This window comes from Streptomyces sp. NPDC044033 (genome assembly GCF_056434425.1).
Genome location: NZ_JBWKFF010000026.1, coordinates 1 through 57671 on the forward strand (window position 1 = coordinate 1; position 57671 = coordinate 57671).

Below are 57671 nucleotides of genomic sequence, written 5' to 3' on the forward strand. Positions count from 1 at the left end.
CGAGACGACACTCGGGCCCTCGGCCTGCACAGCCTCATCCACGGCACGAAAACGGTCCACCGACTCCGTCCGCAGACCGTCATGAAACTTCGAGGTTAGCCCAGCAGGACGCGCCTGGTAGCGCTCATGCACGCGTGTCGTCGACGGCGGAGCCGATAATCGCGCTCAGGGCCCGCAAGGCGTCATCGTATTGGTGACAGTCGAACTGGAACGGACCGAATACCACATAGTCGCGGGTCTCGCGATGCGGTTGCTCAAAGGCGTCCCAGGTCACGAGGTCGGTTGTCGCGGTGATGCGGGCCATGAGAGGCCAACATCCCCACTCGCCGCATTCACAACCGAGAACAGGTGTCTTCGGCCCCATCCGTCGAGCGCTTGTATTCGACGATGACCGGCGAGCCGTTCTCGTCCAGCCCGAGCGAGTCGATCCGGTCCCCGTGCACCGGCCCGGTGCCGTACTCGCTCGCCAGGAAACGGACCCCCAGCAGCGTCTCCATGTGGGCCTCGACGAGATGCTGCACATCCGCCTCGGCCTCAGCACGATACGGCGCGACCTCGGTCACGCCGCTATTCGTCGTGTTCGTGCAAAACAGCTTCAGGCCCGACACCTTCCCTCCCTGACTCAAAGGGCCAGAACATCCGGGAGCGGCTGGATTGTTTCCACGCGAAGTCTCGATGCTGTGAAGATGGCATGCACAGGCACGCTTCGACGCTGCCGACGGGTGTGGATTCCCACAGGGCATCACGCCGCAGGGTGGGGCTCTTGCTCCGCCAGTTGAGGGCCGGCAGCCGGTCGCCACGCTCGCCCTTCTCGCCATGCGGCGCCCTTCACCCCCGCCCCGGGGACCGGCATGAGCACCGGCCTGAAAGGCCGTGAATTGATGGCCACTCACCTTCACCGCACACCGCAGTATTTCTTCCGCATGGTGCTGACGAGCGATCAGCTAGCGGTATCAAAAGGCCGCTCCCTCCACGCGGGGCTTACTGGCTCACCGGCGGCCCTTTTCTTCCTCGAAAGCCACGGTACTGTCGGGGCCGAGTGCAGTGCGGAATTGCGGGCGGGCACCCTACAGAGCCCCACTGACAGCAGGTCAGAAATGATCTTGGAGGGGCTTTGCGTCGCATAATTGCCCTGCTTCCATGAACGGCATCTCACGGCCTCTGGGGGTGCCTTGAAGCCGCCGGGCTGCACTATTCAAGCATTGGATCGGGAGAGGTCATGTCACGCAGGTATTCCGTGGCCGAAGAAGGGTGGATTCCCGTCCGGGTGCGGTCCCCTTTGACCGCGGACGAAGCGGCTGAACTTGCGCGCTTCTTGCCCGGCCACGGCCCCGGGGACCGGGTGGTGACGGGATTCCGGGGGCTGCTGGTCGCCTCGCATCTGCTCGCCGATCTCGATGTGCCGTGCCCACCGGTCGAGTCGGCGCTGCGCCGGGTACTGGCCGCGCTCACGGCACGCGTGACCGGGCTGGACGCCGACGACGGCGACGCGTGGTCAGAGGCCCGCGAAGACGTCCTGGCCGCCGGGGGCCTCGACGAGCAGCAGGTCCACGACTATCTGAGCCGCCACGCGGGCCGGCTGGACCTCTACGATCCGGTGCGACCGTTCTTGCAGGATCCGCGGCTCGCCCAGGAGTGCAAGGAGAACGCGCCTGCCGGGCGGCTGGCCCTGGACCGTCCCTCCGGTGACAACGCGGTGTGGACCACCCACACCCCGCAGGACGCGCCGGTGGCCGACGCGGAGGCGGTCGGCTGGCTCCTGGCCTGGCGCGGATTCGGTTTCGCCGGTACGGGAGCGGTGCGCACCCACGAGGGGGTCAGTACCAAGTCGTGCAGGGCCAGCCCCTACCGCTCGCTTAGCTCGTACTTCCCGCACACGCCGGGGAGTCTGTTCACCTCGCTGGTGGTCTCCGTCCCCGGCCCCGCCGCCTGGCCCGTCAATCCGGGTGAGGACCTGGCCCCGCGGGAGTGCGACACGCTGCCGGACCCGCGGGCCCCCGCCCCGCCGTGCGGTCCGGTGTCGCTGCTGACCGCCCGCACCGCCCACAACGTGCTGCTGGTGCACGACGATGCCGGCCTCGCCCGCGGCTGCCGTATCGCCTGGGGCTCTTCCGCCGATCTGCCGGCGGCGGTCGATCCGTACGTCATCGAGCGCACGGCGGGCGGGCCGCTGTGCGCCGCGCGGGACCGGGCGGCGTGGCGGGACCTGAACGCCCTACTGCTCACGCCCCGCCCCGGCTCCAAGGTCACCACCCGGCGGCCGACCGTCTTCGACACCATCGCCGACCTCCCTCCGGCCTTTCGCCGCAGCCTGGGGGTGCGGGCCCTGAGCTGAGACCAGCACCGCCAGGCGCAGGACAACCAGTGGTACGGGGCCACCACTCCCCCCGTCCTCGCCCACATCGAAGAGAGCGACCCCGACGGCAGGGCCGCCATCGCCGCCGGCTACACGCAGGCCCAGGCCGCCGCCGCCAAGCTCCGCAGCGCCCCCGGCTCCGCTTGGCGCGCCGTCTACCCGCGCCGTAAGCCCGAGGACCGCGCCGGGTTCCTCGACGCCGCCTTGACCGGGTTCTGGGAGCGGGCCGAAGCCGAGTTCTGGGCCAGCGTCACCGACACCGCCCGGCGGCCGGCCTTCCGGGCCCTCGCCCTCGACTGCTTCGACACGGCAACGCGCCCCCTGGCCGGGACCGTGCGCGGCATGAACGCGGTGGCCAAGGCCCGTTCCTCCCTCACCCGCGCGCCCGGCGGGGCGCCGTCCCGCCGGACAGCCGCGTAACCCGCAGGCCCTGCCGCCCAGGAAGGACACATGACCACTCCCTCGCCCCCCACCGCGTCCCCCCGTGAGGAGCCGGACGCTCCGCCGAAGTGGCTGCTCCACCCGATCCGCTACATGGAGCGCGTCGCCGCCGTCTGCGACACCTCCGGGGGCCGCGCGAACCTGCGCACCGGGGAGAGCGCCCGCGGCGTCGCCGAGCCGTGGCGGATGCTTCCGCACCTGATCGACCGGATACCCGAGCACGGTGCCGACAGCGACCTCGCCCACCTGACGGTGGCGGCCCTGTACGCGGCGCAGGCTCCCAACCCCGCTCTCGGCCACGAGCCTCCGGGCGTCTACGACGCCGCCCATGGCAACTTCGGCTGGTCGCTCGCGCTCGCCGTGGAGCACGGTGTGCTGCGCGACGAATCCGCCACCGCGCGGCTGCAGTTGTGCGCCCGCCAGCGCACGGTGACCGCCCTGCTGCGGTACCTGACGCCGCCCCTCGGCCACCTCGGCAACCAGGACGTCCCCCTGTCGTGGATGGGCTGGTGCGGCGAGCACGGGTACGACGACCCGAAGGCACCGGCGTGGGCGAAGCGGATGACCCGCCGGACTCCGAGACTCCGGCCCGCTCGAAGATGGCCATCGACCGGCTGATCGCCCGCCGCGACATCCACCTCCGGGAGAAGACGTTCTACCGGATGCTCTACGAGACGGTGGCGCGGGCGGAGGAAATCCTCGGCGTCGACATCGAGGAGCTGGACCTCGCCGGCCGCCGGGCCCCGGTGAAGGCCAAGGGCGCCCGGCCGCGGACCCGTCGCCGCGGCGCGCCGCGCGAGAACTTCGCGCTGGAGCTCGCCACTCCGCACGGCGGCGCAGACCAGACTGGTCGCATACCGCACATGGCCCAGGCGCAGGGCCTGGGTGCTGAGCGCGCGCAGCGTGGTGGCGTGGGCGGAGCGCGGTCCCCTGCCCGCTGCGCCAGCGCCGGGGCGACGCGGTAGTACGCCTGCGCCAGACCGTGGCGGCCCGCGTCGCCCGCCATGTTCGCCAGCAGGTGCGTCAACCGCGCGCAGCCCAGGAAGTGCTGCTCATGCCACCGTCCACCGGACGGAGTCAGCAGGATCGGGGCCGCGTGGTCGGCGAGTTAGGCGGCCAGGGCCGTGCGGGCGTGTCCGCCGCCGTTGGCGTCCGTCAGCGAAGCGAAGACACGGCCCATGATCTGCAGGGTCGACGCCTCGGCCGCCGAGGATCCGCCGCCGTCGAGGGGGCGGCGTGGACGGACGGTCGCCCCGCCAGGACGGCAGCTTCACGGGGTGCGCTCCGTAGGCGGTGCGCCACAGGACGACGCGCCGAGTGGGGTCAAATTCCGCGCGGCACAGCGGTGCCGGCCGGTTCCTGGGGTCCAAGTCCGGCCTCCAGACCATGTCCTGTGTGTGAGCAAGGAGGCGGTTGGTCCGGTGCGAGTCCGGTCTCCTCCACCGTGACCGGACGGCCGATGCGCTCGCTCAGCGCCTGCGCGACGAGGTCGGGCACGGTCTTCCCGGGGCGTGAACCGACGAGCCAGTGCGCCACCGACGTACGGTCGTAGCGCAAGGCCACTCCCTGGCGGCCGCCCAGGGCATTGACGGCTCTCGCCAATTCGCCGGCACTCCACTCGGCTTCTTCGAGCATTGCGGACAGGGCATGGTTGCGGAATTTTCGTGACCCTCAGAGGCATCCGTTTCACAGGACGTACAGAAACGCGAGTGTCGCGCAGATCGCCGCACACCAACCGGCGAAGGCCGCCAGCAGGGTGCGCGCCGCCCAACGGAGTTCCATGAAGACGCAACCGACGATCAGGACTTTGCCGAGGGCGAGGACGAGCAGGACGATAGCGCTCGCTTCGGTGCCCAAGCCCGCGTGGCCTTCACCGGCCAGTTTCCAGGACAGCGTGGTGAGCGCCATCAGAATGGCCCAAGCCGCGACGGCCGTCCAGTGGTGCCTTGTGCGTGCGGTCGTATTCATCTCTCACCGAACCAGGTAGAAGAGGGTGAACAGGACTATCCAAAGGGCGTCGGTCAGATGCCAGAACGTGGCACCGTTTTCGAAGAAGCGAAGCTGCCGTGCACCCGGTGTGCCGCGCATGCGTCCGGCCCGGTGCCACAGGAGGACGATCACGACCATCGCGATGACCACGTGGAGAAGATGGATGCCTGTCAGCATGTAGTACAACTGGAAGAAGATGTTTGTCTGCGGGGTGTGGCCACCGGAGACTTCGCCGCTCCACTCGATTCCCTTGTTCACTATGAAGAGCGCCCCGCACGTTCCCGCACCGAGCAGCAGTCCGCGTGCCCTCCTTCCCGCCGACTCCCGCACGGCCGGGATCGCCAAGGCGATGAACAGGGACGCCGTGAGCAGGAGGAAGGTGTTGACGAGGCCGAGCCCCGTGTACATCTCCGCACGGCCGGTCGAGAATGCCTCCCGGTGGTTCGCGCGTTCGTGCATGAAGATTCCGAAGTAGACGCTGAACATCATGAGGTCCGTGAGGACGAAGACCCAGATGCCCAACTCTCCAGGTATCCACCGGAGCCGACGGTCAGCGTCCGACTGCCGACGCGTGATGCGGAATTCCTCGGTGTCCTCCGCGGTGGTCAGTTGGCCTTTCTCTGCGTAGCGCATGGTTCCTTGCCCTTCTCGATCGCGGATCGGGCGGTTCGGTCCCGACGCTGTTTCCGGTGTGGGTCTGGGCCGCTCTCAGGGGACCGTGACCCGTGGGGGGTGGTGCACGCTTTCAGCGTCTTCCCGACGGCATATCTGCTCCTGGCGGGCGACGGCCTTGAACCCGAGGTACGTCATCACGTGCACCCAAATGGCAAAGGATCCGAAGATGAGCCACATTCCGGTGAATCCGGCGTACGTCCACTGGCCGGCCTTGAAACATAGGACGACCACGTCCGTGATCCAGTTCAGGCACAGCGCGAGCGTCATATAGGCGGCCCAGCGCGGAAAGAGCTGATGCTCCGGAGGGTTCCAGAGAATCCCGAGAGCCAGCGAGACGAACCAGGCGATGAACGGCGGGACGGAGAAAGTGAAAAGAAGCCACCCGACGTCCCACAGCGCCTGAGTGACCTGGGGCGAGGTCTGCCCGGCGCGGAAAGCGGCGGCCGCCCAGAAGATATTGACGAGCACGACGATGCACACGGCACAGCCGAGCGAGACCAGCTGAGTGGCGTAGAGCACGGGGAAGCGGCTCTCGGTCTTCCGGGTCCACACCGCCAGCGCCGCTCCCCATGGAGCGGTGAGCGTGGCACCCAGCACCAGGAGGACGCAGGCGAGTTGGACTCCGACCCGGTGCTCGACGAGCCACGCGCTCAGCCGCGCCGACGTCCAACTGGGGCTGGGCGGCGGCAGGAACTGCGCCAGCGGGAAGAAGCCGATGAAATAGACGAGGCACAGCACAATGCCCATGCAGAGATAGAGCCGATGCGCCTTGGGAGAAAAACGCTGCTCCATGTGGATGTCTCCTTCGCTTTTCGGAATGCGGCAGATGCCGCGGCGGGCCGGTTTCACGCCGGATCAGCGGTGCACGGCAGGTGCGTGAGAGCCCGGAGGAGGGGGCCGACGCGCCAGGTCAGGGCGTCGGGGGCGGTGGCCAGTGCCAGGTCCGGGAAGTGCTCCAGGAGGGCGGGCAGGGCGATGGCCGCTTCCAGATGTGCCATGGACCGTCCGGGGCAGCCGTGGATGCCGTGCCCGAACGCCAGGAGATAGTTGGGGGGACGCTTGATGTCGAAGGTGTGCGGGTCGGGGAATTGGCGCGGGTCGCGGTGAGCGCTGGAAATCATGATCTTCACCTGACTGCCGTCGCCCGGTATGGCCGTGGAGCCGAGGGTCAGGTCTTCACTGGCGAACCGGGGGAAGGGGCTGGGCGCCGGCGGTGCGAAGCGCAGGGTTTCGTTGGCGGCCTGCTCGACGAGGTCCGGATTCTCCCGGAGGAGGGCGAGTTGGTCGGGATGGGTGAGGAGGCAGAGGACGGCGTTGGAGAGGAGGCTGATGGTGGTCTCGTGTCCGGCGAGGAGTAACAGGAATGCCGTGGCGCGGAGTTCGTCGTGGGACAGCAGCTCGGCCTCGGTGGTGCGCAGGAGCGCGTCGAAGAGTCCGGAGCCGTGGCGTTCGCGCTTCTCACTGATCAGCTCGTCGAAGTACGGGACCAAATCCTTCCGGGCGTCGATGGCGTCCTGAGGGACGGTGGGGAAGCTGACGCGGTCGGCCCATTCGCGGATGCGTCCGTGGTCGAGCTCCGGGACGCCGAGGACATCGCAGATCATGGCGAGGGTGAGGGGCGCCGCGAACTCGTCGATCAGATCGAACGGGGCCCGCGGGGGCAGCGCACGGAGCAGGCGGGCGGTGTGTTCCTCGATCGTCGGGCGCAGGGCCTCGATGCGGCGTGGTGTGAATGCTTGAGTGGTGGGTTTGCGGAGCCGGCTCTGCTCGGGCGGGTCGGAGTTGAGCATGTTCCGGCCGTGGGGGAATTCCGTGGTGTCGGGGTCTCCGAGGTATCGGGCCCGCCATTGCCGGGTGGCGTGGACGGGGTTGCTGGACAGCGCGGGGTGGGCCAGCGCCGCCTTGGCCTCGGGGTAGCCGAGGACGAGCCAGGTCCCGGTGCCGTCGGGCTGGATGGCCCAGTGCACGGGCCCTTGCTCCAGGAGCCGGGCGTAGACGAGGTGGGGGTCGCGGACGAGAGCGTCCGTGTGAGGGCGAAGGTCCACGGGCGCGGGCTTGTCGGCGCCGAGTGTGCAGAAGTCATCCATCAGACGGTCTCCATCAGGCAGTTCGTACTGGGGGCAGGGTCTGTGTCGAGCCGTTGTCCGCGGCTCGGTGACGGCCGCCCGCGGCGGGGGGCGTGGCCCTCCGCCGCGGGGGGGGCCGTCACCGTGCTCAGTCATTTTTCGGAGCCGGCGTCGTCGGGTTGTGGCCCGCTGAGCAGGTCGATGATTCCTCCGTTGTGCAGGGGGGAGGACCATTTGCGCGCGGTGCGCAGGAGTTCGGCCGCTTGCGCGGTGACAGGCAGGGGGCAGTCGGCGCTCCGTGCCAGGTGCAGGGCGGCGTCCAGGTCCTTGAGCAGGTAGTCGCGTGAGCCGAAGGAGGTGGTGTCGCCCGGGGTCATGAGGGGCTGGAGGACGTGGAGGAGGGGGGAGTCGGCGAAGCCGCCTTCGAGGTACTCGGGGAGGCGGGTGGCGTCGATTCCCGCGGTGGTGGCCAGGAGTGTGGCCTCGGCCAGCGCCCAGCAGGTGGCCGCTACGATGACTTGGTTGCACAGTTTCGTCGCCTGTCCGGACCCGGTGGGGCCGGTCAGGGTGTATCGGCCCGCGTACGCACCGAGGATGGGCGCCACGCGTAGGAAGTCCTCCTGGCTGCCGCCGGCGAGGACGGTGAGGGCGCCGGCGGTGGCCCCTTGGGGGCCACCGGAGACCGGCGCGTCGAGCCAGTGCGTGCCGGCCCTGTCGGCCAGGCGCGCGGCGATGTTCCGGGTCTCGTGCGGGGAGATGCTGGAGTGATCGACAACGATCTTGCCGGGCCCGGCCTCTTCCACGAGTCCGGCAGGACCGAAGGTGACTTCTTCCACCGCGTTCGCGTCACTCACGCAGAGGACGACCACGGTCGTATCGCGTATGAGGGCCGCGGGGCTGCCCGCTCGGTGAACTCCCCTTTCAGCCAGGCGAACTGCCCGTCCGGGCGTCCTGTTCCAGACCTCGTGCAGTTGGCCGGAGTCGGCCAGCCGGTACGCGATCGCGCTGCCCAGAGAGCCGAGGCCGATGAAGCCGACGGATTCTGTGGAACGGGAGTCGGGTGCCTTACTGGTCATTCGGGGCCTCGATCTGGCGGAGCACACTCGCCCTGTCCCAGTGGGACCTCTCCCAGAGGAACTGGGCATCGTCGTTGAAGCGGAAGGCGCTCATGCCTCGCTTGGTGAACCGGCTGCCCGGCTGTACGTTCGCGCTGAGCTCGGCGAAGACGCCATTGACCACCGCGGACAGTTCCCACATGACGGCGGAGTGCCCATCGCCTTCCAAGTGAGCGAGGAGGGTAAGTTTCTGGTCGCCTATGGCCTGGAACCAACGGGTGACGGCCTTACGGATGTCAGTCACTCCGCGGGTCTCCATGCCCATGGCGACGTCTTCCACCACCGCGTCCGGGTCGAAGCAGGAGACGTATGCCTCCACGTCGCCGTTGGCGATCGAGTCGGCCCACTTACGGTAGGTGGCGGCGTGCTGGTCATGGATCTGCTGTTGCGACATGACGGTCCTCTCAACTGGTTGTGGTGGGGCTGATGGCGGCGAGAAGCCGCTCGACGCGGGGGAAGCCCTTGGACCTGCCCCGTGCCGCGACGTAGCCGTCGGGGCGGATCAGGAGGAACTCCGGGCGGCGCCGGGGTACGTGCTGGTGACTCACGAGCACGTCGTGGCACCGGGCCAGGGCCTCGGCGGCTCGGGGAAGGCGGCCGTCGGGGGGGCCGGAGGTGATCAGGAGCAGTCGGTCGGGCACACGGTCCGCCCGCGCCACGGCCCATTCGGGGGCCGGCAGCCCCGTACCGCGTGATCCTGCCGGGCAGCCGAGCGGCGTCGTGGGGTAGCGGATGCGCTGTCCCGCCACCCTGGCGGCGTACCAGTCGGGGGCCAGGCGGGTCCGCTCGGCGATCCTCAGCACGGCGTTGCGCAGGCCGCTCCAGGGCGGCTGGGCCAGGGCGACGCGGGTGATGACACCGGTGGTCTTGATGATCTGCCGGGCCGCGGCGAGGCGCTCGGGCCCGTAGGTGTCCAGGATCGCGTCGTCAAGCCTGCCGGTGATGACGCCGGCCAGCTTCCAGGCCAGGTTCCGGGCATCCTGCAGCCCCAGGTTCAGTCCCTGCCCGCCGACCGCCGAGTGGGTGTGGGCGGCGTCCCCCACCAGGAGGACGCGCCCGGCCCGCATACGTTCGACGACGCGCTCAGCGGAACTGAACGTGGTGAGTGCCTGGAAGCCTTCCATCCGCAGGCCGCCCGGGCCGCGGGTGTCCAGCATCTCCTGGACGAGCTGTTCGGTGACTTCCCGGCCGTCGTGGATGCTGCCCGAGACCCTGACGCAGCCGTCCGGCAGCGGCGCGATGACCATGCCCCCGCGCACGGTGAGGTAGTAGGACGGCACGGTGGGCGTCCGCGCGCCGGTGAGTTTCCCTTCGGCCAGCGCGAACCGGGTGGGCAGGACGTTACCGGCGAACTCGATGCCGAGCAGTTCCCGTACCGTGCTGTGCACCCCGTCGGCGCCGATGAGCCACCGCGTCCGCAGGTGCTCATGCTGACCCGCCTCGTCGCGTACGACGGCTTCGACCGCGTCGTCCGTCTGCGCCAGGGCGACCAGCCGCCGCCCCCGCTCCACCGTGCCCCCGGCCTTGTACACGGCCTCTTCGAGGAGGGCGTCGGTACGGGGTTGCGGCAGTACGAGCGGGGCCTGCGCGGTGGTCAACCGGATGCGCGCGAGGCGCCCGCGGTCGCCGACGTAGTCGAAACGGTCGGGCCGGCTGGCGAGGGCGCGCGCCGAGTCCAGCACCCCCAGGTCGTTCAGGACCGCTTGGGCCGGGGGCCAGAGCATGATGGCCCTGGTGCTCTGCGCGGGCTCCGAGGACGACTCGAAGATCCTCACGCGGATGCCGCGGTGGAGGAGTTCTGCCGCCGTGGCCAGTCCGCAGGGGCCGGCGCCGACGATCACGACATGGGCGGTGTCCATCGGTCAGTTCTCCTCTGTGATCGGCGGCAGACGGTCGGTCAGAAGCTCCGCGAGGTCGGCAGGCGTGGGATGCGTCCACAGGACCGTGGTGGGCAGCTCGACGCGCATCTCATGGGTGAGGTGGTTACGGAGCTGGATCGCCAGGAGCGAGTCCAGCCCCAGGGCCACGAACGGGGTCCCGGCGTCGACCGTCTCCTCGGAGCAGCGCAGTACCTCGGCGGTGTGCGCTCCGATCCGCTCACGGAGCATCCGGGCACGGTCGGCGGGATCGCCGCAGGCGTTCCAGTCTGTGAGGAACGTGCCGACTTCTTCGTCGTCCTCGTGGGTGGCGGGCATCGCCGAGTAGTAGGCGAGCCGGGCCGCGTCCGGGTGCAGGCTCAGTCGCAGTTCGAGGTCGGCGGGCGAGTAGACGGTACGGGCACGGGAGGAGCGGGTGAGGATCTTCCCCATCGCGTCCATGCCCTCGGACGGGGTGATCAGGGTGTAGCCGAGGGCTTCGAGGTGCACAGCGCGTCCGTGTTCGCCCCAGGGGCCCCACACGATGCTCGTAGCGGGAAGCTTCTGGGCGCGCCGCCATGAAGTGAACTCGTCCAGCCAGGAGTTCGCCGCGGCGTAGCAGGTCTGTCCGGGCTGGCCGATGACGGCGGCGACCGAGGTGAAGGAGACCCACCAGTCCAGGGGCGCGGTCTTCGTCGCTTCGTGGAGGTGCCACGCGCCCAGGGCCTTGGAGTTCCACACCCGTTCGAGCTGGGGAGCGTCGACGTTGTCGAGGATGGCGTCCTCGACGACGGCGGCGCCGTGGACGATGCCGCGCAGCGGGTAGCCGGTGGACTCGGCGGCGGCGGCGAAACGAGCGGCGGTTCGCTGGTCGGCGATGTCGCCGCGGACGACGATGACGCGGACGCCGCGGGCGTTGAGTTCCTCGATGACCTGTGTGGCGCGCTCGTTCGGTTCGGATCGGCCGCCCAGAATGATGGCTTGGGCTCCGCGGTCCGCCAGCCAGGTCGCCACGTCCAGGCCGAGGCCCCCCAGCCCGCCGGTGATCAGGTAGCAGCTGTGGGCCTTGACGAGCCGTACGTCCTTCGGGGCGACGGGCAGGACAGCGCTTCCCTCGCTGGGCCAGGTGATCCCGAGGTTGCCGATGTGCCCGGCGGAGGCCATGGTCCGGAAGACCTCGGACGCTTCGGATACCGGTTCAAGGGCCATGGGCAGGGGCGGGAGTTGCCCGGTGGCGTATTCGTGGGCGATCTCCTGGGTGAGGGAGCCGATGAGGGCCGGGTCCTTCTGCATGAGCAACGCGATGTCGACGCTGCTGAAGCTGATGTTGCGTCGGAACGGCAGCAGCCCGAGACGGGTGTTCTCGTAGATGTCGCGCTTGCCGATCTCGATGAACCGTCCCTGGCGGGCGAGGAGCCCGAGGCCGGCGGCCTGCGCGGGCCCGGTGAGGGAGTTGAGGACGACGTCCAGGCCGCGTCCGGCGGTGATCTGGCGGACCTGCTCGGCGAAGTCGAGACTGCGGGAATCCATCACATGCCGGATGCCGAGATCACGCAGATACTGGCGTTTGGTTTCCGTGCCGGCGGTGGCCAGGATCTCTGCCCCGAGGTGGCGAGCAATATTGATCGCGGCGAGTCCGACACCGCCGGTCGCGGAGTGGATCAGCACCCGGTCGCCTTTGCCGAGCCGGCCGAGGTGACGCAGGCCGTACCAGGAGGTGAGGTAGGCGATCGGGAGGCCGGCTGCTCGGCCGAGGTCCTCCTCCTCTGTGAGGGGGATCGCCCAGTCGGCGCGGACGGTGACCTGCGAGCACATCAGGGCGTCGTCGTCATCCGCCCAGCACGCCGGCACGGCCACCGGGTCCCCGACGGCGGGGCGCCGCACGCCGCGGCCGACGGCGGTGACGGTGCCGGCCCCGTCGAAGACCGCCGGCTGGGCGATGTCGGTCTCGGCGTGCAGCTGGTCGAAGGTACCGACGGCCTTGAGGACGTTGACGAAGTTCAGGCTCGTGGCGTGCAGTTGGACCTGGATCTTCCCGGGGCCGGGCGGCTGGGAGGTGAGCGCTGTCAGGTCCAGGTCGTCGAGGGTCTTGGACGGTCCGCGAAGCAACATCGCGCCTTCGGAGCGCCAGTCGACGCTGCGCTGGATCCGGTCCTCAGCGCCGAGCGGGTGGTGCTTCAGGCGTGCGAGATAACGGGCACCGTCGCGGTAGGCGATGTCGTCGTCGGTCTCGGGGCAGGTAAGGAGTTCCAGCGCCAGTTCCTGCGGGGTGGTGCCGTGGTCGACGTCGAGGTGGGTGGGGCGCAGTGCGGAATGTTCCAGGGCCATGACGCGCAGCGCACCGCGCAGCCCGGATCCGGCCGGGTCGGGGATGTCGTCGGGCAGGACCTGCTGGGCGCCGTGGGTGACGGCCCACAGGCGCGGCATCGGCTGATCGCCGCCACCACCGCTGTCGTTGTCGCCGATGATGGCCTGGGCCAAGCGGATCAGATGCAGCAGATTGCCGCGAGCGCAGACCGCGGCGCCGGGGGCGTCGTCGAGGGAGGGCAGGTAGACCACGGCTCGTGAGGGTTCGTGCAGGCTGCCGACGGTGTCGGTGGTGATGGAGTGAAGGACCGTTTCGGCTCCATGCGCTTCGAGGGCGGCCTTCACTTCCCGCGCCTCGGCCGCGCGGTCGGCCTCGTAGCACAGATTCCAGCACCCTGTGGCGGTCGCTTCGCTCGGCGTGGGGGTTTCTTCCCAGGCCACGCCGAGGGTGCGGTGGTCGAAGAGGTCCTCAGCCGCCTGGAGGGGCACGTTGGCGCATTCGATGGAGTCGGCCTCGGCGAGGACGGTTCCGGCGGCGTCGGTCAGGAGGCAACGGGCAGTGCAGGAGCGGCCGCTGGTGTCGGAGAGCTCCACGTAGCAGTGGGCCGCCGTGGCGGTGTCGGCCAGAACCCTGACCTTCCCGAGGCGGCGCGGGACCAGTCCGCCGGGCGGCACGGCATGGGAGGCCAGCCAGGTGCTTCCCACGGCCTGGAGGCAGATGTCGAGGAGGATCGGGTGGAAGTTGAGGGTGCGAGTGCCGGCGTGGCCGGTCGAGGGCAGCTCGACCTCCGCCAGGGAGGTGGGGGTGGGCTGATCGTGAAGCAGGTGCAGATGCTTGATGCCGGAGAAGGCCGGGCCGTGGGTGACGCCGCGATCTTCCCTCATACGTCGGTACAGCTCGGTCGGTTCGATGTCCGTGGCGGGGGTGGCGAGCAGCGCGGCGATGTCCACCGGGGAGGGCTGGTCGGAGGTGGTGTGATGCAGTTCCGCGTTCGCGTACGGCTTCGGGGTGCCGTCGGGGTCCAGCGCGGTCAGCTCCCAGGTGGCGATCGCGGGACCGAGGGTGGTCGCGACCGCGGTCACCTCACGTTCTTCGCCCAGCGGCAGCAGGCGGTTGAGCTCCAGGTCGCGGACCTCGACGTGGTAGGGATCGGCGTTGAACACGTCGGTGGCGCAGGCGAGGGCCATTTCGGCGTAGGCGGCGCCGGGCAGCACGGGGACGTCGTTGACACGGTGCTCGTTCAGCCACGGCAGGGTGGTGCCGCTGAGAGGCTTCTGCCAGAGGTGACGGCTGCTGCTGTCCGGGTCGCTCAGGTGGGCGCCGGTCAGCGGGTGGTCACCGGCGGCGGCGAGGGGCGCCGCCTCACGCAGCGGCGAGGGGTTGATGGCGTGCCGGGTGCGTTCCCAGCTCATCCCCGGTACGTCGGCCAGTTCCCCCGTCCCGTACCGGGCGTGCCAGTCGACCGGGTGGCCGGTGCAGTGGAGGGACGCCACCTGGGTGAGGAAGCCGATGGGCTGCTCGGCGTCGTGGTGGAGCGACCCGAGCACGTCGGCGGGGCCCGCGCCGAGCTGGTCGACGGTGGCGTGCACCGCGTGACTGAGCGTCGGGTGCGGGCTGATCTCCAGGAAGCGCCGGTGGCCGTCCTCGACGGCGGCCTGTACCGCGGAGGCGAGAAGAACGGGGTGGCGCTGGTTGGCGGTCCAGTAGTCCGCGTCGAGCGGTACGTTGCGGCGGGCATCGTCGAAGACGGTGGTGTAGAAACGGGCGGTCGGCAACTGGGGGTTCAGCGCGGAAAGGCCGGCACGCAGCTCGTCCAGGATGGGGTCCATGTGAGCGGTGTGCGCGGCGATGTCGACGTTGATGAACGTCGCTGCGATGTCTTCCTTTTCCCAAGATTGGACCAGTAGTTCGACGGCGGCTGCGTCTCCGCCGATCACGGTTGTCTGCGGGGAGGCGACGACAGCGACGCTCACACCCTCGGTGCCGCATTGAGCGATCTTCGCTTCGACGTCGGCGCGGGGCAGCCCGATGGAGGCCATGCGGCCGATGCCGGCGGCGCGCAGGTTCAGCCGGGATCGGCGGCAGATGACGCGGGTTCCCTCTTCCAACGAGAGGGCTCCGGAGACCACTGCCGCGGCTACCTCCCCCATGGAATGCCCGATCACCGCAGCCGGCCGTACGCCGTAGTCCGCCCACATGGCGCACAGCGCGACCTGGATGGCGAAGAGGGTGGGCTGCACCCTGTCCATGCCCTGGACGAGTTCGGCGCCGGCCAGGATCTGGCGAAGGGAAAAGGCGGATTCGGCGGCGATGAGCGGTTCGAGCCGGTCAATGACACGGGTGAACGTCTCGTCGCGGTCCAGCAGGTCCCGGCACATCCCGGCCCACTGGGAGCCGTGCCCGGAAAACAGGAACACGGTATCGGTGTCGGGCTTGGCGGTACCCGTCGCTGTTCCGGTGCCTGCGGCTCCATCGGCGACCGCGGTGAGCCGGTCGATGAGCTCCTTCCGGGTGGAGGCGACGACGGCCAGCCGCTCACGCAAGTGGGAGCGCCGCAGTGCGAGCGTATGAGCGACATCCATCAAAGGGACGTCGGCACCGTCGCCGGTGAGCCAGCGCGCGAGGCGGCCGGTCGCGATGGTGACCGCTGGGCGGGTGGCTGCCGAGAGCAGGAACACCATCGGTTCGGTGTCAGCGGTCTTCCGCTGTGCCGGGATGAAATCGAAGGTGTCGCGGCGGTGGCGGCCCGTGCCGGACGGGGGCTGCTCGACGATCACATGGACGTTGGCACCGGTGACGCTCAGGGAGGAGACGGCGGCAAGGCGGGACTTCTGCGCCTGGGGCCAGGGAGTGACCTCGGTGGGAACGAAGAACCGGGTGCCCTCGGGGGCGATCTCAGGATTCCACTGACGGAAGTGCGGGTTCGGCGGGATCTGCCCCCGGTCGACGGCGAGCAGCGCCTTGAGGAGCCCGGCGAGGCCGGCTACCGGTTCGGTGTGCCCGATGTTCGTCTTGACCGATCCCAGGGCGCAGGTGACGTCACCGGCGCCATAGGCTTCGGCGAGGGCACGGAACTCCAGCGGGTCGCCGACTTCCGTCCCGGTGCCATGGGCCTCCACCAGGCTGATATCGGCGGGGCTGACGTCGGCGGCGCCCAGGGCTTGGCGGCACACGTCAATCTGTGCGTCGGTGGAGGGGGCCGTCAGGCGGGTGGAACGGCGGCCGTTCTGATTGACCGCGGAACTGCGGATCACCCCGAGGACGCGGTCGTTGTCGCGAACGGCGTCAGGAAGACGCTTGAGCACGAGGACGACACAGCCTTCGCCGCGTACGTAGCCGTCGGCGGCGGCGTCGAAGGTACTGCAGCGTCCGGTGGGTGAGAAGAACGACCAGCGAGCAGGGGGCACAGACTCCTCGGGCCCGAGGATGAGAACGCAGGCACCGGCGAACGCGATATCGGCCTCTCCGTTTTTGAGCCCCTGGCAAGCGGAATGCACGGCCGCGAGCCCGGAGGAGCAGCCGGCTTCCAGTGTCATCTGAGGGCCTTGCAGGTTGAGAAGGAATGCGATGCGGCCGGCGGCCATGGAATGGATACTGGCGTTCATCGCATAGGCGTCGATCTCCTCAAGCGGGCGCTGGGCGCGCAGGAGGTATTCCTTGTTGTAGACGCCGAAATACGTTCCCACCGGCTTTCCCGACAAGGACTGGGGCGGGATACCCGCGTGCTCGGCCGCCTCCCACAACGTCTCGGCGAGAAGCCGATGGTGGGGGTCGACCCAGTCGGCTTCGTGAGCGTTGATGCCAAAGAACGCCGGATCATAAGCGTACACATCCTCATCCAGGAACGCCCCCCACTTCAGCCGGGCGGCAACCTCGGGAGGAAGCCCGGATATCTCCTCCTGCGTCCACCGGTCCTCGGGAACCTCGCGGACTGTGTCGCGCTTGTCGGCCAGAAGCCGCCAGAAAGAGGCCGGGGAATCGACACCCCCGGGCAGCCGACAGCCGGCTCCGACCACCGCCAGGTGCTGTTCACTGGGTCGCTTCACCTTGTGCTCCTTAAAGAGTGGCTACTCGGCGATGGCCGTGCTGTAGGACCATGTGTAGATCGGTACCGACTCGCCATCGACGGCTTCGGTATTCCCCGTGTGGGTGAAGTGCTCGTTGTTTCCGCCGTGGGCGACGATGACCCGTTCAGAGTCGGCAGTGACGCAGGCAGCGGTCTTGTGAATCCCTTCCAGGGTTTCAGGGCCGTCGCGCAGTACAACAAACCTCGGAATGCTACTCATTGCACCTCCATAGGCAGCGTGCTACTGATGCAGGGCACATGGATGGGTGGCGAACGCGCTCATGTCCAAATGGGCTCTACAGGACGAGTCCGGAGCCGCACGTGGCACGCACGATTTTCATCTGTGATCTCTTTGGTTGTCAGTGAGGCAGCCGTGGTCCTGCCGGTGAAGATGGAGGCCCCCGCGCCGACGCACCTTCATCAATTGAACGTCCCCGCTTGGGCAAGGAGTCCACCGGCAGGCAGGGCCCGCACCGTTCCCAGGTCGGCCAGTTCGGCGGGACCAGAGCAGCTGCTCACGCGAGCGCTCCTTGGTCGCTGCCCGATCACCGAGGGCAGGGCCGGTGTGCCCGGAACGGGTCCGGCTCCCCGCATGTTTGTTGGAGGCCGCGCGGTGCCGGGTACAACCAGTACACAACTCTCACCCCCGGCCTCATAGGGGGCCGAGGCGGTGGATGCGCTGCAACCGCTGCAACATTGCGCGGTTGTGAAATGCGGTGGGGGGGCGATTCGACTACGAGCGCCAGCGAGGAATGACGTGCCCAAAACGCCCAACACCCGTCTGCAAGCACTGCTTGCGGAGGCAGACTGGAGCGGCGCCCAGTGCGCTGCAGCCCTGCGGCACATAGCCGCTGAACACGGCCAGCAGGTGGCCTGCGACCGCTCCATGGTCTCGCGCTGGCTATCCGGCACCACGCCCCGGCCGCCCGTCCCGGCACTGCTGCTGCAGGTACTGTCCCGGCGGCTACAACGGCCCGTTAATGCCGTGGAGGCCGGCCTGAGCCGCGTCCCGCCAGAGGCGCTCTACGCGCCCCCAGAGGCAGATCCTCTGCACAGGCTGTCCGCCCTCACGAGTGCCGAGCTCGACCCCTGCCGCCGTCACCTGCTGGACGCCGGGGTGTACAGCCTGGCGGCACTGGCTCTGCCCGAAGCACGGTGGCCGCACGGGAAATCAGACCCCGGGCCGCCCCCGGACTCAACCTGTAAGGCGGGCCAGGCGGGGTCAGCAGGAGTCGAGCAGATGCAAACCATGGCTCGCCTTCTCGCCGAGGCCGCCCGGACCCACGGTTCCGGCCACGTGCGCGCCGCTCTGGCCGCCTACCTCAACAAGGAGGTGGCGGCCCACCTCCAAACCTCCACCAGCAACAGCTCGCATCGCCGCCTGCTGACTGGCGCCGCTCAACTGACCATACTGCTCGGTGCCGGGTGCGCCGACAGCGGGGCGGACGCACTCGCCCAGCATTATCATCACACCGCCGCCCAGATGGCAGTCGAGGCCGATGACGCGGCCAGCTTCGCCATCGCCCTGCGCACCATGTCTGCTCATGCTCACGACCTGGGCCACCACACCCCAGCCGTCGTCAATCTGGCCGAACGCGCCGTGGACGCCGCCCGCCACACCGCGCCGATCGTCGCCGCCTACACACAGGCCCACTTCGCCGTCATGCAGGCCCACCACGACAAGCACACAGCCTTGACCGCGCTGGCGACCTCCGAACGCCTCCACGAGCAGGCCCCCACTGAACCGGGACCCTTCACTCACTATCCTGCCGGGGCCCTGCATTACCAACGCGCTCAGACCTTGGCCACCCTCGGTGACCTGGTCGGCGCCACCGAGGCGTTGACCGTCTCCCTGCGCCTACGGGCCCCCACCGAACGCCTGGCCTCCGCCCTCACCCACGCCCGCCTCGCCGAAAGCCATCTCGTCCAAGGGCACCTTGAGGCAGCCCTCCCCCATTGGCAGACCTTCCTCGACGAATACCCCACCCTGCATTCCACCCGAGCCACCCGCCGTCTGAAGACCATGCGCCACCTCCTGCACCCCCACCGGCGCCACCGCGACGCCGCCCAACTCCTGCTCCACCCCGCCGCCCTCCACTGAGATTTCAGCCTCGGTCGGAACGCTGCCCTCCAAACTCTTTCGCGAACTCCATGTGGTTCTCCCAGCAGTTGCAGCGAGCGGCAGAGCATCGAAGGAAAGGCACATGGCCGAATGGATCTCGCATGGGCACAAAGTCGGGCGATCGCGGACCACATGCACACCGACCTCGTCACCGACGCCCTGGCTGCCGCCGAACGCACCCGCGACAGCCTCGCCGGGGCGGTGAGGCTTCCTCTTGGTCGTGGACACCTGGAGGCTGGGACCTGAGGTTCCAGGTGTCCACGACCAAGAGGAAGGCTCAGAAGGGACCTTGGCCCATCGGATCGTGCCGCAGCTGCGAGACTGTTCAATGGCTGCCGACCCGTCCGAGACCGGGGATTATGGTGCAGCCCCGATGGGGCCGTGACGGGCCTTGTGGTGCTTCTTGCTGATTTATTGCTTATTGCCTCTCTGTTCTTCACAAGGGCGCAAGCGTTCAACGCGTTCACGCGTTCCCTATAGCGGATCACGTTCGTTGCCGGGCTTCCGGGGTACACGCAAATTCAACCCCGTTCGGTGATGTCTCCTCCAGTGGAGAGGGACGGCCGACGGCTCACACCACGTCCTGAGTTCTGGAGTTCCGCGAGGGGCGCGCCCCGGGCAGTACGCGCCCCCTCCTATTCCGAGCCGGGCGTTCCCGGCTCGGTCGGGCGACAGCGCGTGCCCCCGGAGGGCGAAGCCCCGGGTGGATGTTCGTCAGCTTTGGACGTGGGCCGCTCGAATGGAGGGAATTACGATGCAAGAAATAGACGGCACAAAAGATCAGAGTGAACCTGCGGCTTTGTGGCTGCTTCACCGCTTGGCCCAGTACGGTGTCAGCCACTTCTTCGGAGTACCAGGCGGTCCCTTGCTCCCTCTCTATGAGGCACTGGGGAAAACCCCAGAGATCATGTCGGTGCTTGCGAAGCACGAAGAGGGCGCGGGCTTCATGGCGGAAGGTTTCGCCCAGGTCGCCGGGAAGCCGGCGGTGGCGAGCGGGACAACAGGCCCCGGCACCACGAATGCCTTGACGGCGGTGGCCAGCGCGACGAGCGATTATGTCCCGATGCTCTTCCTCAGCGGCCATGTGGCGACCGACACTGTGGGCAAGGGTGCCCTCCAGGACAGCACAGGCGGTAACTGGGGGGTGGTGGACACGGTGGCGGCCTTCGTATCCGCGACGAAACTCTCCGCTGCCGTGACGAGTATCGCGCAGTTACCAGGACTGGTGGACCATGCGATCAGGACTGCCACAAACCTGCCGGCTGGCGTCGCACATCTCAGCATCCCCTCGGATGTACTTTCCGGCTCCATCGACCCGAACTCCACCGGGCCCGTCACACGGGCTCCTGTGCCTCCCACTCTTAGCCCCGAGTCAGTTCAACATCTCGCTACCGCCCTCGACACCGCTTGCTCTCCCCTGATCCTGGCCGGGCAGGGAGCCAAGATCTCCGGTGCCGAATCGGAACTGGCCCATTTGGCCGAGGCGTTGGGAGCTCCGGTGGCCACCACCCTCAAGGGGAAAGGAGTGTTCGACGAGGTGCACCCGCTTTCTTTGGGAGTCTACGGATTGGGGAGCAATGAAGCGGTGCGGGATCGTGTCTGCTCCGATGAGGTAGACCTCATTCTGATCTTGGGCAGCGGCCTGGGCGAGTTGGCCACCTTCGGATGGGACCAGCGGCTGGTCGCCAACCGCACGGTCTGCCAGGTGGACGTGGACCCGACCGTGATCGGTCGCAGTTTCGCTGCGGACCACGCGGTGCAAGGCGATATACGGACAACCCTGGCGGGAGTTCTCGAAGCGCTCTCGGGCATACGGCCAAGGCCGTATCCCCCGGTCCCCTCCCGTCAGCCCGGTCGGCAGAAACGTCCCACCGCACGCGAGATCCAAGGCGCCCGGACAACGCTGCGCCCCTCTGCGGTCGTGGCACGCATGAGCGAAATGCTGCCCCGGGAAACTGTTCTGTTCGTCGACAACGGAAACTGCATGAGCTGGGTAGGGCAACACTACACAGCCTGTCCGCCCCGGCAGATCCATTTCTCTCTGAATGTCGGCTCAATGGGTTATGCCGCCGCCGCGGTCATCGGGGGCAAACTGGCAGCGCCCGATATGCCTGTTGCCGCAGTGGTAGGCGATGCGGCCTTCGCCATGCACGGAATGGAAGTGCACACTGCCGTTGAACTCCGGCTGCCGGCGGTATGGGTGGTGTTGAACAATGGCGGGCACGCGATGGTCGGGAATTTGCAGCGGATGATGTACGGACGCACTGAGTCCGCCCAGTATCAGCAGCCGATGGACATCGCCGCTATCGCTGCCGCACTCGGTGCGGAGGCGTCCCGGGTCGCGACACTGGAAGCTCTCGACGAGGCACTGACCACCGCGCTGTCTGCTTCCGGACCGTACGTCATCGACGTGCTGGTGGATTTCGAAGAGATGCCCTGGAGCCTCCGGAGCCGTGCGCACACTCTTCGAGATTCCGTCGATGAAGAACACGGAAATGACCGGACCGAGGAGTGAGTACCTTGAGTCGATGCCCCTTCGACCGACGCATGCAGGAACGTGGCCACGCCGGGAGTGGCTTGCCATCCACGCACCAGGAAGCTCAGCTCTCCGTCGCCGGCTTGCCTGCATACAAGAAAGCAGGCCGTAGGTGGTGCATGGTGGTCGCCTACGACTGGCTCACAGCCGGAATACTTGAAGCGGCCGGGATACGGGCACTTCTGGTCGGCGACAGCGCGGCCACAGCGGTATTTGGACACGTTGACGACGACCAGCTCACCATGACGGAACTGCTACCCCTGGTGCGTGCTGTCGTCCGTGGAGCCCCCCGCTCTCTCGTGGCCGCCGATCTCCCCTCCTCCGTCTTGGCGGGACCGCCCGCCCTGATACGGGCCGCCGGCCTACAACTCGTGCGAGAGGCAGGAGCACAGACAGTGAAGGTAGAAGGCGGCACCGAGGTACTGCCCCATATACGTCTGCTCACCAGAGCGGGTGTCCCAGTCCTGGGACATCTGACCGGCACAAGGACCCCCGAGGACGAAACGCACTTGCCGACAGCACACGCCCTGACCGAGGCAGGTGTGGGCGGCATCGTACTGAAATCCCTCCATCCCAGCGTCGCATCCCGCATCACGGCGTCTGTCGACGTGCCCACCATCGGCCTCGACGCCGGGCCCCGCTGTGATGCGCAATTGCGACACTGGCATGTCCTCAGCGGGATTCGCTCAGAACCGGGGAAGTCCTATGGTAACGGCCGCACTCTTATCCGAGAGGCAGCCCGTGCATTTCGCGAGGAGGTGGAGAATGACGTCTCCGAATGAACCGGGTACTAAGTCACCCGCCGATGGGCTTCCCGCCGATTCCCGTCACCGCACGGCAGTAGTGGGCACCACCCCCTCCGACTCTCACACCTGGAATCTCGTGTACCTCCAACTCCTACTGGAGGAGCTCGGCTTCAAGACGATCAATCTGGGAGCGTGCAGCACTGAACAGAGGTACGTCGAGGCGTGCAGAATCCACCGTCCGGACCTGCTGGTCGTCAGCACCGTGAACGGCCACGGCGTGGCAGAGGGCGAGCATTTGATCCGCCAGCTTCGAAGCCATACAGACCTGACCGACCTACCAGCCGTCATCGGCGGGAAGCTCACTACTTCCGGACGCCTCGCAGAAGAGGAATCAGCACAACTGAGCACCGCCGGGTTTTCGTACGTCTTACAAGACGGCGGGACCCCTGAGCTGCATCGCTCCGTCCTCTCCAAACTCACAGCCCATCTCTCGTCGAAGCCAGAAAGGAAGACGCCCGATGAAGGAGCCGCTGACGACAACGAATATCGTCCAGCGCGCGCAGCCCTACACCACCTTCGACTCCTACATGGAACGCGCTCGTCGACACGGGAAGCTCGTCGTCCAACCGAGGATGGGAATCGGCACCCTGGAGGAGATGCATGACGGATTGCTCGCTGTGCGCGAGTGCGACGCCACAGCCATCGGCACCATCACGGTAGATAGCCACACCCGCGTGAGGGATTACGCCGCGGCCAAACGCGCGTTGGCCGCCGGCCACACCTTGAACGGATTTCCGCTCGTCACAGAGGATTCCGAAGCCGTCCGCCGCATGCTCGGCCAGGTGCGCAGCCCGGACTTCTGTCTGCAGGTTCGGCATGGAACACCGCTGCCTTGGGACATCTTTGAAAAGATGCTGGAAGTAGGTCTGGACGCCACAGAGGGCGGGCCGGTTTCCTATTGCCTCCCCTATGGCCGGGTACCGCTACGCCAGGCGACCGATGACTGGGCCCGCGCGTGCGACCTGCTAGCCGTGAGCCGCGCTCCCGGTTTCGAACCCCACCTGGAGACCTTCGGCGGGTGTCTGCTCGGACAGCTCTGTCCTCCGGATCTTCTGGTTGCGCTGGCCATTCTGGAAGGCATGTTCTTCCGCCAGCATGGGGTCCGGAGCATCTCACTCAGCTACGCGCAACAGACCAACAAGGCCCAGGACGCAGAAGCCGTCCGTGCGTTGGCAGCCCTCGGCTCGACATTCCTACCAGACGCTGACTGGCACATGGTTATCTACACGTACATGGGGCTTTTCCCCCAGACACGTGCCGGCGCCACGGCGCTTCTCAGGGACTCAGTGCACCTGGCCAGGAACACAGGCGCAGCCCGACTCATCGTCAAGACCCCGACCGAAGCCGAGCGCCTCCCCACCGTGGCGGAAAATGTCCACACCTTGGAGACAGCTGCCGATATCGCGGCGGCCCGCTCTCCCATCGGCGTCCCGCGGGACGAAACAGAACTGGCAGCCTCTGCACGGGCATTAGTCGAGGCCACACTCGCGCTCAGCACCGACGTCGGTGCGGCATTGTGCGCAGCGTTCTCCCGCGGATATCTGGACGTCCCCTACTGCCTCCATCCGGACAACGCTGGAGCGACCCGCAGCAAGCTCGACAATCAAGGACGCCTGGCATGGGGAACGCCCGGCCGTATGCCTGTAGCTCCCGGCCTCGTCACAGCCGGAGGAGGAGCCATCAGCAGCAGGGAGCTACTGGACGCACTGGCCTTCGTCCGCCGGACATACGATGCCCCGGCCGAAGACCGAACCGGCTCGCCAGTTACCCGGCCTGGCCCCTGCCATGAAGACATCTCCTCGTAGCCGGCCTCGCGCTCCTTATCCGACCAACGGCCATCCAGGAGGTTCCTTCATGCTCGCCTCATCCAGTGCCGGCGTCATCAGCTGCGCCTATGCACTGCCGCGGTCTGTCCGGCACAACGACGACCCTGTGTACCGATGGCTGGACACCTCTCCAACCTGCGAAGGAATTCGCGAGACTGACCTCTTCGACGGCCTGGAACGACGCCACCACCTCGATGCCGAAGAGTCGATCGAGCCGTTCATGGCCACGGCCTGCCGGAAAGCGCTCGAACAAGCCGACGTGGCTCCGGCCACGATCGACCGCCTCTTCGGCTATGCAACCGTTCCGACGTACATGACACCGAACGGGCTCTACGAGGTGCACCGGTTACTGGAGCTGCGGTCGGATGTCGCCGTGATCCCCCTCAACGCGGAATTCGGCACCTTTATGCTCTCCCTCGCCCAGGCATGTGAAGCCATCGACGCCGGCACTTGCCGCTATGCCCTTGTGGTGTGCGGATCCAACTGGACACGTCATCTGGATTACACGCGTGGTCACGCCTTCAGCGTAGGCGATGGCGCGGCAGCGGCCGTGGTCGGGCCCGAGGGGATCTGGAGTCCAGCCGACCTGCAGATCCGGACAGAGAGCACACACTTGTCCGCGATGACTGTGGGACTGCGGACGACATCGCTACCAGGGCATCCGCATATTCCACTCGGTTCCACCGCATTCCCCACTCCCACCTACCGCATGACCGATACCGGGATCGGACTGCTCACCAGCTTCATCAAGGACGGCACCGTCGAACTCGTACGGGATCTGCTCACCCAGCACGGACTAGCGGGCCGGGACATCGCTCTGATCACGCATCAGGCATCCCGGAGCCTGTTGAATCACTGGAATGACCAGATTCGCCCCCGGCAACACCTTGAAACGCTGAGTAGCTTCGGGAACATGGTCATAGCTACGTACCCAGTGAACCTCGCGTACTTCTTCGCAAAAATCGAGTCCCCGCACGTAGTGATCACCTCACCCGGCACAGGTATGCATCTGTCCGCCCTGCTCCTCAGCCGGCAGCAGCCAAGAAACCGAACACCGCAACGCGGACCGGTGTGACCCGGGCCCGGCCGCAGGACGGGGTTCCCTCCCCCTGAGCGGGCCAGTAAAGTTACCCAACTCCTGACGGGTAATCAGGTAAGGCGGCATTAGGTCAGCATGAGCCATTTCCATCTTGATCAGGTGGCGAGTTCGAGTGCGACGACGGCCCCGCGCCCATGTCGGGCTATACGCTGACGCGTCCGCATAGTTGCCGACCGGGTTCCGGAACCACCGGCCGTCCGGTGCCACGCCGAAACGTTCGATGTGTGCACGCAGGACACGCACGAACTGCGGAGGGATAGGCACCGGCCACGTCGCGGTCGGCGCGCGGCACTTGAGTGAGTGCACCTCATGCACCGCCCCGTCGTCCGTCCCCTCCCCTCGGACTACCCGACCATCAGGCTTGGCCGAAGGCGCGTCGGTAGGCGCCGGGGGTGGTTCGTCTCTTCCTCGCTTCGCACACGAACTGACCGCTGTACGGCACCGCGCTGTAGCGTCAGCCCGGACTCTTCTCCGGGGTGGGCGGACAGATCCGTTACGGGGCCCGGCCTCAGGCGGAGGCGGCTGCCGGGCCGTGCGGGTTCCGTTCCGGCGCCGCCGCCCCGAGTGATGGAAGGGGGTCCGGAGTGGCGCCCGCGCCATGCTGTGTCGCACCGGAGGTCCGGCCATGACCTGTCGCGATGGCGACGTGTCCGCGAAGGGGACGGCTGGGAACACCCCCGTGACTCCCAGCGCCGCCACCTTCGGGTGAGTACCAGCCCTCCGAGATGACCGCGCCGCCGTCCGGGGAAACCTGTTCACGACCGCCGGCCGCCTTCCGGGATTTCCCTGACCGGCACGAGATCTCCCGGCCGAAGTCCTGGCGATCCCTCGGTACCTGACCCCGAATTCCGCAAGACGCACCGGCGGAGTCAAGCTCAGGGTATGACGCGGTTCCGCAGGTTGTACGGGTAGGGGCCCTCGCCGTGGATTCTCAGTTCCGCGGCCACGTCGAAGGTGTAGTTGGGGTGTGAGGTGAGGTAGCTGTCCAGGTTGGTGCCGCCGAAGCAGATGAGATCCGAGCCGCCGGCCGATCTGGGCCCGTTGCAGAGGCTCAGCGTCGGGTACCGGAACCCGTCGAGCGGGCGGAAGCCGACGCCGCCGGGTCCGGGAACGGGCAGGTGGCCGATGAGCCCGCCGGGATCACCCGGCCAGTTCGACTCGCCGGGCTGCCGCCGGCCGTCGGCGAACAGGATTCCCTGGATGTTCCGGCCGGGCGGTTCGGTTTCCAGGACGGTGCCCGCGACGAGGGCGCCGAGGCTGAATCCGACGATGTACACCTTGGTGCTGAGGTCGCACCCGTAGGTGACGTAAAGGTTGTAGAGCGCCGTCCTGAGGTTGGCGACACCGGCGTCGACATCGGCGTACAAGTTGATGTCGTTGACGCTGTTGGGGTACGGGATGCGTACCGGGTCGGCTCCCCCGGGCGCGAGGGCCGGGTCCAGGAGCTTCCCGGCCCCGCCGTCCCGCCAGCCCGGGACCACGAACATGACCGGCCCACAGGCCCCGGCGGGGCGCGCGGGCACGGCCTGGGCCGTACCGGGCGATCCGGCGATGGCGCCGGCGGCACCGGCGATCGACAGGATGAGGGCAAGGAGCCGTCTCCGTCGCGGCGTTGCGAAGCCTCTCGTCACGTCTTCTCCTCTCCATGGTGGTGACCGGTCGATGGTGCTGTCCGGCGCCGGGCCGGCTACGTCAGGGACGCCGACTGGGCGGCGTCGTAGACGGCCTGCTCCTCGCTACCCAAGTGGGTGGAGCTCATGTTGGGGCCCTGCTGCCAGCCGAGAACGCCGATGATCTGGCCGGGGTCGTCGTAACGGGAGAAGACTCCGACCTGGAGTCCCTCGCCGGTGGCGGGGTCGAAGTCCTGCAACACGGCGCCGCCGCTGCATCCGGGCGACAGGGCCCCGGGCAGCACGTCGCTGTAGTAGACGGGGTCGGCCCAGGTGGTTCCCTGGGCGACCATGAGGCTTCGGCCGTCGAAGGTCCGCTGGAGAGCCCTGGGGACGTGGCCGGGGCGGTAGTAGTTGCGTTCGTTGATGGTCGGGTAGCCGAAGATGTGGTCGGTCCGCTGCTGCGGCTGGTTGAAGCCGATGCGCTGGGCGCCGGTGACCTGGCCGATCGGGCGCGGGTCGTCAGGGCTGGCCACCAGGACCGCGGCCATGTCGTGCCCCAGCAGCCAGTCGGCGCTCCGGCTCCAGGTGTCGGTGAACCACTCGCGGGTCACTCCCCAGACGCCGTACGGGGCGATGTCCTTGCCGGGGAGTTCCGTGCTGGTGGTGTGCCGGGGCAGGTTCGCTCCGTCGAATCCCGGCACGAAGGCCATGTTGGTGACCACGATGTTCCCGAAGCCCACGTTGACCGGGGTGTGGATGCGCAGGCAGTGGGCGGCGGTCGCCACGACGCTCTGGTTGGCGCCGCCTACCACGTCGCCGGAGCACGCCGCTTCCGTGACGGCGCCGTTGTCGAGGTTCTTGTACTCCATGAAGAACTTGCCCGCGGTGCGCGAGACCAGCCCCGCCTTCCGCGGCCACGGCCTGCTGAGGTCGTCCCAGCCTCCCGGGGGCGGGGTGGCGTCCTGGTCCTCGTGGTTGAGGCCGACGGAGGCCATCTTCGCGAGGGTCCAGTGCTCCACTTCGGCCCTGAGCCTGCGCTGGTGGTCCGCACCGGCCGGGACCAGCGGAGTGAGCTCGAACGCGGGCGCATCGGCCCGGGCCGGGGGCGCGGCGACGAGCAGCGCGGCCAGCATTGCGAGCACGCCGAGCAGGGTCGTTCTCGTGCGCCTCGGCAGCTTCCCGATGGACAAGATGGACAAGGGTGCCCTCCTTGAGGACGTGGGGGGAGACGGTTCCGATGACGTCGAACGATTTCCGCGTCCCGTCTTACGGGTTGGTGGTCACCTCGAAGCCCGCGCCGAACACTCCTGCGGGGGCGGCGGCGGTGTCCCGGGCGCGCAGGTCGGCGAGGATGTTGGCCGAGCTGGTGTACAGGAAGGGCGGCAGCTTCAGGGTGATCCCCTTGGTGATGCCGGCCCAGGGGCCCGATGCCTGGAAGCCGTTGGCCTGGGAGGGGAGATCGGTTCCCGGTACGTGCCAGATCGCCGGTCCGCCCGAGTCGCCGTGCATGTTCGCGGCCGGCGACCGGTAGACGCCGTCGGCGTTGTCCATGACGGTCCCGTACCACACGCCCGTCTGCCCGGACGTGATGATCTCGTTGCTGCCGGTGGCGAGCAGCCGCTCGTTGTCGAGCGCGGGGTCCAGGGCGTTGGGGCTCGCGGTCCCTCCGGGAACCTTCAGCTCGCCCGTCTGCTTCAGGTACGGCCCCTGCGAGGAGAGCGTCACCTGCGGGACCAGCTCGATGACCATGTAGTCCTTGGTCACGTGCCCGGTCTGGGAGCCCTCCGGGTCCTTGAAGTAGCGCACGTATCCGATCGGACCGAACCCGGGGTCCGCCCGGTCGTAGACGGGAGCGATGTTGTCAGGGATCTCCCGGTCGGCGTATGGAGGGTCGTTCAGGCAGTGCCCCGCCGTGATGGCGATCTTGTGCTGGTACTTGTCATTGCCCACCGCGCCGAGCGTGCAGAACACATCGGGCATCGACGGGCTGAAGGTGATCTGCATCGCGTTGTAGACCCGCTTGGCGGGCTGGGCGTGGGCGGCGCCGGCGCCCACGGTGCAGAGCAGCGCCAGGCTCAGCAGGAGGGTGCACAGTCGCTTGATCATGTACGTAGCCCTGTCTGTCAGAACGGTGATCGGAACGGAGATCGGAGCGGGGAACGGGGATCGGAGCGGGGGTCGGAGCCGCGAAGGGTCAGGCGACGCGAAGGGTCAGGCGGACGCGAAGGCCGCTTCCAGGCGTGGCACGAAGTCGACGAAGTCCTGCGCCCAGCAGTCATAGCTGTGGCCGCCGTCGCAGCTGCCCCAGCCGGAGCCGTTGCCGTAGTCCACGTAGTGATAGGGGTATCCGAGTGCGTCCAGGTGCTCCTTGACGTGCTGCGCCGCCGACCTGACCCAGAACTCCGGGTTGGCTGCGTTCCCCCTGCCGTCGCCGGTGTAGAGCGAGATGCCCATACCGGCCAGCCGATCCATGTGGGTGGACGGGTCCGCCTCGTTCCAGCGCCAGTCGGCGTCGAAGACCGGATATGGCGTGCCGAAGACCGCGTCACTGGACACCGCGGGCCCGAAGTCGAGCGGGCAGGTGGGATCGCCGGAGCCGCAGAGCGGTGCGCCGATGTTGGTGAGCGTGGCGACCACGGCCGCCCGCATCACGGCGTGGTCCCTTGAGAGGTCGACCGCGCCCGAGAACGCCCCGACCTGGCTGAACAGTTCGGGGTGCGCCTGGGCGTAGTGCAGGGAGCCGAAGCCGCCCATCGAGAGGCCGGTGACGGCCCTGCCCTTCTTGGCCGCGATGGTGCGCAGGTTGGCGTCGATGAAGGGGATCACCTGGTCGATGTGGAAGTTCTCCCAGTTCTGCGCGCCGGCGGCGGTCTTCTGGTCGAGCCAGTTGCTGTACCAGCCCCGGCGGCCGCCGTCCGGGATGACCGTGATCATCGACTGGCTCGCGAGGAGGGCGGGGTAGGCGAGCCGCGGGTTTCCCGGGTCGTCGGAGGCGCCGTGCAGGAAGTAGAGCACCGGGTAGCGCTTGGCGGGTTCGGTCGCGTAGTCGCCGGGCAGCAGGATGCGGATGCGGTGCTCACCGGCTACCTGGGCCGTCTTCACGGTGATCACGAAGTTGGTGGCGGAGCCGGATACGGAGCCGGTCTGGGTCAGGCCGAAGCCGTCGGTCATCTTCGGCGGGCCCGGCGGCTGCGCGTGCGCGGTGGGCGTCCCCAGTAAGAGGAGGAGGGCGGCGGCCACAACGGCGACCGCTGCCTTGGCGCGCGGGAGCCGGATGGACAGGGCTGGTCTCATCAGGTGTCCTCGGGGTCGGCTGGTGCCATGGGGCCGGTGGTGCGGTCGGACACCGCAAATCTCACCGCAGTGGCGCGCGCAGCGCCATACAAAGCCGTGGCCCGATTGCGCCACTGGCGCAAGTGCGCCGACCGCGCAGTATGCTGCGGCGACCGGGAGGACCGGCCCGGTACGGGCGAAGGGGACACCGTGCACGACGTGTTGGACCCGGCCTCCGACCGCGGGCGCGTCTACCGGTCCCTGGTCGGCCACCCCCATGAGCCCGTCGACCGGCTGGCGGCCCGGGCCGGGCTGAGCGAGGCCGTCGCACGTGCGGTGCTCAAAGAGCTCGCCGCCCAGGACATCGTCATCACAACGGTCATCGGCGGCGAGGAGTCCTGGGAGGCGCTGCCGCCCACCCAGGTCGTCGAGGCGCTGGCGCAGCGCGACGCCGCCTTGTGGACGGCCCTGCGCCGGACCGGGGTGGAGCTGGAACAGCTCTACCGCTTCGCCAGGAGGGACGCCGGGCATTACGGCGCGCTGGAGGTCGTGGAGGACGCCGCCCGGGTCCTCGACGTGAGCCGGCAGCTACAGCGGTCCGCGCACCACCAGCTACGGACCATCGATACGCCGCCGTACTCCGGCACGGTCGACCACTACCTCGGACAGGAGGCGCTCCAGCGCAAGCGTATGGCCGCCGGGGTCGTCTACCGCACGATCTACCACGGGTCCGCGTTCGACGACCCCATCGCGGGACCCAATATGACCCGCATGATCGCGGCCGGGGAACAGGCACGGGCGCTGGACGACCCGCCCATGAAACTCGCCATCGCCGACAGCGAGTTGGCGGTGGTCACCCTCGACGCCGACGACCACGACCATCCCGGCGTCGTCTCCCTCCTGATACGCCCCTCCAGCCTCTTCCGGGCGCTGTCCAACACGTTCGAATCCCTGTGGAGGCTCGCCGTCCCGGTGTCGGCGACGGGCGACGGCCCCCAGATCGACGCCCGGGACCGCCAGATCCTCACCCTCATGGCCAGCGGCGCCACCGACGACGCGATCGCCCGACGCCTGGGACTCGGACGCCGCACCGTCGTACGCCGCGTCTCCGGCCTCCTCACCAGACTGGGCGCCACCACCCGCTTCCAGGCCGGAGTCCAGGCGGCCCGGCGCGGCTGGCTCTGATCCGGGCTCCGCCCTCGCCACCGCCTCTGCCGGACTTCGCCGACATCGACATGAAGATCGCCGAGCGCCTGTGTCAGGGACCTTGCCAGCCGATCGCCGACTACCCCCAGCCCCGGCTGACTGCCGTTGCCGGCGGAAGCAGCCCACAGGATCACGTCTCACGCGTGAGGCCGGTGGAAGTCACCATCTCGCAGGTGCCACCGAGTGGCTTCCGCTGCATGTACGTCGGCAGGTCGCAACTGCGTGTGGAAGCCGACCCGCTCAGACGAATGACGCCTCGGGCATGCCGGCACCGAAGGAGGTCACCGGGGTATGCGGCTGGGGCGCCCCTCGTACTCGATCGAGGGCAGACATGTTGAATGACATCCAACTCGGGATGATTCGCGGCTACGGTGCGGAAGATGGAACAGCCCTACTCCGATTTCACCGTTTGTCGCGGCGGCCTCAGGGATGTCTGGTCACGTGTGCGCTATCCGGCCACATGCGCGGAGGCGATCTCCAGCACTACCGAGCACACCCGGGACCACCGCGGGACCAGCGGTGAAGCGACGCCGACTGCCGCTGACGCCTTCCTCCTGTCAGCGCCTGCCTCGTGCCGGCTTTGGAAACCGAGCGGGCATAGATACCGTCTTCTTAATTCCAGTGAAAGCAGGGGGAGTTGAGATGACTGGTGTCGAGGTAGCTGTCGGAGCGCTATTCGCCTGGGCGGTACAGAAGGCCAGGCGCGTGGCAGGCCGGGCCGATACGGAGGTCGACCGGACGCTGGACGCGGCGATGGACGGGCTCCATGACCTGGTGAGCGCGAGGCTGGGCGAGCAGCCCGCGCTGCGGGAACTGACCGCCGAGGCCGAGGCGGCCGGGACCGTGGAGGAGACCGCCGCGCCCAGTGCCCCCGTCCGGCAGCGGATGCAGCGCGCGCTGTCGTACGCGGCCGAGCATGACGCGGACTTCGCCGAGGCTCTGGAGCGCGCCGTCCAACAGGTACGGGACGCCGAGGACCGTACGGCCGGGCGGGCGGCGGCGGAAGGCTCCGGAAGCGTAGCCGTCAACGGCACGCTGAACATCAGCGCCAAAACCGGAGGCGTGGCCGCCGCGACCATGGGGAACGTGGCGCTGGGAAACCCTCCGCAGCCGGGCCCGCAGCACGGCTGAGCGCGCCCGGCGTTCCCCAAGCCATCCGGCCCGCGCAGGCCGACGAGACCGCACCGACCACGCACCCGCGTTTCCTCGCCGGCGGGAGCATCACCCACGCCGAGAGCGGGGCCGTGGCGGTCGGACACGCCGACCAGGTCTCCTACGTCCGCAAGCTGCGCCGCACGCGTGTCCTGCTGGCCGTGGCGCCCATCGTCGCGACGGGCGGGACCTTCTTGGCCATCACGCTCGCGCCGCACCAGTTGGCCCCGGACGGCCGGCCGCGGGCACAGGAAGCGCCGCTCTCCTCGGCGTCGGCCTCTCATTCCGCGTCGGCCTCCGCGGCATCCCGCCCCTCCGGAACGCCGTCCGCCTCACCCACCGTTCCTGCGCCGGGCCCGCAGGACGCGGGCGGCGCGGGCGGTCCGGTGCCGGCGTTGCCGCAGTCACCGCCGCAGCCGCCCGCGCCGGCCAAGCAGAGCCCCGCCCGTGGGGGCGGCTCGCACGGGGGCGGCTCACAGGGGCGCTCCAAGCCGACAACGTTCTCCCTGGGCTCACGCTCCCATCTGGAGAACGTCCAGGCCGGCCAGTGCGTCGCCGGCGACAGCACCTTCATGTCCATCGGCGCCTGCAGCGCCAGCTACGCCTACACCTGGACGCTGCGCCCCACCGGAGACAACACCTTCGAGCTGGTCAACCGGGCCAGCGGTTCCTGCCTGACAGCGCCCCCGGGCAACGACTACCAAGCCAGTCTCACCAACTGCACTTCCGGCAACATCCACTGGCGTCTCGGCGCCACGACCGCGGCAGGCCAAACCCTGAAGAGCGCCGAGACCGACCACTGCCTGAAGATCGACTCGCCGCCCTTCAGCGGCACCTTGGTGATGGTGACCACCTGCAACAGCGATGATCGCAAGCAGCTGTGGAGAGCCGGCGCGGCGGGCTGAATCGCCGTCTGAAAGGCCGGCCGTCGGAATCGGCCGACGGCCGGTCTGTGGTGGACAAGCCGATTCCCGCCGCACGCGTGCGGGGTGCACCGGAGTTCGGACACTTACGTGGTTGCCGCCCCGTACACGAGGCGAGGAAATGTACTGCGGAGCGTCGGCGCGCGAACGGAGAAACGAACCTCTGCGCCGACGGCTGCCGTTCAGGGAGCAGCGGTGGTGACGTCCACATCCGTGATGGCCGCGTCGGGATGCCGTACCCCCGTCAGTACCTGGTCCTGCCCGGTGTCGCCGAGGAGGTAGCGGCGGAAGAAGGCACCGAGGTACGTGACGGCGACATGGCGCTGCTGCGGCTCGGTCAGCTGCCTGGCGGGCGCCGCACCCTCACGGTCAGTGCACTGCCCGGGGTGTCCTTCCACCGGCGTGGCATCGTCGGAGGCCGCGACCTGGCGGCTCTGAGGCGACCACTGCGTGTTGAAGTAGTTGTGGTTCGCCCCATGGATCGCGAACCGGTAGAAGCCGCGCTGGTTCCCCTTGGCCGCGTCGGCCGCGAACGGGAGCGCCTCGCCGCCGACCTGTCCGTCGCATGTTCCCCGGAAGGCGGCGAACGGGGTCTTGGTGATCGTGTAGTTGGACATGTCTTCCGTCATCACGTTGTAGGCGGGCGCCACAGCTGCCACCGCCTTGACGTCGACGCCCTTGGGCCACTGTCCCCGGTGGCTGTCGGCCGCCTGCCAGGTGGCCCCGGCGCCTGCCCTGGAATGCCCCATGATCCCCACGTTGCCCATGTCCACGTGGTGGGCGAAGCCGACGCGTCGCGCCGCTCCGGTCGCCGGGTCGACGAACTTCCCGGCGAGCTCGCCCTTGCCCTTGGAGCTGAGCTCCTGCCACATGCGCAGATGCCGGTTGATGAGATCCGCCCGCGCGGCAGCGTTGTCATCCCCCGTCAGGGAGGAGGCGTTGATGCCGTTGGCACCGACCGAGACCACGACAAACCCCTGAGCGGCCAAACTGCGGCCCGCGTAGTCATATCCGCGCTCGCTGGGCAGGACGGGTGTTCCCGACGCACACGGCCAGGCGAACAGCTTGGCGCCGGCAGCTTCATACGCGGCATCGTCCCCGCTGCTTTCGGCGGCAGTGCGCGCCGCCTCTGCCTTCCGGTCGGCGCAGGTCTCGTGCCAGCCGTGCAGCATGACGATCAGTGGATGCCGTCCCTTGCCCAGGTCCGCGGGGTAATGCACCACCCCGGTCAGCTCGACCGATTGACCGTCCTGTGGCAGGTGCCAGACCTCATTGCCCAGGTCGTAGCGGACCGTCCTGGTGGCCCCGGACGAAGGCATCGCGCTCCGTCCCGTCGCCTCGTTCGGTGCCGCGGCACCGGCCGCAGCCGTGTACGTGAAGGCTGCCGCCGCGGCGGACAGCACCGCTGCCGACAGGCCCAGCAGACGAGCCGAAGCCCTCGTGCGCATGTGTCGCTTCATCATGTCTTCCTCGGTGAGTACAGGGCCGGCCGGAGCATCCGGTTCCGCTCGTGGCCGTTGCCCGGGGTGAAGGTGAAGGCCGTCCTCAGCGGGCGGCGGCGTAGGAATCCACCACGAACTGGATGACCCGGCCCCGCAACGCGGCCCCTGAAGCACCTGCCCGCCTGATCATGTCCGTTCCGTGGAAACCGTTCTTTTCGATGACCAGTTCCTTCTTGCGGGCAACGGAGGCCGCATAGACCTCACGGACCTGCTTCTCCACCGCGCCCTCCATGTCACCGGGCGACACCGCGAGAAGCGTCGGGACGCGCAGCTTCCCCACCGCCGCCACGCCGTCCGCCCCGATGCACCGGGCAGGCGAGGACATCATCAACAGGCCCACCACCCGCAAGGGCGTGTCAACCCCGGCGACCGCTGCCGTCGTCCCCCCGCACGACGCCCCCGCCAGGAACACCCTCTTCGCGCCGACACGGCGCAATTCCGCCAGTCCAGCACGGGCATCTCGGTCAATGTGCACGTTGTCGGCCAGCTTCTCGGACGCACCGTGATTGCGGAACTCGGGGATCACCACGTGGTAGCCGCGCTCCGCCAGCTGCCGCCCAATATCGACGAACGAGCAGATGCTGTAGCCCTGCTCGTGATCCAGAAGAACGCCGTCGGGCCCTTCCCCCAGGACCAGCGCCGACAGATGCACCCCGTCGCTGGTCGTCAGCGTGGTGGCTTTACTCCTCAGGTCCTTGGGCACGCAGGTGTTGAGGAGATACCCCCGTGCCGTGTGCATCGTGCGGTCGGAGGAGCTCGGCTTGTACGAGACCGGCTTATGCTCCGGCGGTGCCGCGGGAGCACTGCTCCGCGCCCCGGAGGGCACTGGCGCGGTGGACGCCGCAGCCCCCGTTGCTGTGTCACGCCCAGACCCGCCGGCCGGGCTCCCACAGCCCGACACCAGCCCCAGGCACACCAGCGCGGCGGCGGCAGCAGTTCTGACTTTCGGCACACTCTTCCCTAGGTCTCACATCCGACGGCGACGTGTCCTGCGCATGCTGGACACGCACGTCCGCACCAGGGCGGAACACCCCCTACGTCTTGACAGACGTGCGGACCTGCCCGAGGTTGCAGGCCGCGACGATCAATATTCCGGAAGCGGGAGACGGACCGGCCACGCCACAGCCGCAGCCGCACACCCGCACCGACAGGCCACGCCCCGGCAACCCTCCTGCCCGACACCGCACAACGGCGCGAACTTCACACCGCGGAATCCGTGAGCGACGTACTGGTGTGGCGGCTGCGCCAGCTGGCCGACCTGCCTGCCGACGCCTCCAGCCTGCCCGAGCACAGCGCCGCAAAGGGCTCGTCCACCGCCCGCCGGACGACATCCTGGACGGCCTCACCCTCACGGACGGCACGAAAGATTTGAAACCGCTTGGTCAGCACCCGGCCGCGACTGCCGGTGAACCGCCAACCGTGGCCATGGCATACGTGTGGGGGCGGCGCACCCTCCGGTGTACCGCCCCCACACATTATTGAGTCGGGTCCGGCAGGCCCGCTGCGGTCAGCAGCCCCGCTTCGATCTCATGGCGGGGCGGACGGATACCCAGATGCTCACCGACCGTGTGGAAGACGCGAGGAAGCAGACCATCTCCGCGCCACACCACACCGGCCTGGCGCAATGCCCCGTCAAGCGCGGCGACCTTGCCAGTCGGGTCCACACGCCCGGGGAAGTCCAGCAAGCCTTCCTCACCGATCCCCATGCTCCACACCTCCTCGTCACCAGGTGAGTAGACGAGTCGGGCCGGGGCCTGATGGCAGTTCAGCGTGATGCACACCAGCTCCTCACCCCGGCGCGGCATCGCATCCTGAACCTCTTGGATCCAGTCCAGGTACCACGTGGCGCACAAGGAGTCCTCCAGCAGGAATATCCGCTCCCCGCTGGTGCCGAACATGCACTGCCAGTCCTTGAAATCGCTCCCTGACCACTGCGCGGCGATGTCCTTGTAGAGGACCCTCCGCTCCAGAAGAGCCTGGTCCGCTCCCATCCACACCAGGAAGTCGACCGGGCACGCGCCGCGTTGCGGAACCTGTTGGACCTTTAGGCCCCGATCATGTCGCAGCAGAGGCGTGGCGGGAAGCCCCGAACGACTCAGAAGCAGCTTCCGCAGAGTTCCTCGGTGCCGCTTCCGCGTGCGGCAGTTCGGGTGTTGCCGGGTGGCGGGTTGCCACTGAGGGGGAGGCGTCGATGCCCTGGTCGAGCACGGCCAGAACAGATCGCCACCACGCCGCCGCTGTTGTCGTGGACGATGGCCTGCCACTCCAGCACCGGGCAGGCAGCGACCAGCAACGTGTCCAGCCCGTCCACGCCGCTCGCGGCGACGCGGCCCATTGCCTCGTCGTGGACGGGGAAGTTGCCCTGCAGTGCGTCGCAGTGACCGCAGCCGTCGGACAACTGCCGTTCGCTCATGGTCCTGCTGTAATGGCTCTTGACGGTCGCGGCCGGAGCGGCGTGGCCCGCCGACACCCACACCGAGCACGACGCGCACCCGCCCGCGAACCGATTCTCCACGCCACTCCCTTCCGGCTGCGTTTCCGCACCGGCTCCATTCGAGGCGCCACTTCCGCCCCGGTCCAATGCGCTGGCGGACGCCCCCTGGTGTGGAGGCGGTCGGCTGCCGTCTGTCCGGCGCGCGTCCGTTCTCAGTCGCGAGCAGTGTTCAGGAACCGATGACCCCTGACCACCATGTTCCGCCACCGCTCGCGGGTGCGCACTCCCCCCGTCGAACCACCATGTCCGGGCGGCCTGTTCGGGGAGCGGGAGACCCGGCCATGAAGTGCGCGATGGCGACGTAGTACGTGTAGTCGCCGCTCTGCGTGAGCTCGCGCAGGCGGGCGATGCCGACCGCGAGAGCGTTGTGTGCGGTCGGCCGGCCGAAGCCTTCTGAGAGCTGCCGGTCGCCAAGTCTTAGCTACGTCCCTCGAAGCCGGACTTCCTGATCAGGTGCGCGAGTTGTCGCACGCCGGGTACGAACGATGACTCGGGGGTGTTGCCGTATCCCAGGACGAGCCCGTTGTGGGCGGAGTCCGGGAGCAGCGAGGAGCGGGACAGGGGCCAGGGGGCCATCCGGTGCCGCCGGGCGGCCCGGGCCACGCGCTGATCCGGGAAGTCCGCCGGCAGCCGGACCGTCAGGTGCATGCCGCTGTCGCCGCCGGTCACGGTGTGCGGCACGTCGAGGTGTTCGGCCAGCGCCGCCCTGAGCGCGTCCCGGCGGCTGCGGTACAGGCGGCGCATGCGTGCGAGGTGCCTGCTGTACTGGCCGCTCTCCATGAAGTGCGCCAGGGCCAGCTGCTCACAGCGGTGCCCGCCGCGCAGCATCTCGTCCACGACCGGTGCCGCCTGGCCGACCAGGGCCTCGGGCAGCACGAGGAATCCCAGGCGCAGCGAGGGGAACAGCGTCTTGCTGAAGGTGCCCACGTAGAACACGGGTGCGTTCGGCGTCATGCCCTGCATGCAGGCCAGGAGTTCTCCGCTGTGGCGGAATTCGCTGTCGTAGTCGTCCTCCATGATCCAGGCACCGTGGTCGCGGCACTTCTCGATCAGGTCGAGGCGTCGGGAGGCCGTGAGGACCGAACCCGTCGGGTACTGGTGCGCGGGGGTGGTGTAGACGAGGCGCGGTGGGCGGTCCCTCCAGTCGGCCGCGGAGATGCGCAGGCCCTCCGCGTCGACCGGCAGGGGGCGGACGTCCAGGTCGCCGGAGGCCAGTGCGGTCTGTGCGCCGCGGTAGCCGGGGTCCTCGATCCAGGCGGTGTCTCCCGGGTCGGTGACCAGCCGGACGCACAGCGAGAGCGCCTCCTGCGCTCCCTCCGTGATGACGACCTGCTCCGGGGCGCAGCGCACGCCGCGGGCCAGCGCGAGGTGGCGCAGGACGGCGGTTCTCAGCGCCGGCTCCCCCTGGGGCGGGCCGTAGCCCAGCAGACCCGTTCCGCCCTGCTGGAGCGTCCGGTCGAGGGAGCGTCGCCAGGCCGCCAGCGGGAACTGGGCCAGGGCGGGCACCCCCGGCGTGAAGGCGAGGGAGTCGACGTCTCCCAGGAGGGGCTTGCGGATCCGGGCGCTGCGCCGCGACAACGTGGGTGGGGCGGGGGTGTGGTGGGCGTGGCTGTCGGGCTCCGGCCGGGCCAGCGCGGCGACCCGCGTTCCTTGTCTGCTGAGCTCGATATAGCCCTCGGTGCCCAGCACGTCGTAGACGAGCGTCACGGTGTTGCGGGAGATCCCGAGCCCTCTGGCGAGGGTGCGCGAGCCCGGCAGGCGGCTGCCGGCGGGCAGCCGGCCGTCGAGGACGGCGGTGCGGATGCGGTGCAGGAGCTGCTTTTGCAGGGACTCCCCGTCGTGGGCTCGGGAGAGCGGTTCCTGCTGGAGGAAGTCGAGTTGCGGCCCCAGGGCCTCACTGCTGGAGGTCGACACTGCTCCATCTCCCCTCGTACGTCGCCCGCCTCCCCAGGGCCAGACCTTGTGGACCTATGGAATGACTACGTTGTGGACCTTTTTGGGGGTCCACGTCAAGCCTAACCTGGCAGGGGAGACACGCACAGGGAGAAGAGAATGTCCGCACGTCTGAACGACTCCGTGAACGGTAGCCAGTCCTCAACCCTTCGCCGCACCGGCCGGGTGGTGGTCGGTGTTTCCGGTTCGCCCGGCAGTCTGGCCGCGCTGACCCGAGCCGTTCAGGAGGCCCGGCACCGCGGACACCTGCTCGTGCCGGTGAGCGCCTGGACCCCGCGGGGCGGTGAGGCGGCAGCACGGCGCGCACCCTCGCCGGGGCTCGACGCGCAGACGGAGCGTGCCGCCGAGGAGCGCCTGAAGCGCGCCATCGCCTCCGCACTCGGGGGCATGCCCGAGGACGTACCGGTCGCGCCGGCTCTGATACGCGGCTCGGTCGCCGACGCTCTCGTCTCCCTCGCCGCCCACCCCGGCGACCTGCTCGTCCTCGGCGGCGGCCCGCGCCATCCGCTGGTCAGGCTGGTGCGGGGCGGGATATGCCGCCAGGTGACGGCCCGGGCGCAGGCCCCCGTCCTGCTGGTCCCGGAGCCGATCGTGCCGCGCGGGACGCGCCGCTGGCTGCGGGACCTGACCGCCGACGAATTCCGCCTTAAGGCAGCCAACGGCTTGGCCGGCTAGCAGGTGTGCGGCGAAGCCGGTGCGCCGCGCTGGCTCCAGTCCAGTCTGGGCGCGCCTGAACCGGGCCAGTGCGTCCGACAGTTCGGCGATCGGGTAGTCGAGCGGTCCGGAGCCTCCACTGCTCGTACGCCCTGCCCCCTCGCGGAGAGAACAGGAGTGGACCTATGGAATGACTCCATTGTGGACCTTACTGGGGGTCCACCAGTTGCCTAGCCTGGCAGCGACCGACACGAAGCGGGAGAAGAGAATGTCCGCACGTCTGAATGAATACGGCCAGCCCATCGGCCACCCGCTGCCCGACTGGACGGCCCGTCCGGCGTCCGCCCGGGTCACCCTCGACGGCCGCTTCTGCCGGGTGGAACCGCTGGACGCGGACCGGCACACCGACGACCTGTACTCCGCCTACGCACGCGCGGCGGACGGCAGGGACTGGACATACATGATGGCCGGTCCGTTCGGGAGCCGGGACGAGTACCGAGGCTACGTGGCGACGGTGACGCAGGCGGACGACCCTCTGCACTACGCGGTCATCGACCTGCGCAGCGGCAAGGCGGTGGGCACCCTCTCCCTGATGCGCCAAGACCCGTCCAACGGCGTCGTCGAGGTGGGAAACGTGGCGTTCTCGCCCCTGCTCAAGCAGACCCCGATCTCGACGGAAGCACAGTTCCTGCTGATGTCGTACGTCTTCGACGAGCTTGGCTACCGGCGCTACGAGTGGAAGTGCGACAGCCTCAACGAGCCCTCGCGCAGGGCGGCACAGCGGCTCGGTTTCACTTTCGAGGGGATCTTCCGCCAAGCCGTGGTCTACAAGGGCCGCAGCCGGGACACCGCCTGGTACTCCGTCATCGACTCCGAGTGGCCCCAGGTCGGCAAGGCGCTGCGGGAGTGGCTTTCGCCGGACAACTTCGACGCGGACGGCCGGCAGAAGCAGTCCCTGTCCGCTGTACGCGCCTGCGATGCGAACCCCGGGGCGGAGCGGGCGCTCTGAGGTTCGACACCGGATGCCGCAGGCGCTCGACGCATCCACGCGAGTCCGAGGACGTTCTCTGCCAACACCCCGACCTGCAAGACGTGGCGGTCCTCGGTATCCCGCGCGAAACGCTCGGCGACGAGGTGGCCGCCGACGGGATGCTCCGACGGGGCGCCGAGCAAGACCCATCGCCTGTTCGTTGAAGACCGCGTGGCGCTGTAGAGGTGCCTGCGGCGGATCATCTACGCCGACGTCCCCGAAGAGGGCACGAGGCAGGGTCCCCCGGCGGGAGATCCCGGCCCCTCGCTGACCGGTGCTGTCGGGCGCGAACCCACCGTCCTGCCGACCACCGCAGGCCGGAACCGTAGGCCCAGCCACCGAACCTAGGAATCCACATGACACCCGCCCGGCCACAGCCGGTGGAGCGTGCACAGGCACAGCAGCCGACAGCCCACGGTCCCAGAGGCGTCCTCGCCGTGGACAGCGTGCCGCCCGAGCGGTCCTCGATGGGCTGCGGCGCCAACAACACGGCCCGGTACATCGGCTCCGCGGTAGGGGTCGCCTTGACCATCACCGTCGCCACCGCCTTCCCGGGACGGCCGGCCCATGGCGCAGACCTGGCCTTCGCCGTCTCCGCCTGCCTCTCCCTGGCCGGAGCCGCCACCGTGCTCGCGCCGCGCGAACGCGTGCGTTGACCTCCCGAATCGCGAAGGCCCGCGCCTCATGTCCACCGCCATGCGTTCCACCTACGCTTCCTCGGCCCGGTGCGCTGTGCCGGTCGCCCAGACAACGACCGCCGGCGAGGTCGCGCACCTGGTCGACGGCGTCGACGGCTCCGCCGCCACCCTCACCCCCGTCGAGGGTCGGTGGGAGGTGCGCGGGGGCAGCCCCGTGCGGCTGTAGGAGCGGATCGAGCGCGTGCTGTCCGCGTACGACGAGGCAGACAGGCCCGCCCGGAGACGTTCTCTCTCCACGTCTACGACGGCGGGCAGGAAGTCTCACCGCGTGCCGCGGAGCGGCTTACGGCACGGTCAAAATGATCTTTCCGTGAGCCTGGTCGCCGCGTATCCGGTCGGCGGCCTCGTGGGCCCAGTCGAATGCGTGGGCGCTGTCGACGACAGGGCGGATACGGCCGTCCACCACGGCGGGCATCGCCGGGGCCGATGGCGGCGATGTCACCGGCGAATTCGTAACCGGCCAGGTACTCCGTTCCGTTGCCGGTGGCCGGGTCGAAGGAGCTGTCGAGCTGCTGCACGTCGGCGTTGTTGAGGGAGGCGGCGCGGGCGCGGACGAGAACCTGGCCGGGGCCGGGTTCTGGTACGGGCACCTGGCGGGCTTCCCACTGCGGGTTCCTGTACGTGGAGGGCACCCCAGGCCAGCGCTTCGGCGTCTGCACCGCCGAGCCCGGTACCTTTCCTTGCACACCGTGGCCGCTCCGCGACGTACCGGCACCAGACCCTCGACGGTCACCACAGCCAAGGAGACCGCCGTACGCGGCACGGCCTCTAACAGCGCAGCAGCGCCCGGGGCGCTGCGCCCCCGGCGACCAGGTCCGGCTCCTCGGCGAGAATCTTCGCCGCCTTCACCTCGCCCTGCCGCCCGGCCCGCTGCCACCACCCGTGCATTTTTGGCCGACTTGGCGGACACCGGCTCCCGAGCACCGGCGAAGGGGTTGTCATGTCCGCGTCCACCCTCTTTACTGCGTACAGCAGTTGAGACTCAAGGAGGCGCACCAGTCTCATGCGTAAGCGAATAGCCGTCCTGACGGCACTCATCCCGGCCCTGCTGAGCACCACCGTCGGCACAGCCTCGGCGCACCCCGCGCCGCACGCGTCGCACGCGCCCCGGGCAGTGGTCACCCTGACCTACGATGCCAGCCGGGCCGGTCAGTGGAAGGGCGCGATCCAGAAGGCCGTGCAGAACTGGAACGACACGGTGCACAACGTACGTCTGAAGCCGACGAGCACCCCCGGCTCGGCCGACTACACCTACAGGGCGACCAGCGGCTGGCCGCAGTCCACGTTGGGGCCGGTCTTCCCCGGCCGCCACGGCGATGTGCAGCTCGGTCAGCAAGCGGTCAACGAGGGCTACGACGTGACCCGCATCGCGGCGCACGAGACCGGGCACATCCTCGGGCTGCCCGATACCTACAACGGCCCGTGCTCGCAGCTCATGTCCGGCCACGGCCCCGGCACGTCCTGCACGAACGCCAAACCCAACGCGGCCGAGGTAGCGCGGGTCGACAGGAACTACGCCAACGGCACCTCGGCGACGAACCCGCGCCACCACCAAGTGGTGATCGACATCTGGTCCAACCGGCTCCGCACCGGCACGCGCTGACCCCGACCGCTCTCGGCATGGCCCGACCGCGGAACCGGGAGCCACATCGCCCTCCGGGGAAGGAGCGCCCCCGAGCAGCGGCGCCCTACCCTCCGCCGGGCCACGCCGAGAGCTACGGCACCTCACCGCGTGGGCGCGCCGTCGCCCCGCACCGGCTCCGGTGCGGGGCGACGCAGACATGGTGATCAGGCGAGGTGCGCGATCACGTAGCGGGTCGACAGGTCGAGTGGGGTGCCGTCGGCGAGGGTCTCGGTGGTCCGCATCAGGATGTCGCCGGCTTCGACGATCTCGAATCCGGTCTTCTCGAACAGGTCCTCCAGTTCGGTGTCGACCTCCTGGCCCGGCGAGAGGCCGAACTGGAACTGGTTGAACAGCCGTTCCAGCTTCGGCAGCGACTCGTCGGACTCGAAGAGCAGCCGGTGCACCACGGACCAGGTGACCTTGGTCGGCTCCTGGCAGAACACCCGGCCGTGCTCGCCGACCAGCGCCGCCAGCGTCTCCACCGCGGGCGCCCGGTGGTCGTACGGCAGCTGGTGGAAGAGGGCGCGCATGTAGACGTTGACGTCGCCGATCCGCTCGTGCAGGGCGTGCGCCTCATCGGTCTCCAGGACGTCGAAGCGGAAGTACTCGACATTGGGGCGGGCGTTGTTCTGGCGTGCCATGTCGATCGCGGCCTGGGCGATGTCGACACCGATCACCCGGTCGAAGTGCTCGGCGAGTACGGGGCTCTGGGTGCCGTTGCCGCACCCCAGGTCCACCACCGGCAGCGCCGGATCGAAGTGGAGCCGCAGCTTGGGAAGATGGCGCACCGCGTTGTGGGCCGGGTCGGAGTCCCAGAACGCCTCGCCGCTCTGCTCCGGCAGATCAGCCCAGTACGTGTCCCACAGCGCTTCCCGGTCCATGGTCATGTGCCGTGATCCCTCCTGTTCGGTGGTTGGTGCCAGGTGGCCGTGGCCCGGGTGTCAGCCGCGGGCCGCCGCTGTCAACCGGGCCGTCAGTGCGGCCCGGTCGGTCTTGCCGTTCGGGGTGCGGGGCAGGGCCGCCATCATGTGCAGGGCGTCCACCGTCATGGAGAGCGGGAGGCGGTCCGCGCAGTGCCGTTTGACGCTCAGCAGGGTCGGCGGGCTCGCGCCCCGGCGGGGCACCACGGCCGCGTGGATACGGGCGTTCAGCCCGGAGCCGATGACCACCACGGCCGCCGTGCCGATCCCCTCGTGGGCGTCCAGCGCCGCCTCGATCTCACCGAGTTCGACGCGGTGCCCGCGCACCTTGAACAGGTGGTCGCGGCGGCCCACGTACTCCAGGTTGCCCCGCGCGTCATAGCGGCCGATGTCACCGGTGCGGTAGGGGCCGGTCTGCGGTGCGGCGCCCCAGTACCCGCTCATCACCGTCGGTCCCGCGACGGTGATCTCGCCCTCCGGCCCGTCCCGCGGCTCCAGCCAGACGTCGGCGCCGGCGCACGGGACGCCGATGGGCAGCGGGCTGCTGCGTCCCAGGTCGTCGGCGGTGATCTCATAGGAGGTACAGACGTTGGTCTCGGTGGGGCCGTACCAGTTGAACAGCCGCACGTCCGGCCACGCCGCGCGCAGCCGCAGGGCGTCCGCCAGCGGGAAGGGCTCGCCGGCGAAGGCGCAGACCCGCAGCGCGGGCGGCGGAGCGCCGTCCAGCAGCCCGCCCTGGTGCAGCATCAGTACGAGGACCGAGGGCACCGAGTACCAGACCGTGAACCGCCGGCTCTCCAGCAATTCAGTGAGCAGGTCCGGCGCATACGCCATGCCCGGCGGCACCAGGTGCACCGAGGCGCCCACCAGGAACGCCGCGTATAGGTCGAATACGGACAGGTCGAAGTTGAACGGAGCGTGGTTGGCGAGCCGGTCCTCGGCACGCAGGCCGGTCTCGGCCGCCGCCCAGGTGACGAACGCCAGCGCGTTGCGGTGGCTGATCGCGATGCCCTTCGGCACCCCGGTCGAGCCTGAGGTGTACAGGATGTACGCCGGATCATCCGGCGCACCGTGATGCACCGGAGGCGCGGAGGGGGCGGGGGACGCCAGCAGTTCGGTGGCGCCGACCACTCTCGGCCCGCTCTCCCCCACCGCCTCGGACCACCGCTCCCCGGCGGCGCGGCGCAGCCCGTCCGCGTCGGTGACGACGAGGGCCGGGCGGCAGTCCCGGATGATCTGGACCAGCCGGGCGAGAGGGTTCGCCGCCGAGACCGGTACGTAGACCGCTCCGATCCGCAGGGCGGCCTGCATCAGCGCCACCGAGTCGATGTCCTTGCCGCTCCAGATCACCACCCGGTCGCCGGGGGCTGTCCCGGCGGCGTGCAGGGCGCCGGCGAACGCGTCGGCCAGCAGGTCCAGTTCGCGGTAGCTGACGCCGCCGGACAGGTCGTCAACGGCGAGTGCGTCCGGCGTCCGGCGAGCCGAGCGCGTCAGCAGTTCGTGGAGTCTCACAGGCCCAGCTCCCTGGCGATGATCTCCCGCTGGATGTCGGAGGTACCGGAGAAGAGGGTGCCGGGCACCGCGTCCCGCAGGGCCGCCTCGATGCCGTCCTCCCGCAGGTAGCCACGCGCGCCGAACAGCCGTACCGCGTCCATCGCGCTCTCCAGCACGCCCTCCGAGACCGCCAGCTTCGACAGCGCCGCCCACAGGGCGCCGTCGTCGTCGCGGTCGAGTTCCCAGCAGGCGCGGTAGAGCAGGAGACGGCCGCTCTCCAGGCGCAGCTTCATCTCCGCGAGGCGATGGGAGACCGCCTGGAACTCCGACAACCGCCGCTTGAACTGGCGGCGTTGCCGCACATGGCGCGTACAGGCGTCGAGCAGTCGCTGCTGCACGCCGAGGTAGAGCGCGAACAGGCAAGCCCGCTCCCAGGCCATGGAGGTCTGGAAGACCGTGCTGCCCAGCCCGGGGGCGCCCAGGACCTGGGAGGCCGGTACGAAGCAGTCCTCGAAGGAGACGGTTCCGGCCGGGCAGCCCAGCAGGCCGGTCTTCTCGAACGGCGGGCCGGCCGAGACACCGGGCACGTCGCGGTCCACGACGAACCCCGTCAGACCAAGGTGCGCCGCCTTGGCGTCGGTGGTGGCATAGGTGACGTAGACGTCGGCGACGGGGCCGTTGCTCACGAAACTCTTGGTGCCGTCGAGGACGTAACCGCCTTCCACCGCGGTGGCGGTGACGGCGAGCCGGGAGACGTCGGAGCCCGCGTCGGCCTCGGTCATGGCGTTGCCCGCGATCAGGGACCCGGAGCACAGACCGGGCAGCAGCCGTTCCTGGACGGCCGGTTCGGCGAAGTCCAGGATCGGCCTGGCGCAGGCGAACTGGTGGGCGGCGGCGGCGAAGACCAGGCCGGTGCTGGAGCAGCCCTCTCCCACCGCCTCGATCACGCGGGCGGTGTCGAGGGCGCCGAGGCCGCCGCCTCCGAACCGCTCCGGGATGCTCGCGCCCAGCACGCCGAGCTTCCCCAGCCCCAGCCAGTCCTCCCGGGTGAAGGGCTGCTCGTCGCGCTCCCGATCCGGAGGGAAGGCGGCGCGCACCCCGGCCAGGATCTCGGCGTACCGGGCCTGTTGCTCGGTATTCCAGCCGAATTCCATGTCAGTCCACCCACGAAGGACGTTCGAGGATGCTGAAGACCGCACATGCGATGTTGAATCCCGGACCGACGCCGAGCATGAGGAAATGATCGCCCGGACCCAGTTCCCCGGTCCTGACCAGGTGTTCCAGCGAGATGAACTGATCGCTCGCGCCGGCATGGCTGATGGTACGGCTGAAATCCCAGGTCGATCGGCTCATGGGCAGTCCGAGCGGAATCATGCCCCGGCCCTCGACCCGTCCGCGCGATCCGTTGACATAGGCGACCTTGGTGACGTCGTCTATCTTGATCCCGGATTCCTCCAAGGTGCGGGTCACCAGTTCGTCCTGGGCCGCGATGATCGGGAGCGGGCCCCCTGGCGGCTGTTCCGCGTTCTCCATCCAGTGCTTCTTGGTGGCCGCGAAGTTCAGCGGGCGCCCGAGCGTCTCCCCCGGTGGGAACATCGGCTCACCACTGCGGTGCATTCCCTCGTACTCGGGCAAGGTGACCGCGTTGACGGATTCGAGTCGGGCGAATCCGGGGGTCCTGCTGAGCACCACGGCGCAGCCCGCGTCCGCCATGGGGAAGTGCGGGCTGAAACGTAAGCGGTCGATGCGCGGCGAATTGAAGTTGTCGGCGCTCGTGATGACCGCGGAGTCGCGTTCCGGTACGCCCATCAGATAGCCGGCCGCGAGTTCCAGGGCGCTGAACATGCCCATGCAGCCCTGCCTCACCTCGGCCGCCACCACATTGCCGCCGACCGCGTGCCGCTGGATGTAGTACTGCGGGCACCAGCCGTCCGGGCCCTGATACCAGACGCTGGCGTACAGCAGCATGCCCAACTCGGACTGGTCCTTGCCGGAGCGGTGCAATGCCTCGCGCACCGCGTGCAGGGCCATTTCGGGGGCCGGCGTCTCACCGGCCACGGCGATACTGGCGAAGTCGTACTCCTTTGCGGCGGCGGCGTCGATCATCCCCTCCGCCACCGCCGACTCCATACTTATCTTCTCCGGTACATAGACACCGAGGCCGCCGACGAACACGTCTTTCGTTTTCACGGAAGGAAACCTCTCGACGTTTCAGGGTCAGCCGACGGGCTGCTGAAGTTCCAGAATCAGATCCGTCAAGTGTTCCAGGTCCTTGAAGTGGTCACCAACCATCTTCTTCGGCGGCACGCGCACACCGATTTCGTCGCGTATGAAAGCGAGCAGTCGCGCCGTCTTTATGGAGTCGAGCACGCCCCATTCAAGCAACGGGGTGGTCGACGTCAGATCGGCGCCCGCCTGCCCTTCCAGCAAGTCGTTCCGAACAAAACCGATGAGCTTTTCGAGCAGGTCCACGCGTTCGACGTCAGACACTTTCTCTCCAGCCTGATGGCAGTAGGCCGCAAACGGCCCGAGCAACGACAAGGGGGATATTCAACCGGTCCGGAAAATGGTGTGAACCATTTCGCGGCACGGCGCACTCAACGACCAGATTCGCGCGAGTGACGCGCTATCCGGCCGGACGAATCGACCTTAGATGCCCAGCAGTCTGCCCACCAGGCCAGTCGCCTGTCAAGGAGAGACTGCGATACACAATTCGATGCACAATTGGCTACACACCCCCTCGAATCCGAACACCGCTCCATCGCCCATCGGGAGGCAGGAATCCTAACCAGTCGAATGCGAAACATTACTCGGCGGTAAAATTTTCCTCATGTCCCGCGCGCTCCGGACGCGGATCGCCAGGGGAATCCGGTCGGGAATTGGAGCCCACCCCGGGACTGCCGAAGCCGCTCCGCCAACGATGCGAACAGCGACTTCTCCTGTCCACTGCCATCCAATCGAGGCGCTTGACGGCGAACCCAGCCGTTCCGGCCTTCCTGACCGGCGAACCGGTGCTCTGAGCGGGAACGTTCGCCGGGCTGCTCGTTGTGCTGCTTAAACGTGTTGTCGGCGACAGCATGAGGGCGGCATTGGCAGAACGGGGCAGGGTCCGGCGACTGACCGAACAGGAGTGACAGAAACCTCAGCGGATCGCACCGCGGGGCAGTACGGACTCGGTGCGGTTCCGGCGGGCGATGATGCCGCTCGCCTCGGTCGGCGGCAGTACGGTCCCGGTGATTGCGCGGCTGGTGCAGGCCGACGAGGAAACGGTCCGCGGCGCGATCCGCCGTTTCGACGAGAGGGGGCCGGCCTCCTTGGCTCCTCGGCGGACTGGAGGGCATCCCCGCCCGCTCAGCCCTTTCTCACCGAGGGCCGTCCTGAGGGCCGTCCCGAGAACCGCAATGTCGGCATGGCGCGCGTCAATCTCGGAGAAGGCGAACTTCTCCGCAAGTACTTCAACGCACTCAACGTAGTCCAGCACGCCGCGCTGGAAATCGGCAGGATTCACGACACGCACTCCCGTGGCCACATCTCCGAAGCGGCCGGTAACACCTGGCACCACAACACCACCGCGACCGGCGGGCGCGGATCGGCGACCACGGCCGGGCGGCCACGGCCGGGCGGCCACGCCGTACGCCGTCGACTACCGGACCCCGGGGCGCCGCCCGCGCCCCGATACAGCGAGCCGCCGGCACAGCGAGCCGCCGGCATCGTGCGGGAGTCCCGTGCATCCGACCCGGCGATCAGGAAGGCGTCGCGGCGCACGCCCGGCGGGCGGAGGGCTGGGCGGATACCTGCGCGGCGTAGTCCGGCAGTGTCCCCGGCCTTCGTGTGCACCCGTAACCCGTGATCATGCCGGGCAGTTCAGCCAATATGCGCACAACTTCCTCGCACGTCCCGCTGCCCATCGCGCCATCCGCGCCGGTGGCCGCCGCGCCCTCCCTGCCACGGCTGGCGGCTGCCTCGCTCGTCGGTACCGCCATCGAGTTCTACGACTTCCTCATCTACGGCATCGCGGCGGCTCTGGTGCTCGGGCCGCAGTTCTTCCCGACGGTCTCGCCCCTGGCCGGGACGCTCGCCGCCCTCGCCACGTTCGGCGTCGGCTTCATGGCGCGGCCGGTCGGCTCCGTACTCTTCGGCCACCTGGGAGACCGGCACGGCCGACGGCCCGTCCTGGTGATCTCGCTGCTGTTGACCGGGCTCGCCACGGTGGCTGTCGGCTGCCTGCCGACGTACGACTCGATCGGCATCGCCGCGCCCGTGCTGCTGGTGGTGCTGCGCTTCGCGCAGGGGATCGGGGTGGGCGGGGAGTGGGGCGGTGCGGTGCTGCTGATCGCCGAGCACGCGCCGGCCGGCCGGCGCGGACTGTGGGCGAGCTTCGCGCAGGTCGGTCCGCCGCTCGGCTCCGTGCTGGCCAACAGCATCATGCTGGCGCTGTCCGCCGCCCTGAGCGACGCGCAGTTCACGCTCTGGGGATGGCGGCTGCCGTTCCTGTTCGCGGGCGTGCTCACCGCGGCGGGACTCGCACTGCGCACCTCGCTCCCGGAAAGCCCCGACTTCCTCGAACAGCGCGAGCACGCGCGCATGCCGATCGCCGAAGTGGTGCGCGAGCACCGGCGGCTGCTCCTGCTCACCGCCGGAGGACTCGCCACCGGAACCGCCGTCTCCTACACCATGTCAACCTGGGCGCTGTCCTACGCCGTTGACCGCCTGGGCGTGGACCGCACCGTCATGCTCGGCTGCACGCTGTCCATCGCCGTCATCACGGGCGTGCTCACCCCCGTGGCCGCCACCCTGGGGGACCGCTTCGGGCGGCGGTCCCTGTGTCTGCTCGGGTGCGCGGGCTGCGCGGTATGGATGTTCCCGATGATCGCACTCCTGTCGACCGGCCGACCGCTACTGATCTTCCTCGGCTTCGTGGTCGCGATGCTCGCGTGCGTCACGATGCTCGCCGTCGTCGCGGCGTATCTGCCGGAGCTGTACGCCTCCCGGGTCCGCTGCACAGGCGCGTCCGTCGGCTACAACCTGGGCACGGTCCTGGGCGGCGCACTCACGCCGATGGTGGCCACCGCCCTTGCCCACGGGCCCGGCACACCCTGGGGCGTGGCCGCGTACCTGACGGCCATCGCCCTGCTGAGCCTGGGCTGCTTCACCCTCCTGCCGGACACCCGGACCGCAGCCACACAACCGGCCGCGGTCACCGGATAACCGCACCATCGGCGCCATCAGCACCTGCGCCACCAAAGCCCGCCCACCGGCCAGGACCGCGACGGGCGCGGCTGGCCGCGTCAGGATGAGCGCCCACCCGTCGGCCTGCGTACGACGGGCGGCAGGAGTCTTCGAGTCCTCCACCGGTTGGTGCGTGGCCTGCCCAGGCCACGGATGCGCCGGCCGTGTCCCGGCAGCGGCGCCGGGACGGTCTTGCCGCGGCCTGTCAGTGCTCTTCGAAGACCGGGGTGACTTGCAGGCCCCCCTTGCCTGTGTCGCTCACCGGCAGGCTGAGTACGACCGGGGCGGTGACATGGTGCGTCTCATTCGGAGGGGTTACCACGAGGGCGGTGCCGCGGACGCCCGAGCCGCCGGTGTCGTTGATCGGATAGACGACGTTGGCGGTGGCCGTCTTCCCCGCCTTGAGGGTGAACGCCATCCCCACCTCCTGCTTGTCGCGATCCACCGGCTGTGTGCCGTAGTTGGTCTTTATGTCGACGCCCGGGAACCCGTCCATCCGGCAGTTACTGCCGGTGTTCGTGAACCTGATGACAATCGAGCCCATACCCTGGCGGGCCTCGCCCTGGTTCTTCGCCGTGATGCGCAGATTCGAGGTGCGGCACGTCGAGGACGTCGAGGAGGCGTGCGAGCCGTTCCCGGACGACGCCCCGGACCCACTGGAGGAGTTGGCCGTCGATCCGCTGGAGGGCTTGGCCGACGATCCGCTGAGCGAGTCCGAGGACGGCGCCGCCGTCGAGGAGGAGCCGCCCTTGCCGTTCGTGTCCGAGGAGTCGCTCGCCCCGCATGCTGTGAGCGCGACGGTGGCGGCCAGTCCGACGGCCGTGGCGGTAGCGGCCCTGCGGACGGATATGCGGTGCATGGTGTGCTCCTCGGTAGCTGCGGACGCGGTGTCCGGCGCGGTTCGGTGTCCGTTGCCGATCCCTCTCGCCCCGGACGGCAACCAATATTTCAGCCTGCGCTGTCGTCCGGCCAACTCCTGGCCCCGTGGGCGGCCCGCGCCGTGCGAGCGCCGCGCGGGCGCCCCCGGGATCATGCCCCGCCCCCAGGATCGGCCAGGCAGAGCGCGATGCCCCGGCCGATGCCCTTCGACGCTCCGGTGACCAGGACACGCTTGTCCGTGAGCATCACGCGTCCGCCCCCGATGTCACTCGATGGGGCTGCCGACCATGGATGGTGGCCAGGGAGTGGGCCAGCCGCCGCGCGAGAGCCAGGCTGGTGAGCGACGGGTTGGCGGCGCCCATGCGGGGAAAGGTCGCCGGCCCGCAGGCATAGAGGCAGGGGATGGCGGCGAACGCGTGGTGGTCGTCGAGTACGTCGCCCAGCGGCAACGTGCACCCCTCGTGATCCTCGGTACCCAGCGGGCTCGACCACGTGAAAGGCCCTTCGGACGTCTGAGCGCCGAACGACTCCGGCAGCACGAACGCGTTGGTGCGCACCGGATGGTCGAAGTCGTCGAAAACCAGGGGCGTGGCGGGGAGGCCGAACTCGGCGGCCAGTTGGCGCCACACCTGGTCCAGCACCTGGCGCTGCCGTCCGATGACGTCCCGGTCGGCCGGGCCCGGATCCGCCGTGACCGTCGTGCGCCACGGGTACTCGCCGGCCGGCTCGCACATGACGTGACTACCGGTCCCGGGCATCTGCTCCCCGGTGAGCCGCACGTCGAAGACCAGGACGCCGGGTTCGGGCCTTTCGACCGTGATGAACAGGTTCGACCGGACGGCGTCCTCGCACGCGGTCACGTACGAGCCGGGTGCGACGTCCGCCGGGCAGTGGGGTGCTCCGCCGTCGGCAGCGCCCCCGGCGTCGCGCACCCGCAGGAAGAAGCCCTGGACGATGTGGTCGGTGAGCCCGTTCAGCCGGGGCGGGCGGCCGGGGTCGGCCGCGCACAGCGCCTGGATGGCCAGCCTGCTGCTCTCGATGGTCCCGGCGGCCAGGACCACCGAGTCCGCGGAGATCCGGCGGACCCTCGCGTTCGGGCCGCCTTCCCGGACGAGGACGCCGCGGGCCCGCCCGTCCTCGATGTCGGCCGAGAGGACTTCGGTGCCGCACAGGAACCGGATGCCGCGCGGACCGTCCAGCGCGGCGCCCGTCACCGGATGGCGCCAATGGTCCAGCGGGGAGTAGGCGTACCAGCGGCCCTCGTCACCGAACCGGGTTTCGGCCTGCGGGGTGCGCACGAGATTCGCGCAACCGTCCAGGGCAAGTCTGAGGCCGAGCTGCACGACGGTACCGGCGTGGTCTTCGGACAGGGTGGCGGTGTAGGTCTTCCAGCCGCCGGTGTCGGTGGTGCTCAGTGCGATGGGTACCAAGGTCTTGGGCTGGGTGTCGAGGGCGATGAGGGCGTGAAAGCTGAACTTGGCGTCCGTGGGGGTCTTGGCCCGTACGGTCAGGCAGGTGCCGGCGGGGGCGGCCAGCCTCGTCTGTTACAGGCGCACGGTGGCGTCGCAACGGGGGTGCCAGGGCACCGGCCAGGCGCAGGCACGAGCCGCCGCCTTCCCAGGCTTCGTCGAAGCACGGGGAGGCGGCCATCCGAGAGTTGCCGGTGTGGCGGGTGATCCACCGGTAGGTGGGCAGGACGTCCTGCGGTGACAGGTTGGCCCAGCCGTTGCCGCCCTCACGAGTCTCCGTCCCGGCGTGGTGGTAAGCCGTTCCGTGGCCGGTGTTGAAGTGGGTGACGAACGGCAGGGATGTGATGGTGGTGCCTTCGCCGATGTGGGCGGCGATGCCGGGCCAGTCGCCCTCGGAGGGGTCATGGCAGGGACCGCTCCAGTAGTCGGCGCGTGCGGGCGAGGGGTTCCCGCGCGATTCATATGGCATGGCCACCAGTTCCCCGACCAGAGGGACGGACAGGGGTGCCAGGTCTCGCGATTCCTCCATGGCCAACTGGCGACGGTGGCTTCGTCGGCCCGAGGTTCTTGTCGAGTACGCGGATATCGTCGCGGTCGGCCCGAGGGGGGCGATGTGGCCGGTGCCGACGGCCGGTTCGAGTGCGGGGTGCTCGCCGGTCACCCGCCGGGGCTTCGGGCCGGGGTTCAGGAGGTGTGTTCCCAGCCGAAGCGTGAGCGCACGCGGCCTGCGGCGATGTGGGCGAGTGCGGCGGCGTGGTAGGGCACGGTGTTCGGTGGGATGTCGTCGAACGCGTACCAGGCGATGCCGCCGCACTTGTCGGGCTCGGCGTTGTGCGGCTCGCCTTCCCAGGCGGTCGCGCGGTAGAAGACGCCCAGGCGGGGCTCTTCGCCGGGAGCGCGGTGGTCGATGAAGTGGGCGAATTCGAGGTCGTCGGCGGCGACGCTCACGCCGATCTCCTCGAAGCCCTCGCGGGCCGTGCCGTCGTCGGTGGGTTCGCCTTCGTCCAGGTGTCCGCTGGGGACCTGCCACTGTCCGGCGGCATAACCGCCCTGGCGCAGGCTCAGCAGCACGCGGTCGTCGCGGATGAGGAGGAGGTGGACGTCGCAGATGCGGCGATGGCGCTGGACAGTCGTGGGTGTGGTCACGGTGGTGAAGGTTCTCTCTGAGGCCGGTGGGGCGTCGATTATGGCGGTGCCTGGCCGCCTGCCGGAGCTGTTCTCGCCTTTCGGGTGACGTGTCAGCCCGGCTCGGTGCGTAGGAACGCCTCGGCTTCTTCCAGTCGTTGGCGGATCAGGCGCAGTACGCCGCGCGGCGGGCGGGTGAAGAAGGCGGACCGTACGGTGCGGGTCCTCTTGTCCCACTGCCACGTTCCGGTGATCCGGCCCGCGAGGGTGATGGCGGCGCGGACTTCCCCGATCGGGTTGAACGCGCGTGTCCGGTGTGCGGGGTCGTGGTAGCGGGCGCGGGTGGTGCAGTAGCCCTTGAGGGTGGGGTCCTCGAAGGCCAGGAGCCGCACATGCTCCCCGGGCAGTTCGGGGGTGGCTCGGAGCTGGTCGAGGTCCGCGGTCAGGACGAGGTGTTCGTCGGGCAGGATTCCCACGCGCACCCGTGTGACGTGGTCCTTGAGTGCCGCCAGGGCGGGGGCGATCTCGGCGCGGGTGAGGCCGGACCACCACATGAGGTCGCCCTCGGCGGCGGGGCCGTAGGCGCGCAGGTAGCGGCGGACGAGGGCGATGGTCGCCGCGGCGGGGTCGGGGTGGTTCAGGGCGAGGCCGGGGTGGGCGTGCTCGACGAGCGCGAACCGGCGGTTCTCGCGATGCAGGGAGGCGGCGGTGTTGCGGCAGGTGACGAGGCCCGATTCCCAGGCCCACTTGATGCCCAGCCGGACCGCTTCGGTGGTGGCCGCGAGGTGCTGCTTGGCGAGGCGGTCTTGCAGGTCGCGGTAGCCGAGCGGGCCGCCCTCCAGGACTTCGAGACAGTGGTCGGCCCACGGTTGCAGCTCGGCGCGGCCGATGCCGTGGCGGCGGGCGGTGGATGCCAGCCGCAGCCGCAGGGTTGCCGCGTGCGCGTCGGCGGCCTGGTCCAGCGGCCACAGATGCAGGGTGCGGCGCACGCACCGCACCCTGACCAGCGTTCCGCCCGGCGCGAGGGCGTCCCGCAGTTGGGCGGCGGCGAAACCGGGCAGGCGGGTGTGAGCGGTGACGTAGGGGGTCAGGAGCCGGGCCGCGTGCAGCCCGGCGTGCGCGTCGGCGAGCAGGGCCGGACTGTCCGCCGGGAGGGTGGGGCCCCAGCCGTGGCGGGTGGCCACGGCCGCCCGCTCGGCCGCGGCCGTGAGCGCCACGGGCGAAGCCACTCGGTGCTCCTTTGGGGTGCGGGAGGCGGATGGTGGTCTGGGGCCGCGAGGAGCACCCGAGCGTAGTGGTGGCCGTCAGGCCATGGGGGCGGATGCCGGGAGTTGGTGCCGCTCCGGCCACAATTCTTCGACCATGGCCGCTAACTGCTCGTACCCGTACTGCACTTCGGCGTACTGGTCCTCGGCGCCCCACCAGTGCCTGTCGTTGTGGTGGATGTGGTACTGGCTCCAGTCCCCGGTCCGGCCCGGCTGGCTGCTGGTGGCCGTGCAGGTCGAACTCGTCCGGGTGGTCGTAGACGTAGGTGCCGGGCAGCGGCACGAACCGGAACACGGAGACGCGGTCGATGCCGGGGGCGATCTCGGCAAGGAGCTCCATCGTCTCGGCGGTGCTCTGCCGGCTCTCCCCGGGGTAGCCGTGGATCAAGAACAGCTTGACGCTGATCCCCGCACCGCGGCTCCAACGCACCGCCCGCCGGATGTGTTCGGCGGTGATGTTCTTCCGCATGGCCTTGAGAATCCGCCGACTGCCGGACTCCATGCCGTACTTGACCCCCAGGCAGCCGGAGGCAGCCATGTCGGTGAGCAGCTGCTCGTCCACGGTGTCCACGCGGGAGAGTGCCGACCATTTCAGGCCGAGGTCGGTGATGTGGGTGCAGATGTCGCGGACCTTGCTCTTGTTGACGATGAAGTTGTCGTCCACGATCGCGAAGCCCTCGATCCCGTATCGCTCGATCATGTCGACGAGCTCGCGGCGCGCGCTCGCGCGGCTCCTCGAAGGCGTCGCGTTGCCATTCGTACGTGCTTCGGGGAAGGCCCGGTTCCTCAGAAGCGCTCGCCGCCACGAGGGCGGTGACACTCAATTGGACTCCGGGGTGCGGTCGTTCTCTACGGACAACCAACCGCATCCCCTGCGATCGACCCGCCCGGATATCGCCGTCGAGTTCGGCGGCCCGGGCGCCGTCGCGGATCTCACCGCCCGGCTCAACAGCCGCCGCCCAGGCGGAAAGTGGGGCTGTTAGGGCGGCCTGGTGGATTGCATGGGTGATGGTCACGCCGATCGAGCAGGACAGTCGGCGTTCGCACTGGGCGAGCCAGGCGGCGAACTCGCGTGGGCCGCCTGCGGATTCGGTCCGGATCCGGATCGGCGTCCGGCGTCCGTGCCGGTACCTCTTCGGTAGCTGTGCCAGGTCAGGCGGGTTGAGCCGCCTCCATGTGGTCGGTGGCTGCGTCGCTGCCCGCGGTTCGCGCGAGCACCCAGGCAGTGCGAGAGTCCCGAGCTTGGGTGCCGCCCGGGCCCGGGCCGGTTCGTGAAGGTGGCGCCTGGGGCGGCGGGCCCCGGGGCGAGGGCTGCCGCACGAAGCCCCGCCTCCGTAAGAGCCGTGCCGCAACGAAGTCCTGCTCAGCATCACGTCGCCGCCGACCCCAGGGCGTCTACGCGCCCGTACCAGCGCCCACCAGCTCCGCCTCCGGCTGTCGCCGCGCGCGGTTGCGCAGGTGGACGGCGATGCCCACGAGTCCGGCGACCGCTAGCGCCTCCAGCCCGATGAGGTAGTACGCCGGGGACAGGCGGTCGCCGCTCGAATCGATGAGGGCGGTGACGATGTAGGGCGCGAACCCGCCGAACGCGGCGTTCGCGATGGAGTAGACGATCGACAGGTACGAGTTGCGGACGTTGCCCGCGGTGAGTTCGGAGAGCATCGCGGGTGTCGGGCCGGCGGTGAGTCCGAGGAAGGCCGCGAAGAGGACGACCGAGAGTCCGATGCCGAATGTCCCTCCCCGGATGAGGAGTTGGTAGCAGGGCACGGCGAGTACGGTCAGGCCGACGGCCCCGGTCAGCATGACCTTCCAGCGCGCGACGCGGTCGGAGAGCCATCCGCCGAGCACGATGAACCCGGCGTAGGCCGTCAGTCCGACGAGCGAGGCGATCAGGCCCTCGGACAGGC

General features: G+C 69.0%; 48 protein-coding genes and 8 pseudogenes (1 of these 56 running past the window's edge). 21 read left to right on the forward strand and 35 right to left on the reverse strand.

All coding sequences use genetic code 11. The features are described 5' to 3' along the window. Positions 1-124 precede the first annotated feature (124 nt). Both AC07AB_RS33840 and AC07AB_RS33845 read right to left on the reverse strand, forming a co-directional pair. Positions 125-304: a hypothetical protein gene (locus AC07AB_RS33840; RefSeq protein ID WP_478575268.1), complete on the reverse strand. Its 180-nt coding sequence runs from the start codon at positions 302-304 to the stop codon at positions 125-127. 58 nt (positions 305-362) lie between these two features. Beyond that, positions 363-608 (reverse strand): annotated as a pseudogene (locus AC07AB_RS33845) (DUF5655 domain-containing protein); the annotation flags it as partial. A gap of 611 nt (positions 609-1219) precedes the next feature. Between AC07AB_RS33845 and casA the strand changes: the two are divergent. From casA to AC07AB_RS33860, 3 pseudogenes are all read left to right on the forward strand, one after another. Beyond that, positions 1220-2776, forward strand: a pseudogene (casA, locus tag AC07AB_RS33850) (type I-E CRISPR-associated protein Cse1/CasA). Between the two features lie 207 nt (positions 2777-2983). Continuing rightward, positions 2984-3238 (forward strand): annotated as a pseudogene (locus tag AC07AB_RS33855) (hypothetical protein); the annotation flags it as partial. Between the two features lie 51 nt (positions 3239-3289). After that, a pseudogene (locus AC07AB_RS33860) lies at positions 3290-3622 on the forward strand (site-specific integrase); the annotation flags it as partial. 498 nt (positions 3623-4120) lie between these two features. Here AC07AB_RS33860 and AC07AB_RS33865 read toward each other — a convergent pair. From AC07AB_RS33865 to AC07AB_RS33910, 10 genes are all read right to left on the reverse strand, one after another. Next, the gene (locus AC07AB_RS33865; protein ID WP_478575271.1) at positions 4121-4432 is read right to left on the reverse strand and encodes a hypothetical protein; all 312 of its coding nucleotides are present in this window, start codon (positions 4430-4432) and stop codon (positions 4121-4123) included. A 51-nt stretch (positions 4433-4483) separates the two neighbouring features. Continuing rightward, positions 4484-4765: a cytochrome C oxidase subunit IV family protein gene (locus AC07AB_RS33870; protein ID WP_478575274.1), complete on the reverse strand. Its 282-nt coding sequence runs from the start codon at positions 4763-4765 to the stop codon at positions 4484-4486. 3 nt (positions 4766-4768) lie between these two features. Further along, positions 4769-5419: a cytochrome c oxidase subunit 3 gene (locus AC07AB_RS33875; protein WP_478575277.1), complete on the reverse strand. Its 651-nt coding sequence runs from the start codon at positions 5417-5419 to the stop codon at positions 4769-4771. A 75-nt stretch (positions 5420-5494) separates the two neighbouring features. Beyond that, positions 5495-6253, reverse strand: coding sequence for a hypothetical protein (locus tag AC07AB_RS33880; RefSeq protein ID WP_478575280.1), 759 nt, complete (start codon positions 6251-6253; stop codon positions 5495-5497). Positions 6254-6306: 53 nt separating this feature from the next. Further along, complete coding sequence (locus AC07AB_RS33885; protein ID WP_478575283.1) at positions 6307-7548, reverse strand: cytochrome P450 family protein; 1242 nt, start codon at positions 7546-7548, stop codon at positions 6307-6309. A gap of 131 nt (positions 7549-7679) precedes the next feature. Further along, complete coding sequence (locus AC07AB_RS33890) at positions 7680-8603, reverse strand: NAD(P)-dependent oxidoreductase (RefSeq protein ID WP_478575286.1); 924 nt, start codon at positions 8601-8603, stop codon at positions 7680-7682. Further along, positions 8593-9036 (reverse strand): nuclear transport factor 2 family protein, encoded by a 444-nt coding sequence (locus AC07AB_RS33895; protein WP_478575289.1) that lies wholly within the window; start codon positions 9034-9036, stop codon positions 8593-8595. Before AC07AB_RS33895 ends, AC07AB_RS33890 begins: the two co-directional genes overlap by 11 nt. Before the next feature lie 10 nt (positions 9037-9046). Continuing rightward, a complete protein-coding gene (locus AC07AB_RS33900) occupies positions 9047-10501 on the reverse strand; it encodes an FAD-dependent monooxygenase (RefSeq protein WP_478575292.1) in 1455 nt (484 codons plus the stop codon). 3 nt (positions 10502-10504) lie between these two features. Then, positions 10505-16852: an SDR family NAD(P)-dependent oxidoreductase gene (locus AC07AB_RS33905; protein WP_478575295.1), complete on the reverse strand. Its 6348-nt coding sequence runs from the start codon at positions 16850-16852 to the stop codon at positions 10505-10507. Positions 16853-16873: 21 nt separating this feature from the next. Continuing rightward, positions 16874-17092 carry a DUF5988 family protein gene (locus AC07AB_RS33910; protein ID WP_478575298.1) on the reverse strand — a complete coding sequence of 73 codons (219 nt, stop codon included), beginning with the start codon at positions 17090-17092 and terminating at the stop codon, positions 16874-16876. A gap of 1020 nt (positions 17093-18112) precedes the next feature. Here AC07AB_RS33910 and AC07AB_RS33915 point away from each other — a divergent pair. The 7 genes from AC07AB_RS33915 (at position 18113) to AC07AB_RS33945 (ending at position 25237) form a co-directional block, all read left to right on the forward strand. Beyond that, positions 18113-18973 carry a hypothetical protein gene (locus tag AC07AB_RS33915; protein WP_478575301.1) on the forward strand — a complete coding sequence of 287 codons (861 nt, stop codon included), beginning with the start codon at positions 18113-18115 and terminating at the stop codon, positions 18971-18973. A 111-nt stretch (positions 18974-19084) separates the two neighbouring features. Beyond that, positions 19085-19240, forward strand: coding sequence for a hypothetical protein (locus tag AC07AB_RS33920; protein WP_478575304.1), 156 nt, complete (start codon positions 19085-19087; stop codon positions 19238-19240). A 508-nt stretch (positions 19241-19748) separates the two neighbouring features. Continuing rightward, positions 19749-21509 (forward strand): thiamine pyrophosphate-binding protein, encoded by a 1761-nt coding sequence (locus AC07AB_RS33925; protein WP_478575307.1) that lies wholly within the window; start codon positions 19749-19751, stop codon positions 21507-21509. Positions 21510-21541: 32 nt separating this feature from the next. Beyond that, complete coding sequence (locus AC07AB_RS33930) at positions 21542-22312, forward strand: 3-methyl-2-oxobutanoate hydroxymethyltransferase (protein WP_478575310.1); 771 nt, start codon at positions 21542-21544, stop codon at positions 22310-22312. Then, complete coding sequence (locus AC07AB_RS33935; RefSeq protein WP_478575313.1) at positions 22296-22940, forward strand: cobalamin B12-binding domain-containing protein; 645 nt, start codon at positions 22296-22298, stop codon at positions 22938-22940. Before AC07AB_RS33930 ends, AC07AB_RS33935 begins: the two co-directional genes overlap by 17 nt. Then, positions 22822-24141 carry a methylaspartate mutase gene (locus AC07AB_RS33940; RefSeq protein WP_478575512.1) on the forward strand — a complete coding sequence of 440 codons (1320 nt, stop codon included), beginning with the start codon at positions 22822-22824 and terminating at the stop codon, positions 24139-24141. Before AC07AB_RS33935 ends, AC07AB_RS33940 begins: the two co-directional genes overlap by 119 nt. Positions 24142-24190: 49 nt before the next feature. Then, a complete protein-coding gene (locus AC07AB_RS33945) occupies positions 24191-25237 on the forward strand; it encodes a hypothetical protein (protein ID WP_478575316.1) in 1047 nt (348 codons plus the stop codon). Positions 25238-26136: 899 nt separating this feature from the next. On the opposite strand, the gene AC07AB_RS33950 is transcribed toward AC07AB_RS33945, so the two are convergent. The 4 genes from AC07AB_RS33950 to AC07AB_RS33965 form a co-directional block, all read right to left on the reverse strand. After that, positions 26137-26892: a hypothetical protein gene (locus AC07AB_RS33950; protein ID WP_478575319.1), complete on the reverse strand. Its 756-nt coding sequence runs from the start codon at positions 26890-26892 to the stop codon at positions 26137-26139. Between the two features lie 56 nt (positions 26893-26948). Then, positions 26949-28073, reverse strand: a complete 1125-nt coding sequence (locus tag AC07AB_RS33955; protein ID WP_478575321.1) for a trypsin-like serine peptidase — start codon at positions 28071-28073, stop codon at positions 26949-26951. A 67-nt stretch (positions 28074-28140) separates the two neighbouring features. Then, positions 28141-28980: a trypsin-like serine peptidase gene (locus AC07AB_RS33960; RefSeq protein WP_478575323.1), complete on the reverse strand. Its 840-nt coding sequence runs from the start codon at positions 28978-28980 to the stop codon at positions 28141-28143. A 105-nt stretch (positions 28981-29085) separates the two neighbouring features. Next, entirely contained in the window at positions 29086-30168 is a 1083-nt protein-coding gene (locus tag AC07AB_RS33965) for an alpha/beta hydrolase (protein ID WP_478575326.1), read from the reverse strand. Between the two features lie 189 nt (positions 30169-30357). Between AC07AB_RS33965 and AC07AB_RS33970 the strand changes: the two genes are divergently transcribed. The 3 genes from AC07AB_RS33970 (at position 30358) to AC07AB_RS33980 (ending at position 33410) form a co-directional block, all read left to right on the forward strand. Beyond that, entirely contained in the window at positions 30358-31332 is a 975-nt protein-coding gene (locus tag AC07AB_RS33970; protein ID WP_478575329.1) for a helix-turn-helix transcriptional regulator, read from the forward strand. A 663-nt stretch (positions 31333-31995) separates the two neighbouring features. Continuing rightward, positions 31996-32484 (forward strand): hypothetical protein, encoded by a 489-nt coding sequence (locus AC07AB_RS33975; RefSeq protein WP_478575331.1) that lies wholly within the window; start codon positions 31996-31998, stop codon positions 32482-32484. 113 nt (positions 32485-32597) lie between these two features. After that, positions 32598-33410 (forward strand): RICIN domain-containing protein, encoded by an 813-nt coding sequence (locus AC07AB_RS33980; RefSeq protein WP_478575332.1) that lies wholly within the window; start codon positions 32598-32600, stop codon positions 33408-33410. Between the two features lie 200 nt (positions 33411-33610). Here AC07AB_RS33980 and AC07AB_RS33985 read toward each other — a convergent pair whose 3' ends face one another. Both AC07AB_RS33985 and AC07AB_RS33990 read right to left on the reverse strand, forming a co-directional pair. Beyond that, positions 33611-34876 carry an alpha/beta hydrolase gene (locus AC07AB_RS33985; protein WP_478575334.1) on the reverse strand — a complete coding sequence of 422 codons (1266 nt, stop codon included), beginning with the start codon at positions 34874-34876 and terminating at the stop codon, positions 33611-33613. Positions 34877-34973: 97 nt separating this feature from the next. After that, entirely contained in the window at positions 34974-35633 is a 660-nt protein-coding gene (locus tag AC07AB_RS33990) for an alpha/beta hydrolase (RefSeq protein WP_478575337.1), read from the reverse strand. Positions 35634-36146: 513 nt separating this feature from the next. Here AC07AB_RS33990 and AC07AB_RS33995 point away from each other — a divergent pair. Then, complete coding sequence (locus AC07AB_RS33995; protein ID WP_478575339.1) at positions 36147-36302, forward strand: hypothetical protein; 156 nt, start codon at positions 36147-36149, stop codon at positions 36300-36302. A gap of 103 nt (positions 36303-36405) precedes the next feature. Here the strand turns inward: AC07AB_RS33995 and AC07AB_RS34000 are convergent, their stop codons facing one another. From AC07AB_RS34000 to pdxR, 3 genes are all read right to left on the reverse strand, one after another. Further along, on the reverse strand, positions 36406-36921 hold the full coding sequence (locus AC07AB_RS34000; protein ID WP_478575342.1) for a hypothetical protein: 516 nt from the start codon (positions 36919-36921) through the stop codon (positions 36406-36408). A 104-nt stretch (positions 36922-37025) separates the two neighbouring features. Next, complete coding sequence (locus AC07AB_RS34005; RefSeq protein ID WP_478575344.1) at positions 37026-37445, reverse strand: hypothetical protein; 420 nt, start codon at positions 37443-37445, stop codon at positions 37026-37028. Positions 37446-37841: 396 nt separating this feature from the next. Further along, positions 37842-39338 (reverse strand): MocR-like pyridoxine biosynthesis transcription factor PdxR, encoded by a 1497-nt coding sequence (gene pdxR / locus AC07AB_RS34010; RefSeq protein ID WP_478575347.1) that lies wholly within the window; start codon positions 39336-39338, stop codon positions 37842-37844. A gap of 138 nt (positions 39339-39476) precedes the next feature. Between pdxR and AC07AB_RS34015 the strand changes: the two genes are divergently transcribed. From AC07AB_RS34015 to AC07AB_RS34030, 4 genes are all read left to right on the forward strand, one after another. Further along, positions 39477-40052 (forward strand): universal stress protein, encoded by a 576-nt coding sequence (locus AC07AB_RS34015; protein ID WP_478575348.1) that lies wholly within the window; start codon positions 39477-39479, stop codon positions 40050-40052. Positions 40053-40299: 247 nt separating this feature from the next. Further along, complete coding sequence (locus tag AC07AB_RS34020; protein WP_478575351.1) at positions 40300-41040, forward strand: GNAT family N-acetyltransferase; 741 nt, start codon at positions 40300-40302, stop codon at positions 41038-41040. Between the two features lie 377 nt (positions 41041-41417). Further along, positions 41418-41717, forward strand: a complete 300-nt coding sequence (locus tag AC07AB_RS34025; RefSeq protein WP_478575354.1) for a hypothetical protein — start codon at positions 41418-41420, stop codon at positions 41715-41717. A 28-nt stretch (positions 41718-41745) separates the two neighbouring features. Then, complete coding sequence (locus AC07AB_RS34030) at positions 41746-41925, forward strand: hypothetical protein (RefSeq protein WP_478575356.1); 180 nt, start codon at positions 41746-41748, stop codon at positions 41923-41925. A gap of 117 nt (positions 41926-42042) precedes the next feature. Here the strand turns inward: AC07AB_RS34030 and AC07AB_RS34035 are convergent, their stop codons facing one another. Both AC07AB_RS34035 and AC07AB_RS34040 read right to left on the reverse strand, forming a co-directional pair. Continuing rightward, entirely contained in the window at positions 42043-42201 is a 159-nt protein-coding gene (locus tag AC07AB_RS34035; protein WP_478575524.1) for a hypothetical protein, read from the reverse strand. 34 nt (positions 42202-42235) lie between these two features. Then, positions 42236-42445: pseudogene (locus AC07AB_RS34040) on the reverse strand (hypothetical protein); the annotation flags it as partial. A 317-nt stretch (positions 42446-42762) separates the two neighbouring features. Between AC07AB_RS34040 and AC07AB_RS34045 the strand changes: the two are divergent. After that, positions 42763-43362, forward strand: a complete 600-nt coding sequence (locus AC07AB_RS34045; RefSeq protein WP_478575359.1) for a snapalysin family zinc-dependent metalloprotease — start codon at positions 42763-42765, stop codon at positions 43360-43362. Positions 43363-43547: 185 nt separating this feature from the next. Here AC07AB_RS34045 and AC07AB_RS34050 read toward each other — a convergent pair whose 3' ends face one another. From AC07AB_RS34050 to AC07AB_RS34070, 5 genes are read right to left on the reverse strand one after another with little or no spacing between them, the layout of a single operon-like run. Continuing rightward, on the reverse strand, positions 43548-44270 hold the full coding sequence (locus AC07AB_RS34050) for a class I SAM-dependent methyltransferase (RefSeq protein ID WP_478575362.1): 723 nt from the start codon (positions 44268-44270) through the stop codon (positions 43548-43550). 54 nt (positions 44271-44324) lie between these two features. Then, entirely contained in the window at positions 44325-45815 is a 1491-nt protein-coding gene (locus AC07AB_RS34055; protein ID WP_478575364.1) for an amino acid adenylation domain-containing protein, read from the reverse strand. Next, positions 45812-46951 carry an acyl-CoA dehydrogenase family protein gene (locus AC07AB_RS34060; protein WP_478575367.1) on the reverse strand — a complete coding sequence of 380 codons (1140 nt, stop codon included), beginning with the start codon at positions 46949-46951 and terminating at the stop codon, positions 45812-45814. The genes AC07AB_RS34055 and AC07AB_RS34060 overlap by 4 nt, the downstream gene beginning before the upstream one ends. Before the next feature lies 1 nt (position 46952). Further along, entirely contained in the window at positions 46953-47987 is a 1035-nt protein-coding gene (locus tag AC07AB_RS34065; protein ID WP_478575369.1) for a ketoacyl-ACP synthase III family protein, read from the reverse strand. A gap of 27 nt (positions 47988-48014) precedes the next feature. Beyond that, positions 48015-48287: a phosphopantetheine-binding protein gene (locus AC07AB_RS34070; protein ID WP_478575371.1), complete on the reverse strand. Its 273-nt coding sequence runs from the start codon at positions 48285-48287 to the stop codon at positions 48015-48017. Positions 48288-48946: 659 nt separating this feature from the next. On the opposite strand from AC07AB_RS34070, the pseudogene AC07AB_RS34075 reads away from it, so the two are divergent. Beyond that, positions 48947-49150 (forward strand): annotated as a pseudogene (locus tag AC07AB_RS34075) (helix-turn-helix domain-containing protein); the annotation flags it as partial. 589 nt (positions 49151-49739) lie between these two features. Next, complete coding sequence (locus tag AC07AB_RS34080; RefSeq protein ID WP_478575515.1) at positions 49740-51005, forward strand: MFS transporter; 1266 nt, start codon at positions 49740-49742, stop codon at positions 51003-51005. 226 nt (positions 51006-51231) lie between these two features. Here the strand turns inward: AC07AB_RS34080 and AC07AB_RS34085 are convergent, their stop codons facing one another. From AC07AB_RS34085 to AC07AB_RS34115, 7 genes and pseudogenes are all read right to left on the reverse strand, one after another. Next, complete coding sequence (locus tag AC07AB_RS34085) at positions 51232-51885, reverse strand: DUF4232 domain-containing protein (protein ID WP_478575374.1); 654 nt, start codon at positions 51883-51885, stop codon at positions 51232-51234. A gap of 265 nt (positions 51886-52150) precedes the next feature. Next, positions 52151-53335, reverse strand: coding sequence for a hypothetical protein (locus AC07AB_RS34090; protein WP_478575376.1), 1185 nt, complete (start codon positions 53333-53335; stop codon positions 52151-52153). Between the two features lie 723 nt (positions 53336-54058). Continuing rightward, positions 54059-54520, reverse strand: coding sequence for an NUDIX hydrolase (locus tag AC07AB_RS34095; protein WP_478575518.1), 462 nt, complete (start codon positions 54518-54520; stop codon positions 54059-54061). Positions 54521-54612: 92 nt separating this feature from the next. Then, positions 54613-55728, reverse strand: coding sequence for a DNA glycosylase AlkZ-like family protein (locus AC07AB_RS34100; protein ID WP_478575378.1), 1116 nt, complete (start codon positions 55726-55728; stop codon positions 54613-54615). Positions 55729-56152: 424 nt separating this feature from the next. Further along, positions 56153-56464 (reverse strand): annotated as a pseudogene (locus tag AC07AB_RS34105) (B12-binding domain-containing radical SAM protein); the annotation flags it as partial. A gap of 112 nt (positions 56465-56576) precedes the next feature. Beyond that, positions 56577-56967 (reverse strand): annotated as a pseudogene (locus AC07AB_RS34110) (IS1380 family transposase); the annotation flags it as partial. A 192-nt stretch (positions 56968-57159) separates the two neighbouring features. Then, positions 57160-57671 carry the 3' portion of an MFS transporter gene (locus tag AC07AB_RS34115; RefSeq protein WP_478575381.1) on the reverse strand. 805 nt of this gene lie beyond the right edge of the window, so only the last 512 of its 1317 coding nucleotides appear in the window; the start codon falls outside the window, past its right edge; the stop codon is at positions 57160-57162.

Excerpts from the sequence above, each read along its gene's own strand:
- AC07AB_RS33880 (WP_478575280.1), bottom strand. The coding sequence starts at position 6,253 with ATGGAGCAGCGTTTTTCTCCCAAGGCGCATCGGCTCTATCTCTGCATG.
- AC07AB_RS33915 (WP_478575301.1), top strand. The coding sequence starts at position 18,113 with ATGCAAACCATGGCTCGCCTTCTCGCCGAGGCCGCCCGGACCCACGGT.
- AC07AB_RS33920 (WP_478575304.1), top strand. The coding sequence starts at position 19,085 with ATGGATCTCGCATGGGCACAAAGTCGGGCGATCGCGGACCACATGCAC.
- AC07AB_RS33965 (WP_478575326.1), bottom strand. The coding sequence starts at position 30,168 with ATGAGACCAGCCCTGTCCATCCGGCTCCCGCGCGCCAAGGCAGCGGTC.
- AC07AB_RS34025 (WP_478575354.1), top strand. The coding sequence starts at position 41,418 with ATGACACCCGCCCGGCCACAGCCGGTGGAGCGTGCACAGGCACAGCAG.
- AC07AB_RS34015 (WP_478575348.1), top strand. The coding sequence starts at position 39,477 with ATGTCCGCACGTCTGAACGACTCCGTGAACGGTAGCCAGTCCTCAACC.
- AC07AB_RS34030 (WP_478575356.1), top strand. The coding sequence starts at position 41,746 with ATGTCCACCGCCATGCGTTCCACCTACGCTTCCTCGGCCCGGTGCGCT.
- AC07AB_RS33985 (WP_478575334.1), bottom strand. The coding sequence starts at position 34,876 with ATGCGCACGAGGGCTTCGGCTCGTCTGCTGGGCCTGTCGGCAGCGGTG.
- AC07AB_RS33975 (WP_478575331.1), top strand. The coding sequence starts at position 31,996 with ATGACTGGTGTCGAGGTAGCTGTCGGAGCGCTATTCGCCTGGGCGGTA.
- AC07AB_RS33900 (WP_478575292.1), bottom strand. The coding sequence starts at position 10,501 with ATGGACACCGCCCATGTCGTGATCGTCGGCGCCGGCCCCTGCGGACTG.
- AC07AB_RS33895 (WP_478575289.1), bottom strand. The coding sequence starts at position 9,036 with ATGTCGCAACAGCAGATCCATGACCAGCACGCCGCCACCTACCGTAAG.
- AC07AB_RS33875 (WP_478575277.1), bottom strand. The coding sequence starts at position 5,419 with ATGCGCTACGCAGAGAAAGGCCAACTGACCACCGCGGAGGACACCGAG.
- AC07AB_RS33910 (WP_478575298.1), bottom strand. The coding sequence starts at position 17,092 with ATGAGTAGCATTCCGAGGTTTGTTGTACTGCGCGACGGCCCTGAAACC.
- AC07AB_RS33865 (WP_478575271.1), bottom strand. The coding sequence starts at position 4,432 with ATGCTCGAAGAAGCCGAGTGGAGTGCCGGCGAATTGGCGAGAGCCGTC.
- AC07AB_RS33925 (WP_478575307.1), top strand. The coding sequence starts at position 19,749 with ATGCAAGAAATAGACGGCACAAAAGATCAGAGTGAACCTGCGGCTTTG.
- AC07AB_RS34085 (WP_478575374.1), bottom strand. The coding sequence starts at position 51,885 with ATGCACCGCATATCCGTCCGCAGGGCCGCTACCGCCACGGCCGTCGGA.
- AC07AB_RS34020 (WP_478575351.1), top strand. The coding sequence starts at position 40,300 with ATGTCCGCACGTCTGAATGAATACGGCCAGCCCATCGGCCACCCGCTG.
- AC07AB_RS34000 (WP_478575342.1), bottom strand. The coding sequence starts at position 36,921 with ATGGGAGCGGACCAGGCTCTTCTGGAGCGGAGGGTCCTCTACAAGGAC.
- AC07AB_RS33945 (WP_478575316.1), top strand. The coding sequence starts at position 24,191 with ATGCTCGCCTCATCCAGTGCCGGCGTCATCAGCTGCGCCTATGCACTG.
- AC07AB_RS33885 (WP_478575283.1), bottom strand. The coding sequence starts at position 7,548 with ATGGATGACTTCTGCACACTCGGCGCCGACAAGCCCGCGCCCGTGGAC.
- AC07AB_RS33890 (WP_478575286.1), bottom strand. The coding sequence starts at position 8,603 with ATGACCAGTAAGGCACCCGACTCCCGTTCCACAGAATCCGTCGGCTTC.
- AC07AB_RS34045 (WP_478575359.1), top strand. The coding sequence starts at position 42,763 with ATGCGTAAGCGAATAGCCGTCCTGACGGCACTCATCCCGGCCCTGCTG.
- AC07AB_RS34060 (WP_478575367.1), bottom strand. The coding sequence starts at position 46,951 with ATGGAATTCGGCTGGAATACCGAGCAACAGGCCCGGTACGCCGAGATC.
- AC07AB_RS34050 (WP_478575362.1), bottom strand. The coding sequence starts at position 44,270 with ATGACCATGGACCGGGAAGCGCTGTGGGACACGTACTGGGCTGATCTG.
- AC07AB_RS33930 (WP_478575310.1), top strand. The coding sequence starts at position 21,542 with ATGCAGGAACGTGGCCACGCCGGGAGTGGCTTGCCATCCACGCACCAG.
- AC07AB_RS33840 (WP_478575268.1), bottom strand. The coding sequence starts at position 304 with ATGGCCCGCATCACCGCGACAACCGACCTCGTGACCTGGGACGCCTTT.
- AC07AB_RS33935 (WP_478575313.1), top strand. The coding sequence starts at position 22,296 with ATGACGTCTCCGAATGAACCGGGTACTAAGTCACCCGCCGATGGGCTT.
- AC07AB_RS33870 (WP_478575274.1), bottom strand. The coding sequence starts at position 4,765 with ATGAATACGACCGCACGCACAAGGCACCACTGGACGGCCGTCGCGGCT.
- AC07AB_RS33960 (WP_478575323.1), bottom strand. The coding sequence starts at position 28,980 with ATGATCAAGCGACTGTGCACCCTCCTGCTGAGCCTGGCGCTGCTCTGC.